At 65.4% G+C, this 41632-nt stretch carries 57 protein-coding genes and 1 pseudogene (1 of these 58 running past the window's edge); 23 read left to right on the top strand and 35 right to left on the bottom strand.

Annotated elements, in window-relative coordinates; translation table 11 throughout:
• Positions 1-286: transposase (locus BLS91_RS15840; protein ID WP_139165824.1), on the bottom strand; the 286-nt coding region annotated here is incomplete at its 3' end.
• A gap of 714 nt (positions 287-1000) precedes the next feature.
• Between BLS91_RS15840 and BLS91_RS20770 the strand changes: the two genes are divergently transcribed.
• Positions 1001-1234 carry a hypothetical protein gene (locus tag BLS91_RS20770; protein WP_233197175.1) on the top strand — a complete coding sequence of 78 codons (234 nt, stop codon included), beginning with the start codon at positions 1001-1003 and terminating at the stop codon, positions 1232-1234.
• Positions 1231-1656, top strand: a complete 426-nt coding sequence (locus BLS91_RS20765; protein WP_233197174.1) for a TerC family protein — start codon at positions 1231-1233, stop codon at positions 1654-1656. Before BLS91_RS20770 ends, BLS91_RS20765 begins: the two co-directional genes overlap by 4 nt.
• 154 nt (positions 1657-1810) lie before the next feature.
• Here the strand turns inward: BLS91_RS20765 and heR are convergent, their stop codons facing one another.
• From heR to BLS91_RS15820, 4 genes are all read right to left on the bottom strand, one after another.
• Complete coding sequence (heR, locus tag BLS91_RS15830) at positions 1811-2614, bottom strand: heliorhodopsin HeR (RefSeq protein ID WP_092341726.1); 804 nt, start codon at positions 2612-2614, stop codon at positions 1811-1813.
• A 265-nt stretch (positions 2615-2879) separates the two neighbouring features.
• On the bottom strand, positions 2880-3062 hold the full coding sequence (locus BLS91_RS15825; protein WP_092341725.1) for a hypothetical protein: 183 nt from the start codon (positions 3060-3062) through the stop codon (positions 2880-2882).
• On the bottom strand, positions 3059-3250 hold the full coding sequence (locus BLS91_RS19725) for a hypothetical protein (RefSeq protein WP_104087927.1): 192 nt from the start codon (positions 3248-3250) through the stop codon (positions 3059-3061). Before BLS91_RS19725 ends, BLS91_RS15825 begins: the two co-directional genes overlap by 4 nt.
• The gene (locus tag BLS91_RS15820; RefSeq protein ID WP_158252746.1) at positions 3213-3674 is read right to left on the bottom strand and encodes a class I SAM-dependent methyltransferase; all 462 of its coding nucleotides are present in this window, start codon (positions 3672-3674) and stop codon (positions 3213-3215) included. The genes BLS91_RS19725 and BLS91_RS15820 overlap by 38 nt, the downstream gene beginning before the upstream one ends.
• Before the next feature lie 48 nt (positions 3675-3722).
• Between BLS91_RS15820 and BLS91_RS15815 the strand changes: the two genes are divergently transcribed.
• Complete coding sequence (locus BLS91_RS15815; RefSeq protein ID WP_092341723.1) at positions 3723-4298, top strand: helix-turn-helix domain-containing protein; 576 nt, start codon at positions 3723-3725, stop codon at positions 4296-4298.
• Between the two features lie 30 nt (positions 4299-4328).
• On the opposite strand, the gene BLS91_RS15810 is transcribed toward BLS91_RS15815, so the two are convergent.
• The 6 genes from BLS91_RS15810 to BLS91_RS15785 all read right to left on the bottom strand — a co-directional run bounded on the left by BLS91_RS15810 (position 4329) and on the right by BLS91_RS15785 (position 10008).
• The gene (locus tag BLS91_RS15810) at positions 4329-5135 is read right to left on the bottom strand and encodes a thioesterase family protein (protein ID WP_092341722.1); all 807 of its coding nucleotides are present in this window, start codon (positions 5133-5135) and stop codon (positions 4329-4331) included.
• A gap of 110 nt (positions 5136-5245) precedes the next feature.
• Positions 5246-6244 (bottom strand): ABC transporter substrate-binding protein, encoded by a 999-nt coding sequence (locus tag BLS91_RS15805; RefSeq protein WP_092341721.1) that lies wholly within the window; start codon positions 6242-6244, stop codon positions 5246-5248.
• Positions 6241-7104 carry an ABC transporter permease gene (locus tag BLS91_RS15800; protein ID WP_092341720.1) on the bottom strand — a complete coding sequence of 288 codons (864 nt, stop codon included), beginning with the start codon at positions 7102-7104 and terminating at the stop codon, positions 6241-6243. Before BLS91_RS15800 ends, BLS91_RS15805 begins: the two co-directional genes overlap by 4 nt.
• Positions 7101-7889 (bottom strand): ABC transporter ATP-binding protein, encoded by a 789-nt coding sequence (locus BLS91_RS15795; protein WP_092341719.1) that lies wholly within the window; start codon positions 7887-7889, stop codon positions 7101-7103. Before BLS91_RS15795 ends, BLS91_RS15800 begins: the two co-directional genes overlap by 4 nt.
• Before the next feature lie 32 nt (positions 7890-7921).
• Positions 7922-8758: an NAD-dependent epimerase/dehydratase family protein gene (locus tag BLS91_RS15790; RefSeq protein WP_092341718.1), complete on the bottom strand. Its 837-nt coding sequence runs from the start codon at positions 8756-8758 to the stop codon at positions 7922-7924.
• Positions 8755-10008, bottom strand: coding sequence for an FAD-dependent oxidoreductase (locus BLS91_RS15785; RefSeq protein ID WP_198412852.1), 1254 nt, complete (start codon positions 10006-10008; stop codon positions 8755-8757). Before BLS91_RS15785 ends, BLS91_RS15790 begins: the two co-directional genes overlap by 4 nt.
• A gap of 120 nt (positions 10009-10128) precedes the next feature.
• Between BLS91_RS15785 and BLS91_RS15780 the strand changes: the two genes are divergently transcribed.
• Positions 10129-11025, top strand: a complete 897-nt coding sequence (locus BLS91_RS15780; protein ID WP_092341716.1) for a LysR family transcriptional regulator — start codon at positions 10129-10131, stop codon at positions 11023-11025.
• Positions 11026-11113: 88 nt separating this feature from the next.
• Here the strand turns inward: BLS91_RS15780 and BLS91_RS15775 are convergent, their stop codons facing one another.
• Positions 11114-11857, bottom strand: a complete 744-nt coding sequence (locus BLS91_RS15775) for a DUF429 domain-containing protein (protein ID WP_092341715.1) — start codon at positions 11855-11857, stop codon at positions 11114-11116.
• A 56-nt stretch (positions 11858-11913) separates the two neighbouring features.
• Positions 11914-12132, bottom strand: a complete 219-nt coding sequence (locus tag BLS91_RS15770) for a hypothetical protein (RefSeq protein WP_092341714.1) — start codon at positions 12130-12132, stop codon at positions 11914-11916.
• 122 nt (positions 12133-12254) lie between these two features.
• On the opposite strand from BLS91_RS15770, the gene BLS91_RS15765 reads away from it, so the two are divergent.
• Positions 12255-13025 (top strand): hypothetical protein, encoded by a 771-nt coding sequence (locus BLS91_RS15765; RefSeq protein ID WP_092341713.1) that lies wholly within the window; start codon positions 12255-12257, stop codon positions 13023-13025.
• Here BLS91_RS15765 and BLS91_RS15760 read toward each other — a convergent pair.
• Together BLS91_RS15760 and BLS91_RS20020 are read right to left on the bottom strand one after the other, a co-directional pair.
• Positions 13018-13230: a hypothetical protein gene (locus tag BLS91_RS15760; protein WP_092341712.1), complete on the bottom strand. Its 213-nt coding sequence runs from the start codon at positions 13228-13230 to the stop codon at positions 13018-13020. The genes BLS91_RS15765 and BLS91_RS15760 overlap by 8 nt on opposite strands.
• On the bottom strand, positions 13214-13387 hold the full coding sequence (locus BLS91_RS20020; RefSeq protein WP_158252745.1) for a hypothetical protein: 174 nt from the start codon (positions 13385-13387) through the stop codon (positions 13214-13216). The genes BLS91_RS15760 and BLS91_RS20020 overlap by 17 nt, the downstream gene beginning before the upstream one ends.
• 414 nt (positions 13388-13801) lie before the next feature.
• Between BLS91_RS20020 and BLS91_RS15750 the strand changes: the two genes are divergently transcribed.
• Positions 13802-14146, top strand: coding sequence for an HPF/RaiA family ribosome-associated protein (locus tag BLS91_RS15750; protein ID WP_092341710.1), 345 nt, complete (start codon positions 13802-13804; stop codon positions 14144-14146).
• A gap of 132 nt (positions 14147-14278) precedes the next feature.
• Here the strand turns inward: BLS91_RS15750 and BLS91_RS15745 are convergent, their stop codons facing one another.
• From BLS91_RS15745 to BLS91_RS15730, 4 genes are all read right to left on the bottom strand, one after another.
• Positions 14279-15490: a Dyp-type peroxidase gene (locus BLS91_RS15745; RefSeq protein ID WP_092341709.1), complete on the bottom strand. Its 1212-nt coding sequence runs from the start codon at positions 15488-15490 to the stop codon at positions 14279-14281.
• A complete protein-coding gene (locus tag BLS91_RS15740; RefSeq protein WP_092341708.1) occupies positions 15490-16005 on the bottom strand; it encodes a copper chaperone PCu(A)C in 516 nt (171 codons plus the stop codon). Before BLS91_RS15740 ends, BLS91_RS15745 begins: the two co-directional genes overlap by 1 nt.
• On the bottom strand, positions 16002-16637 hold the full coding sequence (locus BLS91_RS15735; RefSeq protein WP_158252744.1) for a copper resistance CopC family protein: 636 nt from the start codon (positions 16635-16637) through the stop codon (positions 16002-16004). Before BLS91_RS15735 ends, BLS91_RS15740 begins: the two co-directional genes overlap by 4 nt.
• Before the next feature lie 126 nt (positions 16638-16763).
• The gene (locus tag BLS91_RS15730) at positions 16764-17363 is read right to left on the bottom strand and encodes a hypothetical protein (RefSeq protein ID WP_104129519.1); all 600 of its coding nucleotides are present in this window, start codon (positions 17361-17363) and stop codon (positions 16764-16766) included.
• A gap of 194 nt (positions 17364-17557) precedes the next feature.
• On the opposite strand from BLS91_RS15730, the gene BLS91_RS15725 reads away from it, so the two are divergent.
• The 3 genes from BLS91_RS15725 (at position 17558) to BLS91_RS15715 (ending at position 21201) form a co-directional block, all read left to right on the top strand.
• Positions 17558-19915, top strand: a complete 2358-nt coding sequence (locus BLS91_RS15725; RefSeq protein ID WP_092341705.1) for a trehalase-like domain-containing protein — start codon at positions 17558-17560, stop codon at positions 19913-19915.
• Between the two features lie 90 nt (positions 19916-20005).
• Positions 20006-20671, top strand: a complete 666-nt coding sequence (locus tag BLS91_RS15720) for a TetR/AcrR family transcriptional regulator (RefSeq protein WP_092341704.1) — start codon at positions 20006-20008, stop codon at positions 20669-20671.
• A gap of 11 nt (positions 20672-20682) precedes the next feature.
• Positions 20683-21201, top strand: coding sequence for a CarD family transcriptional regulator (locus BLS91_RS15715; protein WP_092341703.1), 519 nt, complete (start codon positions 20683-20685; stop codon positions 21199-21201).
• 98 nt (positions 21202-21299) lie between these two features.
• Here the strand turns inward: BLS91_RS15715 and BLS91_RS15710 are convergent, their stop codons facing one another.
• A complete protein-coding gene (locus BLS91_RS15710) occupies positions 21300-22577 on the bottom strand; it encodes a hypothetical protein (RefSeq protein WP_092341702.1) in 1278 nt (425 codons plus the stop codon).
• A 296-nt stretch (positions 22578-22873) separates the two neighbouring features.
• Between BLS91_RS15710 and BLS91_RS15705 the strand changes: the two genes are divergently transcribed.
• Entirely contained in the window at positions 22874-23359 is a 486-nt protein-coding gene (locus BLS91_RS15705) for a hypothetical protein (RefSeq protein WP_092341701.1), read from the top strand.
• 61 nt (positions 23360-23420) lie between these two features.
• Here BLS91_RS15705 and BLS91_RS15700 read toward each other — a convergent pair whose 3' ends face one another.
• The 10 genes and pseudogenes from BLS91_RS15700 to BLS91_RS15660 form a co-directional block, all read right to left on the bottom strand.
• Entirely contained in the window at positions 23421-24479 is a 1059-nt protein-coding gene (locus BLS91_RS15700; RefSeq protein ID WP_092341731.1) for a YihY/virulence factor BrkB family protein, read from the bottom strand.
• 173 nt (positions 24480-24652) lie between these two features.
• A complete protein-coding gene (locus BLS91_RS15695; protein ID WP_092341700.1) occupies positions 24653-25087 on the bottom strand; it encodes a DUF3618 domain-containing protein in 435 nt (144 codons plus the stop codon).
• The gene (locus BLS91_RS15690; RefSeq protein ID WP_092341699.1) at positions 25084-25500 is read right to left on the bottom strand and encodes a phage holin family protein; all 417 of its coding nucleotides are present in this window, start codon (positions 25498-25500) and stop codon (positions 25084-25086) included. Before BLS91_RS15690 ends, BLS91_RS15695 begins: the two co-directional genes overlap by 4 nt.
• Positions 25484-25750 carry a hypothetical protein gene (locus BLS91_RS15685; RefSeq protein ID WP_092341698.1) on the bottom strand — a complete coding sequence of 89 codons (267 nt, stop codon included), beginning with the start codon at positions 25748-25750 and terminating at the stop codon, positions 25484-25486. Before BLS91_RS15685 ends, BLS91_RS15690 begins: the two co-directional genes overlap by 17 nt.
• Before the next feature lie 83 nt (positions 25751-25833).
• Positions 25834-26007 (bottom strand): annotated as a pseudogene (locus tag BLS91_RS15680) (CsbD family protein).
• A 78-nt stretch (positions 26008-26085) separates the two neighbouring features.
• Positions 26086-26691 (bottom strand): hypothetical protein, encoded by a 606-nt coding sequence (locus BLS91_RS15675; protein WP_092341697.1) that lies wholly within the window; start codon positions 26689-26691, stop codon positions 26086-26088.
• Positions 26688-27272, bottom strand: coding sequence for a DUF6286 domain-containing protein (locus BLS91_RS15670; RefSeq protein ID WP_092341696.1), 585 nt, complete (start codon positions 27270-27272; stop codon positions 26688-26690). Before BLS91_RS15670 ends, BLS91_RS15675 begins: the two co-directional genes overlap by 4 nt.
• Complete coding sequence (locus BLS91_RS15665; RefSeq protein ID WP_134505366.1) at positions 27269-27706, bottom strand: hypothetical protein; 438 nt, start codon at positions 27704-27706, stop codon at positions 27269-27271. Before BLS91_RS15665 ends, BLS91_RS15670 begins: the two co-directional genes overlap by 4 nt.
• Before the next feature lie 2 nt (positions 27707-27708).
• On the bottom strand, positions 27709-27903 hold the full coding sequence (locus tag BLS91_RS19720; RefSeq protein ID WP_134505367.1) for a DUF2273 domain-containing protein: 195 nt from the start codon (positions 27901-27903) through the stop codon (positions 27709-27711).
• The gene (locus BLS91_RS15660; RefSeq protein ID WP_092341694.1) at positions 27900-28379 is read right to left on the bottom strand and encodes an Asp23/Gls24 family envelope stress response protein; all 480 of its coding nucleotides are present in this window, start codon (positions 28377-28379) and stop codon (positions 27900-27902) included. The genes BLS91_RS19720 and BLS91_RS15660 overlap by 4 nt, the downstream gene beginning before the upstream one ends.
• A gap of 122 nt (positions 28380-28501) precedes the next feature.
• Here BLS91_RS15660 and BLS91_RS15655 point away from each other — a divergent pair, with 122 nt between their 5' ends.
• From BLS91_RS15655 to BLS91_RS15640, 4 genes are read left to right on the top strand one after another with little or no spacing between them, the layout of a single operon-like run.
• Positions 28502-29077 (top strand): RNA polymerase sigma factor, encoded by a 576-nt coding sequence (locus BLS91_RS15655; protein WP_092341693.1) that lies wholly within the window; start codon positions 28502-28504, stop codon positions 29075-29077.
• Entirely contained in the window at positions 29074-29721 is a 648-nt protein-coding gene (locus BLS91_RS15650; RefSeq protein ID WP_134505368.1) for an Asp23/Gls24 family envelope stress response protein, read from the top strand. The genes BLS91_RS15655 and BLS91_RS15650 overlap by 4 nt, the downstream gene beginning before the upstream one ends.
• A complete protein-coding gene (locus BLS91_RS15645) occupies positions 29721-30050 on the top strand; it encodes a hypothetical protein (RefSeq protein WP_092341691.1) in 330 nt (109 codons plus the stop codon). The genes BLS91_RS15650 and BLS91_RS15645 overlap by 1 nt, the downstream gene beginning before the upstream one ends.
• A 40-nt stretch (positions 30051-30090) precedes the next feature.
• Complete coding sequence (locus BLS91_RS15640; protein WP_092341690.1) at positions 30091-30672, top strand: hypothetical protein; 582 nt, start codon at positions 30091-30093, stop codon at positions 30670-30672.
• A gap of 1 nt (position 30673) precedes the next feature.
• Here BLS91_RS15640 and BLS91_RS15635 read toward each other — a convergent pair whose 3' ends face one another.
• Positions 30674-31159, bottom strand: a complete 486-nt coding sequence (locus BLS91_RS15635; RefSeq protein ID WP_092341689.1) for an Lrp/AsnC family transcriptional regulator — start codon at positions 31157-31159, stop codon at positions 30674-30676.
• A 148-nt stretch (positions 31160-31307) separates the two neighbouring features.
• On the opposite strand from BLS91_RS15635, the gene ald reads away from it, so the two are divergent.
• On the top strand, positions 31308-32423 hold the full coding sequence (gene ald / locus BLS91_RS15630) for an alanine dehydrogenase (RefSeq protein ID WP_092341688.1): 1116 nt from the start codon (positions 31308-31310) through the stop codon (positions 32421-32423).
• A 106-nt stretch (positions 32424-32529) separates the two neighbouring features.
• Here ald and BLS91_RS15625 read toward each other — a convergent pair whose 3' ends face one another.
• Positions 32530-32970: a MarR family winged helix-turn-helix transcriptional regulator gene (locus tag BLS91_RS15625; RefSeq protein ID WP_092341687.1), complete on the bottom strand. Its 441-nt coding sequence runs from the start codon at positions 32968-32970 to the stop codon at positions 32530-32532.
• Between the two features lie 58 nt (positions 32971-33028).
• Here BLS91_RS15625 and BLS91_RS15620 point away from each other — a divergent pair, with 58 nt between their 5' ends.
• The 3 genes from BLS91_RS15620 (at position 33029) to BLS91_RS15610 (ending at position 35709) form a co-directional block, all read left to right on the top strand.
• Entirely contained in the window at positions 33029-33271 is a 243-nt protein-coding gene (locus BLS91_RS15620) for a hypothetical protein (RefSeq protein WP_092341686.1), read from the top strand.
• 65 nt (positions 33272-33336) lie between these two features.
• Complete coding sequence (locus tag BLS91_RS15615) at positions 33337-34293, top strand: aldehyde dehydrogenase family protein (RefSeq protein ID WP_241983197.1); 957 nt, start codon at positions 33337-33339, stop codon at positions 34291-34293.
• Positions 34294-34422: 129 nt separating this feature from the next.
• Complete coding sequence (locus tag BLS91_RS15610) at positions 34423-35709, top strand: ATP-binding protein (protein ID WP_092341685.1); 1287 nt, start codon at positions 34423-34425, stop codon at positions 35707-35709.
• 83 nt (positions 35710-35792) lie between these two features.
• Here BLS91_RS15610 and BLS91_RS15605 read toward each other — a convergent pair whose 3' ends face one another.
• Positions 35793-36257 (bottom strand): hypothetical protein, encoded by a 465-nt coding sequence (locus BLS91_RS15605; protein ID WP_092341684.1) that lies wholly within the window; start codon positions 36255-36257, stop codon positions 35793-35795.
• Positions 36258-36532: 275 nt separating this feature from the next.
• Between BLS91_RS15605 and BLS91_RS15600 the strand changes: the two genes are divergently transcribed.
• The 3 genes from BLS91_RS15600 to BLS91_RS15590 are packed head-to-tail and all read left to right on the top strand — an operon-like array spanning position 36533 to position 38958.
• The gene (locus BLS91_RS15600; protein WP_092341683.1) at positions 36533-37639 is read left to right on the top strand and encodes an ATP-binding cassette domain-containing protein; all 1107 of its coding nucleotides are present in this window, start codon (positions 36533-36535) and stop codon (positions 37637-37639) included.
• The gene (locus tag BLS91_RS15595) at positions 37636-38535 is read left to right on the top strand and encodes an ABC transporter permease (RefSeq protein WP_369831284.1); all 900 of its coding nucleotides are present in this window, start codon (positions 37636-37638) and stop codon (positions 38533-38535) included. Before BLS91_RS15600 ends, BLS91_RS15595 begins: the two co-directional genes overlap by 4 nt.
• 30 nt (positions 38536-38565) lie before the next feature.
• Positions 38566-38958, top strand: coding sequence for a VOC family protein (locus tag BLS91_RS15590; RefSeq protein WP_092341682.1), 393 nt, complete (start codon positions 38566-38568; stop codon positions 38956-38958).
• Positions 38959-38963: 5 nt separating this feature from the next.
• Here the strand turns inward: BLS91_RS15590 and BLS91_RS15585 are convergent, their stop codons facing one another.
• The gene (locus BLS91_RS15585) at positions 38964-39806 is read right to left on the bottom strand and encodes a LysR family substrate-binding domain-containing protein (protein WP_158252743.1); all 843 of its coding nucleotides are present in this window, start codon (positions 39804-39806) and stop codon (positions 38964-38966) included.
• Between the two features lie 82 nt (positions 39807-39888).
• Between BLS91_RS15585 and BLS91_RS15580 the strand changes: the two genes are divergently transcribed.
• Positions 39889-40329: a DUF5997 family protein gene (locus BLS91_RS15580; RefSeq protein ID WP_092341680.1), complete on the top strand. Its 441-nt coding sequence runs from the start codon at positions 39889-39891 to the stop codon at positions 40327-40329.
• Positions 40330-40375: 46 nt separating this feature from the next.
• On the opposite strand, the gene BLS91_RS15575 is transcribed toward BLS91_RS15580, so the two are convergent.
• On the bottom strand, positions 40376-41050 hold the full coding sequence (locus tag BLS91_RS15575; RefSeq protein WP_092341679.1) for an alpha/beta hydrolase: 675 nt from the start codon (positions 41048-41050) through the stop codon (positions 40376-40378).
• A 117-nt stretch (positions 41051-41167) separates the two neighbouring features.
• Between BLS91_RS15575 and BLS91_RS15570 the strand changes: the two genes are divergently transcribed.
• Positions 41168-41632, top strand: the 5' portion of a protein-coding gene (locus BLS91_RS15570) for an NUDIX hydrolase family protein (protein WP_092341678.1). Its footprint extends 120 nt past the window's final position; 465 of the gene's 585 nt are visible here — the first part of the coding sequence; it begins with the start codon at positions 41168-41170; its stop codon lies beyond the right edge, outside the window.

The following is a 41632-nucleotide window of genomic DNA, read 5'->3' as shown; positions in this document are numbered from 1 at the left end:
AACGATGAACGCGACTATGGACGGTTGCGAGGGTCGAGCTCCCTGAGCTCAAGAAAGACGCCGCTGCTTTCAGGATCTCGTTAGTTTCCCGAAGATCCCGGTTTTCGCGCTTGAGGCGCTTGATCTCCTCGAGCTCTTCGCTCGTTGGGCCGGTCCGTTCTCCCGCGTCGGATTGCGCCTGCCTGACCCACTTCCGCAACGTTTCCGGGCCGACGTTGAGCTTGGGGGCCAGTTCGCGGCACGCGGCCCACATCGACGGGTAATCCTTCACACGATCAAGCGTCATACGAACCGCTCGCTCACGAACCTCATCTGGGTAATTTCTTGGGCATAACCGAATCCTTTCACTAGAAAGAAAGCGGCAAGAAATCAGGGACGGTTCACAGTGTCATTTGCCGGAGAGGTAGTTCACCTTGGTGTTGATTCGGCCGAAGCGCATCGTCGGGGTGCTGGTGAGTGAGCGGGTGCTCGACACTCCTACGCTGGGGCGCATGCCACATTTTGCCCACACTTGAAAAAATTCGGCGTGATTCACTAGGCGGTACAGTGACCCAAAATCGTTGATTTTGCGGGGAAGTTGACCTCTCACCAGGCGGTGATTGGGCGGGACTTTGGGTTCAAATCCCACCGGTACCGCCCTTTTTATCCCTGATCAGAGGGACTTCTGCTCACTGTGGAGTGCTGTTTTGCCCACAATTCACCCACATCATGGTGATTGACGGGCAGCCGTCCGGTCGCAATCCTTCATCCGTGAGCATCCAGGCGAGGGCTATTTGTTGGCACTGCCTCGCTCGCCATCGCGACTCAAACAAGCATTTTCCTGCTTCGCTCAAACATTCCTCGGCTGGCCCAGTTGACGTGAAACACCCTCTCCTGTCGAATGACCACAGAAGGGGAGTAATCCTCGCTCCGCACCGTCAATATGTTCCCGCCGCGGGTTCCGGTGCGCAGGGCCGCAAGGCCGATGAGACCTTCACGAAAATTTCGTGGAGGTCGTGTCATGACTGTCCCCCTGTGGGCGTGGTTCGCTGTCCTGGGTGTGATCCTGCTGATGCTCGCCGTCGACCAAGTCGCCCACCGCAGAGCTCACGTGATCGGTGTGCGGGAAGCCGCCGTCTGGTCGATCGTGGGGGTGACTCTCGGTGTCGCATTCGGCGTGCTGGTGTGGACGCTGACCACGTCCACCCCGAGAAATCCCGCATTCTCAAGGTGTTTCGTCGGTTCGTGCCGATGACCGACGCGTACCCTGCGCTGAGGTTTCTGATCCGCAAGGCAGGAATCGCGGTGGCGACCCCCTTGCTGGCCGTGCTGGTGCTGGTGGAAATCACGGACGTCATCTTCGCCGTTGACTCGATCCCGGCTATCTTCGCCCTCACTAGCGAACCGTTTCTGATCTGGGTGGGTATTAAAATGCTGCTCTTGGATGTCTTCTACATCCCGACCACGATGAGCCTGGCAGTGGTCGTGACCATCATCACGGTGTCCATGGTGGCCAGCCTCCGAGCCACCCGCGGTCAAGGCCGAAGCGAAGTGCATACCGAGCCTGCAGGGGTGTTCCGGATCGCCGCCGACGAGGAACTTGCAGCGGTCGAGCCGGTTTACCGCCGCCGTGGACGAGTGCCTGCCGGCAGCGGGAGGGATCGCTCCGATGAGTGACGCTGATCCCTCGGTGGACATGGCCCCTGATCCCCACACAGCTTCGATCAGGGGCCGGCTCGACAGTGCGGACGCCTCGGCCGACTCCGCAGGGCAGCAAGTCGCGCGCTGCGGGTACGCTCGGGCAGTGAGGCCGCTCCCGGTGTGGAGCGGCCTAGCTAGCGATCGCCGGGATGATGGCACCCGAGAAGACTTGCCAGGCCAGCGCGGTCTTCGCCACCAGGCTCAAGGTGATGTAGGTGCGTTCGCCCTGCAGGTAGCTTTTCCATTTGCCGACCTGCTTGTACTGCAGCCACTGGTTGACAGCAAAGGTATTGAAAAACAGGAACAGCGAAATCACGATGCCGACGACGAAGCCGGGGGCCGCGACGTCACTGACGCTGCCTGGACGCAAGAAGTAGATCAGAATCAGGATCCACGGCACGATGCCGACCATCGACCCAAAGATGAAGGGCAGCAGCCCGCCCGAGCCGGGCTGTTCGTATTTCTCCTGCAGAGCACCGAACAGGATCATGGCCGCGTTGACGGCGAAAACGGCGAACAACGCACCGATATCGGTGACCCCGTTGATCGCCAGGATGAGCCAGATCATGATCGACGAGCTGAGGGAGTACTCGACCCATCGAAAGTAGTTGTGGTTGTTTTGCAACCCATTCTTGTAGCGCGCAAAGAACCAGGGACTTGAGATAAGGAAGTGGAAGAAGGCGCTAAGGGCCAAGAACGCGACGACGCCGACACCGATGTTCACTTCGAAGAGGATGACCCGTTCCGGTGGAATCGGAACTCCGGGAGGGCCAGCCAGGTAGTCCGCCGTCACGGCGAACAGAACCTGCGAGCTCAGCATTGTGAGAATCACCGCAAATCCGGCGGCTTGGAGCAGGTGCAGACTTCCGGCGACAATGTTATAGATCCGCAGCCGATCGATCTGCTCGTCGGGTGAGTAGACCCTCTTGGGCATGGGGCGGCTCCTTCGTTCGTGGGGGCGAGTGCCCTTGAGAACATCTTGGCACCGCCGAATCCACTGTCGGGTTCGACGAGTGAAAACCGGGATGAGGATGGCCATTTTTCCAGCTGTGGCGTGCGCCTTCCCCGCGAGCGATCGGAGTCGGCCCCGAAGGTTAACGGCTGCTCTGCCGCCGAGCCGTGCAGGCTTCTACGCACGCGTCCAAGACCGCGATCGCTGCAATCCGGCTCACTTGTCGTCCACGACAGCACTCTGCGTGTCACCGCTCCATGAGCGACACGAGTGATGGTCGCCCGTGCGGCCGGAAGCACCGCAAGAATGCGGACACGCCGGACACGCCGGTTGCAACTCCGGACACGATGCGGATGCCATAGATCGCGGCCGCGAGGCCAGCCGGGCCGCCTCCGACCACAACGACATCGGCCTGGAGCGTGTCGGTCACCGGCTGTCTCCCTGCGCGCCGGTGTCGTGCTGGTTTGACCCCGTTGTGATCGGTCGGAAGGCGATCCAGCTGAAGCGCCCCGACGTCATCACGACCTCTGACGTTCCTGCCACGAGGGCGGTGATCGCGGCCTCGAGGGCCGTGAGATCGTCAGCGGAAAGGTCTTCGGTTAGACGAGCCAGGCTCATAGTGAGCTGCAAGGCCAGGCGCGGCCCACGCAAGGTCGGCCTCGTGGGGCAGCACGGCGGGCCAGTCGCCGTCGAGGTCGACCACGTGCGTTTCAATGCGGTCGTCGACGTCTGCGGTCGCCGCTGCTGCGGCTAGCCGGTCCAGCATCGACGGCGAGGCATCGAGGCTGTGAATTTGCGCGTTTTGAAACTGCGCCACCAACGCCAGGGTGCCGGTTCCTGTTCCGGCGCCGAGGTCGACGACGGTTCGGGGAGCGGTTCCGAGCGCACCGGCAGCGGCGTTGAGCGCCGCAGCCAGGACCGGGGCTCCGAGCACGCCGTCGAGGTTGAGGAACTCAGCGAGGTTGCTGTCATCTCCCAGCGCGGGACCGTGGCCGGGCCGATCGTGGTGCGAGTGGTTCGCGGGAGTGTGGGTCGGTGTCATGCCTACTACGCTATGCGGTTCATTCGCTAATGGCATAGACTCTTGCGTATGACGCAAGAAATAGTCGAGAACGTCGTTCGCCAACGCATTCGCAGCCTGCGCGTGGCCCGAGGGTGGACGCTGGACGCACTCGCTGCTCGCTGCTTCCTGTCGGCCTCAACGCTCAGTCGCATCGAGACGGGTCACCGCCGCATCGCCCTCGACCAGCTGGTGCCCATAGCTCATGCGCTGGGCACGACGATCGACCGGCTCGTCGAGCCCGACGGCGACGACGACGTTGTCATCCGCCCGGAGCCGGAGACGATGGCCGGATCGACCCTGTGGATCCTGTCGCGCGAGCGCGACCGCCGCGGCGTCACGATCGCCAAGATGCGCATCACGCCCAACCGTGTGATCAGCGAGACGAAGGTGCACCCCGGCTACGAGTGGTTCACGGTGCTGAGCGGCACGGTGCAGCTACGGCTCGGCGAGCGAACCATCCTCGTGCGCGAGGGCCAGGCAGCCGAGTTTTCCACGATGACCCCGCACACCATCGAGGCGTACGAGGGACCCGTGGAAATACTGACGATCTTCGACCACGACGGGGAGCGGGCGCACTTACCGGGCCACCGGCATCCGCAATGAGTCTGCCGGTGCGGGTCTGCAGGGGCAGGGTCAGCTGATCGGCCGCACGGTCAGGATCTGCTCGGCGCGGCCCACCGGCCCGGACTCATCGTGGAGCACGCTGCTGGTGATGCCGTGGCCGGCCGGCCCGAAGGTGACGGTGGTCTCCAGCCCCACCCATTTGCCAGTCGGCTGCCGGTGAAAGTGGATGGTGAGGTCGAGGTTGGGGTACGCCCAGTCCAGCGGCGACTGGCGAACGGCGATTCCGTTGGCGGTGTCCACCAGGGTGATGAACGAGGCATGGGGGCTTATTGCCTCGCCCGCGACGAGTGCGATGTCGGTGCGAAGCCACGCGCTCGTTTCTCCGGGTAGGGGAGGTGCGACGGCCTTCGTCTCCAGGGAGGCGACGTACCCTCCCGGCCAAATGTCGGTCATCGACCACGGGGTCGCCGTGTCGGGTGCGGGTAGGGAGACCGATCCGCCACCAGCGACGGCGGCGGTGTCGGCGGTCGCGATGAACCAGGCGCGAGCGAGCACGGCCGGACGGCCGGCGATGATGACGGTCGCCTCGATGAGCTCGATGGTGCGGCCGGGACGGATCGTCTCGACCCGGACCTCACAGTCCTCGGCGGCAAGGAAGCCCAGAATGTCGAAGCTGATACGCCCGAGCTCCTTGCCGTTGGCGCCACCCGCCTCGGCTGCTCGGTGCAGGTCGATGGCGTGCACGATCAGGCCGCCGAGCGGGCTGAAGTGGATCTCGTCGGCCTGCCAGGCGCCGCCGGCATGCTCGGTCGGCCGGTAGCGGCCGGGCGCGATCGGCTCGAAATAGGCATTCGCTCGAGGGGGTGCTTCGGGCATACGGCTTCTCCTTTGTCAGACGCGGGCGTTGCCATCCACCATAGGTGTGTTTGAGCGCGGCGATTCAGCCCGGGGTGCCCGATCAGGCTGGACGACCCGGGGAAGGGCGTCTAGGAGTTCTGCGCGAACGTGGCGTCCACGTAGTCGGCTTCGGGAATCGGGTCGGTGTAGACGATCGCCCCGAGTTCCATCCACATGCGTTCCATCGCGGAGAGCTGCTTCGGCAGCGGCGCAAGGTCGGGCAGCCAGCGGTACAGCGGTACCGCGGCCACCTGCTCGGCGGTCTGGCCGGTCGCGGCACCAATAATGGCAAGGTTCTCGTCGGTGTACCGGTCGTCGCCCTGCAGGTCCTGCGCGCCACGGGTCAGTGCGGTGAAGAACTTCTGTGCGAGTTCAGATCCGGCGAAGTCTCCGCCGTAGATGACCCCGGTACCGGATGTCCCGGTGGGCGTGGTCCACAGGCTCACCGCGGTTCCGTCTTCAACGGGCATGTTCCAGAACGGTGCCGATGCGAATGCGGCGTCGATGCTGCCGTTGGCCAGCGCGGTGGGCATGTCCGGGTTGCCGAGGGTGACCAGTTCCACGTCGGTGATCGAGAGTCCGGCTTCTTCGAGCGCCATCCCCACGTAGAAGGCTCCGGTTCCGCCGGCGCCGCCGGCGACCGCGATCTTGCGCCCTTCGAGGTCGGCGACGTCGGTGATGGTGTCGTCATCGACGAGCTTCTTGGCGGCAATGAGCGCCGAGGGCGGTTCTTCCTCGTCTCCGGCCGAGACTCCCATAGAGCCGACCACCTTGACGTCGAGGCCGGTTTCTACCGCGCTGAACAGGCCGGCCGAGAAGCCGGACACGACGACGTCGAGCTTGCCGCTCGCGGCAAGCGGTACGGCGTCCTGCCCCGACTTGATCGCTTCAAGCTTCAGCTCGATACCCTCGTCTTCAAAATAGCCCTTGGCCTCAGCAACATAGAGCGGCGAGAAGATCGCGAGCTGAACGTGACCCACGTTCACCGTTTGCAGTTCGCCGGACGCAGTGGGGGCATCCGCTGCTGCACATCCAGACAGCGCCAGCCCGACCAGCGACATTGCTGCGACGATTTTCAGTTTCTTCACTTTTTCGATTCCTTTTTCTTGGGGCTGTTCGAGTTGCGCCATGGCAGGAGCACCCGTTCCAGCACGATAATGAGCCCGGTGACGAGCGCGCCGATGACCGAGACGACGATAAGGCCGACGAACATCGTGGCTGGCTGAAACAGCTGCCACGAGTTCCAGATGAGGTAGCCGAGGCCGTTGTTGGAGGCCACGAATTCCACCGCGGTGACGACGATCACCGACATGCCGGCGGCGACTCGCAGACCGGTCATGATGGCTGGTGCAGCGGCGGGCAGCAGCACGTTCACAAATAAGCGGATGCCGGTGGCCTTGTAGGCGCGCGCCGATTCCAGAATGCGGGCGTCGATCTGCATGATGCCGGCCAGGGTGTTGATCTGCACGACGAAGAACACCGAGATGGCCACGGCGAGAATCTTCGGGGTTTCGGTTAGGCCGAAGATGAGCAGCAGCAGCGGCAGGATGGCGATCTTCGGCAGCGCGTACAGCGCGGTGAAAGTGGGGCTGAGGGCCGCGCGAATCGGCCGCACAACACCCATGATGAGCCCGGCGAACACACCGAGAATGGAGCCGGCGATGAAACCGAACGCGAGGCGGCCGACCGTGGCCCAGATGTGCACGAACAGGGAACCGTCCGCGACCATCTCCGCGCCACGTTCGCCGATGGCACTGGGCGGACTGAACAGGCGTGCGTCGAGCACTCCCGTTGCGGCGGCGAGTTCCCACAGGCCGAGAAGCACGATCGGCGTGAGAATGGCCAAACCGAGGTCGCGGGCGCGCAGTCGTTGCTCACGTTTGAATTCCTGGTCGATGGCTTGGTCGAGTTCGGTGACGCGGCGGGCGACGCCCTCTGTGACGGTCATTTGAAGCTCATCGAGGCTTGAACCTCATCGCGCAGCGATTCCCAGATGTCCTGTTTCATGCGTGCAAACTCCGGGCTCGCTTCCATGGCGACGCTGCGCGGGCGACCGAACGGCACGTCGATGATCTCTTTTACTCGACCCGGCCTGGCCGACATTACGACGATCTGGTCGCCGAGCAGCAGTGCTTCTTCAATCGAATGGGTGACCAGCACCACGGTCTTGCGCTCGACCTCCCACAGGCGAACGAGTTGTTCCTGCATCAGGATGCGGGTTTGAGCGTCGAGAGCGCCGAGCGGTTCGTCCATCAGCAGTGACGGCGATCCGGTCGCGAACGCCCGAGCGATGGCGATGCGCTGGCGCATCCCGCCGGAGAGCTGGTGCGGGTAGGCGTCTTCAAAACCGGTCAGGCCGACCTCGGCGATCCAGTTGCGGGCTTCGCTTTCGCGTTCCCGTTTCGACACCGACGCCATCTTCTGGCCGAACGCCACGTTCTCGAGCACGTTGAACCAGGGAAACACTCCGTGCTCCTGAAAGACGAAGGCCGAGCGCGGCACCCGGGTCTGCCTGAAGTTGATCTGCACGTCACCCGACGTGGGCGCCTCGAGGTCTCCCAGAATGCGCAGCAGAGTGGACTTGCCGCATCCGCTTGGCCCAACAATGCAGGTGAACGAGCCCTTTTTCAGATTGAGGTTGATATCGCTCAGGGCGTGCACCTGCCCCGCACCACCAAAGACTTTGGAGAGGTGGCGTACGACAAAGGCATCTTTGCCCACGGTGTCGGTCATTTCTGTTCCTGTCTGTGTAGCGAATCCCGAGGTCAAGGGCGTGGGGGATGGCCGCCGAAGCATGGTGGTTGCGGCGAGCTGAAAATGCCCCCGATGTAGGCGCGATCCCAGTCGGAAGCCAGGAGCGACGGGTCTGTGTCACTGGCAGCGAACATCCGTTCGGCGAAACGTTCGGAATCGTCCTCGGGTCTAAAGCCTATTGCAGCGCCGCCCTCCGCGCTGAGATACCCCCGGGTGTTCGCCGAAACGCCCCAGATTGTGCGATAACCCGGGCTGGGAACCTGTAGGCAGGCGTCGAACAGGCGCACGGCGTCGGCTGGGGAGAGCCAGGTGGAGAGCGTGCGTTCACCGGTCGGTTCGGCGAAGCGGGACGCGATCCGCAGGCAGATCACGTCGAGCCCGAACCGGTCGTGATACAGGCTGCCGAGCGCTTCGACGGCAGCCTTCGAAACTCCGTAGAAGGTATTCGGGCGCACCGGCACGTCGTCGGGCACGAGTGAGCCGTCGGTCGGCACCGGTACGAAACCAACAGAGTGGATGCTGCTGGCCAGCACGACCCGCCGGACTCCGAGTTGCTCGGCCACCTCGAGGACCGCCTGCGTGCCATCGATATTGGCCCGCAGAATGTCGGCCCACTCGGCCTCCAGCGGAATTCCGGCCAGGTGAATGACGGCGTTGCAGCCGCGCAGAGCCGAAAGCATTGCTGCGCGGTCGTTGACCAGACACTCCACGAACTCGCAGCCGAACGTGTCCACGGGCGCGCGCTGGTCGATGCCCACGATCGTATGGCCGCGGGCCAACAGTCCCGGAATAATATCGGCCGCGAGCGACCCGGCCGCCCCGGTGAGGGCGATTCGTCGAAGGGTCATGAGATAAGGGCTCCTTGCTCGTCGAGCAGAATGCGGGTGCGGGCATAGTCGTGGGCGTTGCCGGCGGCATACACGGCGGCGGCGACTCCGCAGGCATGCCCGGTTGCAAACGAAGTGCCCATCACCCGCAGCGAGGCGTAGGCCCGATTGTCGCTGCTCACCAGACGGCCGCCAGCCCACAGGTTCTCGGTGGTGTCGGAGCAGATGGCCCCGTACGGCACGTGATACCAGCCCTTGTCGGCAATGCCGCCGTACTCGGTGACGCCGACGGTCACGTGCCCTTCCATCGGCCAGCCGCCCCTGGCGATGGGGTCGAGCGCGTTCTTTCGGCCGGTAGACACGTCATCGGCGCTCACCGACTGTCGGCCGCGCAGCCGACGGGTCTCCCGAATGCCCAGTTGCGGCCCGGTCGAGGCGAGAAAACTGTTCTCCCAGCCGGCCAGCGACTGTTGGAACGCGGCGAGGTACTGCCAGCTCAGGCGGCGTGATTGCACCTCGGCAGCGGTGAGGTCCGTCACGTCGAGGACGTCGCCGTGGTGGTCGGCGATGAGCAGCATGACCTCTCGGGAGAGCGGCATGCGCACGGCGATGCCGTTCGAACGCACCAGGGGCATCTCTGAACGGGGGCGGTAGGCATCCACTGCCCTGGTCATTCCGGCCATCGAGAGGTCAGCGTCTTCACTCACCGCGCCGACCCGCATGACGAGCGTGCTGGCCTGCCGTTCGGCGGGCACCGACACGATCGCGCCCGCGCCAGCCGCGTCGATGAGTGCTCCGTCGCCGCTGCAGTCCACGAAGGCGCGGCCGGTGATGGTCTCGATGCCGCCGCGGTGCACGACGTCGACCGAGCTGATCGCGCCGCCAGTCGTCGTCGCCGCGATCAGCTGGCTGTGCAGCAGCAGGCGCACGCCGGCGGCGGTGATGAGGTCGTCGTAGACGCTCTTGGTGGTTTCCAGATCGAGCAGCACGATGGTGTTGCCCGTCTCCGGCATCGTCTGGGTCTGATAGATATCGCGGCGTCGCAGCTGGTCGAGCACCTGCTGGCCAACGCCGGCCACGACCTGGTTCTTGTTCTGGTCGAAGAATCCGCACAGCGCGAGCACCGAACTGGTCGTCGCGGCACCGCCGAGAAAACCGTACTTTTCAACCAGACACACGGATGCCCCGGTGCGGGCCGCCCCGATGGCCGCCGCGATTCCCGCGGATCCGCCGCCGATGACGACCACATCGAATTGGGTTTCACGTGTCACGAATACACCAGCACTTTCAAGTTCACGTCGTTGTGACGGAAGTTGCCGCCGGCCCCAGTCTGAATGACCGGATGCCATAGGTAAAATGCCTAGAAAGCACGGGGGCGATACCCTGAGGTTATGGAACTGCGCCACCTCACCTACTTTGCCAAGGTCGCCGAGCTCGGGTCGGTGAGCCGGGCCGCCACGGCCCTGAACATCACGCAGCCAGCCCTCAGCCGCCAGATCAAGGATCTGGAGCGCTCCATTGGATACATCCTCTTCGATCGCGGCCCACGCGGGGTGACCCTGACGGCCGCAGGCGCCGGACTATTTCGACACTGCGAGACCGTGTTCGCGCAGGTTGATCGCATTCCCGAGGTATTGCGCACGGCCGCCCAGAACCGCCAGATGCTGCACGTTGGCGTGCCGCAGGGCCTGCCGTACGATTGGTTTCTGGCGCTGCTGCAGGCCGTCGACGCCCAGGTTCCCACGATTGCGTTGACCCTGCATGAGGCGACGACTGACGAGCAGTGGCAGATGCTGCAGAGCAAGCTGGTCGATGTTGCGCTGCTTCACCGCGAGGCACCGGAGGCTGGCGGGTCGATGCTACTCATGAAACAGACCATCGGCGTGGCTGTCGTGGCTGATTCGCCGCTTGCGGGCCTGGCCGAAGTGGGGTTCGCCGAACTCGATGGCCTTTCGGTGATGGCCCACGCGGTCGGCGAAATCGCCGCAGAGGAGATTCGACTGCGTGCCGCGGCGGCGGCCGCCGGAGTCTCGATGCAGTGGGTGTTTCGACGGTTCAGTGAACACAGCGGGCTGATCGCGGTAACCGCCAAAGTGGATGCCGTGCTCCTCACCCAGTCGTCGGCCGCCCGTCACCTGCCCGACTGGGTGTGGATTCCCGTGCGGGCCGAGCGTGACCCGAGCTTCGACCTGGCCATTCGCACCTGGGCCACCTGGAACGAGCCAGGCACCCCGCACGTGCAGGCACTGCTCTCGGTTATGAGCGCGCAGGCACGCCCGCTCGGATAGGGCGTCAACGCGATCTAAGTTCGCAACCGCGCCCGATGTGGGTGGCGGCTACGGTAACCGGCGTAGCGGCCACCGATTTCGGGCGCGGTCATCTCGCGGATGGCAATAACTCGGCGAGAGGGCCGTTCGGCAGCACGATCCAGCCCTCGCGGCGGGCACGATCGAGCATGGCCGGCGCAGGCGGTTCGTAGAATCCCAGCGCGGCGCTGCGGGCGGCGAGGGCCGCGATCACGGCGTCGAAGGCATCCGCTGAGGTGATCATGTGTGGGGCGTGCGGGCCGAGATCGAGCCAGGGTGCGGCATCCTGAATCTCGGCCAGGAGGTGCGAGCGCCTGGCGGCGTCGGTGCGGTACCCCGTCGTCGAGAACCCCCACAGGCGAAGCGATGCGCCCGGGTAGATTTCTGCGACAACTCCGGAACCGGCCCGGTCGACGGGAATACCGGCCGCGGAGATTCGGGAAAGCAGGCCGGCGCAGCGCATAGCGGTGAGTCCGAGCCGGTCGGTGGAAACGCTGAGCGGCCAGCGGCCGGTGATCTTTCGCACCTCCCGGTCGGTTTCGCGGTAGGCCAGGGTACGTCGCCAGGCCATTCCGCCGTCGACTCCGGGCAGGTCGCCGCTGGAATGCGCGACCACGAACTGCACGAACTCGTCGGGCCAGCCGAACGCACAATCGATGCCGAGCTTGTCAACGGTGCCCGCCGTGCGCACGATGATCTCGTCTGCGACGCCGAGGTGCAGTTCAGACAAGAACGCCCTGGCGCCGGTCCAGTCGATGACAGCAAGCGCGGTGCCTTTGGGCTCGGCGGCGAGGTCCACTCCGGCGGTGCGCATACGCTCAGCTTACGGTGGACCCGACTGACCGATTCAAGCGGATGCGAGAACGCTGGTCAGGTTGGTTCTTCTTCGTTGGCGACCGTCTCGATCCAGTCGACGTCGTCGTCGCTCAGAGAGACGCCGGATTGCTCACTCTCGCTGTCGGTGGCGACCCCGCCGCCGGCCCTCGTGATCTCGGTCACGAGTTCCGGCGGCACGGCATCGCCGTTGTTCTGCATCAGCCACTCCCGCGTTGACGGAGTCAGCGTGGGCCACCACAGCTCGATATCCATAGGCCGCAGTCTGCCACGCCGCCGGCTGCTGCGCGAGAGCTTGCGGGCATCCGCTTGTGCGCGTTGGACCGGCACGCTCTTCCGGCACGTCGAGGGCGGCTGGTGGTCGATAAACTCGAACCATGTCAGACCAGCACTTCGAGCAGGATGAAACCCTGCGCCTGCCGACCGTTCAGTTTCGCGTTGTTCTCGATCTGGGCCCCCGACTCGCCGCAGCGATCACTCTGCCGCCGGAACTGGCCCACCCGGATCTGTTCGCCGACCGCGACGACGAGGGCGGAGCGCTCAACCTGTCGATCGACTACGACAGCGGCCAACTGCACGTGCTGCTCGACGAAGCCGGCCCGAGCTTTCACTTTCACGGCACGATCGACCCGATGGAGAGTCCGTGGCCGGCCGACCAGACCCAGATTCTGCTGGAATGGGCGCTCATTCTGGTGCAGGAGGTCGATGCTCTCGACGAGTTGCTCGATTCGATCTACGAGGCCGCCGAGTGGTTTGAGCAGGGGTTCACCCTCTACGTTCCCGAGACCGAACCGACCCAGCTCGAGCTGATCGAGGTTGGCATCATCGGCGAGCTGCTGACCTTGCCCTGGCTCGGCTCCGGGCGCGTCGACCACGAGCACATCGACGGTGACAACCATCCGATCGCCCTGCTCTGGAATGTGAACAACGACGACCCCGACGTTCCGATCGCTCGCGCCTGGCTCGACCCGCTCACCGGCGAACCGCGCACGGGGGCTGAGCCAGGCGTGGACTGGAATGCCGTCGCCATGAGTGAAAGCGAAGTGCTGCAGTGGCTGGTGGGGATCTACACGAACCACCACGTGGCGCCGACACCGGAGGCACAGATCATGCGCGCGGCGCTCGAGCGTATTGGTGGCATCAGCTGAGCCGGCCCGGTCGTGGAGCCTGAGTGAGTGCGGCGAGCACGCGTTCGAGTGGCCCCTTGCCCAGAAAATACCGCCAGAGACCGGCACCGATGAACGTGAGCAGCAGCATCCAGAGCAGCAGCGGCCAGCCCGGATAGTCAATGTCGCTGCCATTGGCGACGGCGCCCAGAGCCAGAATCTGCACCGTGTCAACGGTGAGTGCCATTGCGCCGGTGGCGCCGATCGGCCAAAGGATGCCACGCAGCGCACGATTCAGCGGTAACGCGCGGGGCGGCGTGGGCGATAAACATCCCGATGATCGCCAGGCCCCGGGCGATGTCGATGGCGACGACCCGGCTGCTCGCGTCGGATCTGATCTGCATGGAATCAGGCTCCGCGATCCGGCGGCTGTTCGGCACATCGGGGTCAGGAAGATCAACGTAGATGTGCTCGTCGCTCCGTACCCGGGCGTCCGCTGTATCGAGCAGGAACTGCGCGGTCTGACGACGGTGAGGCTGATGTGCTTACCAAGGATTCTCCAAGGGTGTCGTGGGCAACTGACACCGGAGCCGGGAAAGGCTGTTCGACGGGGTCAGCGCAGGGACTGCGGCGCGAAACCGACGAGAATCTTCACTGGTTTAAACCTCACACTGGGAACAAAATCACTTCCAGTCTCGCAGGCCGGCCGGGGGGTCGCAATTCGCCGGGAGCGGATGCCGTGGGTGCCGAACGGGCTCGCAATGGGCACGTATCCGCAAGCGGTAGCCTGAAGTTGTCAGCAATTAAGAGGAGTGATTATGCAGGTCATCGTGAACACCGACAGCAACGTCGACGGCACCGAGCGGGTTGCCGGAGCGCTGGAATCCATCGTCGAAGAGTCCCTCGCGCGCTACGGCGAACGCCTCACCCGGGTTGAGGTTCACCTCTCCGATGGCAGCGCCGGCCGCAGCAGCACCGACGACATCAAGTGCACCCTCGAAGCTCGCCCGGCCGGTGGAACCCCGGTCGTCGTCACCGAGAACGCCAACGCCGTGGAGGAAGCCCTCACCGGCGCCCTGCACAAGATGAAGAGCTTGCTCGAGACCCACTTCGGCAAGCTGGACGCCCGCAAGGGCAACCTCCCGATGGGCGAAACCGTCTAACTGCCCACGCGGCCGATGCCGGTGGCCAGCGCCGCGGCATCCGCTCTCGTGGCACGTGTTTGAGACGGTGGCCCCTGTTCAAACCAGGGCAAACCTCCTAAACACGTGCCACGAGCCGGTTCAACCGCAAGGTCAGAACAGGGTGTCGCCTATGTACCCGCCAGTGGCGCAGCCCGGCGGGATCGCGAAGACGGCCGAGCCGATCGGTGTGATCCACACGTTGAGCAGGTCGAGGGCGTCGATGCGGCGCTGAATAGGCACGAACTGGGCGTCGATATCCGCTTGAAAAGAGACGAAGAGCAGGCCGGAGTTCGACACGCTGCCGCCCGTAGGCGCGTCGTCGTAGTTGTAGCCCCGGCGCAGGATGCGTTCGTCGGGGTTTTCGCTGCGGGCCCGCCGCAGGTGCGAGAACTCCGGGATCACCGGAAAACCGATGGCGGTCTTCGCGGCAAAATCCGGGGCATCCGTTTCGTTGGTGCCGGTCAGCGGCGCGCCGTTGCTGAGAGTGCGACCAACGGATGCCTCCCGCCCGGACCGATCGAGCTTGTCCCACTTGTCGAGACCCATCGCGATGCGCCGCAGCACGAAGCCGGTGCCGCCGAGCATCCAGCCGGGGTTGCTGGCGGCGCCCCAAACCAGCCGTTCGAAGTCGGGCGTGCCCGGCACGAAATTGACGGTGCCGTCGACCTGGCCGAACAGGTTGCGCATGGTCGTGCCGGTCTTCACCGACCCCGGTGCTCGTCGAAAGCCGGTCTGCACCCAGCGCACGGTGCCGAACGAGCGACTGTCTTTCAGCAGCATGCGGGTGGCGTGCGCCACGGTGAGGGCGTCGTCGGCGGCAATCTGCAGCAGCAGATCGCCATCGCCCCAGGCCGGGTCGAGCCGGTCGACGCCGAAGGCCGGCAGGGGGCGCAGCCAGGTCGGCGCGGTGCCGCCGGCCAGGGCGACGAGGCCAGGGCCGAAGCCGAACGTCACGGTGAGCCGGGCCGGCGCGACGGCCAGCTCCGGCTCGGAGTCAGCCAACGCCGCCTCACCCTGGCTGAGCCGGGCCGCGTCGCTCGTGAGAACCTTCATGAGTCGCCGCAGGGCCGCAGCATCGGTCGTCGGGGCCAAGTCGAGCGCGATGATGGTGGCGTTGCTCTGCGGCACGGTGTCGATTCCGGCCTGGTGCACGCCGTAGAACGGCACGGTCTGCGTGCCGTTGAGCGGCTGAGCCACGACCTGCGGGCGCGCATTCGTCGCCAGTTCGATGCCGACCGCGCCGACCGCGCCGATGCCGGCCGCGGCACCTCCCAAAAGGAGGTGACGCCGGCTGAGGCGACGACCAGGCTGATCGACCAACATTATTTGTCGTAGCTCTCGTTTGCGCCCGAGTAGTCCTTGGCCGGGGCGGTGAACTCTACCGTCGACCCGTCGGACAGGGTGAGGGTGAAGGTGTTCTCGGCGCCCGCAACGATCAGCTCGGTGAGGCCCATGAGCATGAGGTGGTTGGCGCCGGGCGCGAGCTCGTAGGTGCCGTTCGCCGGAACGACGAACCCGCCCTCTTTCTGCTGCATCACCATGGCGCCGGAGTCGTCGGCGACGGTCTCGTGCAGCTCGATCATGGTCGCGGCCGTTGATTCGGCCGAGACCACGTTGATGTCGGTGTCGCCGGCATTCGCGAGTGTGCCGAACGCGGCGCTCATTCCGGTCTCGGCGCTCTTGACCCAGGGGTCGGTGATGGTGAGGCTCGCGGCTGCGGTCGCCGTGCTGGTCGCCGCGGTGTCGGGGGATGCGGTGTCGGTGGTGGCGGCGCAACCGGTCAGGGCGAGCAGGCCCAGGGCGGCAACGATGAGAAGGCGGGGTGTGGTGGAGGTCATGAGTGTGTCGTTTCTGTAGTGGGGGGATTTGTGCGTTGACGAGCGGATGCTGCACGGCGCGTCAGCGCCACAACCCCGAGAAAGAGGCCGAGGCCGACGAGGGCACCGATGAGCGCGGTGACGCCGATCGGGAGCCCGCCGCCGGTGCTGGCGGCCGTGTTGGTGGTGACCACGGTCGAATCGGTCGGGGTGGTGATAACGGGAGCGGCGGCGTCCGTTGTCGGTGTGGCCACCGCGCTGGCGTCGCCGACACTGAAGTCGAAGGTGCCGGAGATGGGATGCCCGTCGGCCGAGACCACCCGCCAGCGCACCTGGTAGGCGCCGTCGGGCAGGGCGGGGTCAACGGCCAGGGTGGCCGTCGGCCCGTCGAGGGCGGGTTCGCCGGCGCTCCAGTCGGTGCCCGCTGAATCAACGACGAGCATGATCGCGCCGAGCTGCATGATGTTGTCGGTGAACCGCATCGACACGGTGGCGGGTGCCAGGTCGACGTGTTCGGTGTCGGACGGCACGGTGGACGCCACCGAATCGTGCGCGCTCGCGGCCGGTGCGACGCCGCCGATCGTGAACGCTGCGGCGAGCGCGAGGACACCGAGACCGGCGAGGAGCCGGTTTCGGGCAGGGAAAGAGAGCATGCGGTACCTCCGAGGAGTTCGCGAGAAGGATGGGTGCGTCATGGCACGTGTTTGGGCTCGGGGCACTGGTTCAAACCAGTGCCGGCTTCTCAAACGAGTGCCGCGAGCGAGGCGCGGCGCGAGGGCTTAGAAGCCGGCGAGCGCGCGCGGCGGCCCGCGGTGTCGCATCGGCGACAGCAACACGGCCAGGTCGACTGGTTCGATCACGCGGTGCAGCGCGGCGCGCAGTCGAGCCACGCGAAGCGGAACGAGTACCAGCCCGAGCGCAATGACCACGGTCACGAGCGCGGTGCGCGCCAGCTCGACCAGCGCCCAGAAAGTGCGCTCGCCGCGGCGCAGTGCCACGATCGTCACGATCGCTGCCAGGGCGTGGGCAATCCACATCCACCCCATCGCAGGCGAGGTCAGCGAAGCGGATGCTGCCCCCACGATCACGGTCGCCGACCCGTGGTGCCCGGCCATCGTCATGGAGCCGGCCGTTCCGCCGAGCCCGAACAATAGGTGGAACAGCACCTGGCTGAACCCCACAGACACACTGAGCTTCAGCAGGGAGAGTTTCTTGCCCGCCAGAGCGACGCTGACCATGCCCGCAAAGGCGAGAGCGATCGAGACGCTGACCGGCGCGGGCGCCTGGCCGCCAGCGGCCACGTGCGAGAGGGCGGCGACGAGCACGGCCACAACGGCGGTCAGCCAGCCGCGAGCGAACCGCGCCCACCTCGTTGCCATGTCACCCACCCGACGAAAAGTTACCAACCAAAAGTACGGTCGTATCTTCAGGCTAGTGGGTCGCGGGGCCGCCCGATTCTGACAACAGCCCGCCGGACGGTGCGTCAGCCGCCGAGCAGCTTGTGGCAAATGGTAACGTCGCCTAGGTCTAGCAACTGGTTTGACGGCCGACGCCCTTCTGCAAGGAACCTCTAATGCCCCAACGATTGAATCTTTCCAAGAACCTTCCACGCACGTTGACGGGGCTGTCGGCTGAGATACTGCAGGATCTGCAACAGCTCGCGCGCACCCCCTCTCTCCTCGTGGCCTGCAACTACGGTGGCACCCTCTCGCACCACGTTGCGTCGAATGTGCCGTCTGTGCTGCTGGAAGAATCCGCGACGGCTTTGCGCGCCCTCGCGGCCCTGCCCAACACCCACACCGCCGTCATGTCCGGCCGCCCGCTGCGCGACCTCGCCGCCGATTCCCGGCTGCCCCGCGAGGTGCACCTGGTGGGATCGAACGGCGCCGAGTTTGACTCGGAATTCTTCGACGCCCCCGAGCCCTCCGATGAGTCGCAGGATTCCGGCGTCGCCCTCGACCGGCTGCGCATCCGTCTCGGCGTCAGCGCGGCCTTCTTCGCCGGCGACGCGGCGAGCGACGAAATGGCCATGAATACCCTGCACGGCCCCGACCTCGGCATTCGCATCGGTGACGACGAATCCGTTGCCGCGCACCGCATCAGCGGCCCCGAAAAGCTCGCCCAGATTCTGGCCCTGCTGTTCGAGCTACGCAAGGACTGGCTGTTCGGCCAGCACGTCGTGGCCATCGAACGCCACTCCATGCTCGGCGACGGCACCTCGACCGCCCTCGTGACGCCGGAAGCGCGCATCTGCTGGATGACGCATCCGCTGCCCGATTCCGGCTCGCTGTTCGCGAGCATCCTCGGCAGCGAAGAGGCCGGACACTTCTCGATCGAGCCGGTCAAGAAGAGCCGCGTGCTCGGCCAGCGCTACGTCGACAACACCATGGTCGTCGAAACCCGCTGGGCCGACGTCACCGTCACCGACTACATCGAGCCGTCACCGCTTGGCATCACCAACCTCGTGCGCAAGCTCACCGGCACCGGGCTCGCCCGCATCGTCTTCGCACCGCGCCCCGACTACGCCGTCGCCTACTTCAACATGCACGCCGCCGACGGTGTGGTGACCATCACCGGAACCCCCGACCCGATCGTGCTGACGGCCGCCGGCGTCGACTTCACCGTCACCAGCGACGGCCGCAACGAAACGGCCACCGCCGTCGTCGACCTCTCGCAGGGCGCGATCATGCTCAACCTGCGTTGCGGCGACACCGAAGCATACATACCGGATGCCGCCGGCGAGGCCGCCCGTCGCGGCGCGGTCATGAATGACTCGCGTTCCTGGGTGAATTCACTGTCTCTGCCGAGCGTGAAGCCCTCTCTCGTCGGCCGCTCGGCCCTCGTGCTGCGGGCCCTCTGCTATGAACCGACCGGCGCCGTGCTCGCAGCCTCGACGACGTCGCTGCCCGAAGGAATCGGCGGCACCCGCAACTGGGACTACCGCTACTGCTGGCTGCGTGACGGCTCGATGACCGTGAAAGCGCTCGTCGACCTGGGATCGACCGATGAAGCCGACGGGTTCTTGCGCTGGCTGGCCGGGGTCGTGGCGGACAGTCCCGGCGCGCAGTGGCTGCATCCGCTCTATTCGGTCACCGGCTCATCGCTGTCGACCGAAGCCAGTCTCGAATCGCTGCCCGGCTATGCCGGATCGCGCCCGGTACGCATCGGAAACGCCGCCGACAATCAGGTGCAGATTGACGTGTTCGGACCGGTCGCCGAGCTCATCGACACGCTGAGCGCCCGGCAGGGAACGCTCTCGGACTTTCAGTGGCACCTGCTGACCGAGATGGTCGACGCCGTCACGAGTCGCTGGCAGGAACCCGACCATGGCATCTGGGAGGCGCGGCGCTCGCCGCGACACCACACCTACACGAGGACGATGTGCTGGGTGACCGTTGACCGGGCCATCCGCACCGCCGAGCGGCACGGCAGGGACGTCGGGGTCGGCTGGGTGGAACTCGCCGCCACGATTCGTGACGAAGTGCTGCGCGAAGGCTGGAGTGAGGAAGCCCAGTCGTACACAGTGGCCTACGACAGCCCCGACCTGGACGCCGCCGTGCTGCACATCGGCCTGTCCGGCCTGCTCGACGTGACCGACGAGCGTTTTCAGCTCACAGTGAGCGCGGTCGAGCGCGAGCTGCGCGTTGGGCCGACGGTGTTCCGCTACCGCTACGACGACGGCCTGCCCGGCCTCGAGGGCGGCTTTCACATCTGCACGACCTGGCTGATCGAGGCCTACGTGCTCACCGGGCGCATCGACGAGGCCGAAGTACTGTTCAACCAGCTGATCGCCCTGGCCGGCCCCACCGGTCTGCTCTCCGAAGAGTTCGACCCGGCCACCGAAACCCACCTCGGCAACCACCCGCAGGCTTACTCGCACCTCGGCTTCATCCGCTGCGCGCAGCTGCTCGACGAGTACCGCGGGCGCTGAAATTCTCGGCTGACTCGGGGTTTTCCGCGAGTCAGCCGTGAAAACGTTGCCCGTCTCGGACACTTGTCCGAAAAGTGTTAGTATACTTGAATGACTTCGTTGACTGCGCCCGCCCCGCAGGCGGCAGTGCAGCCAATTCTGCAGCCAGACGAGTCGAAGCACGACCCGCGCGCTGAACGCACCCGGCAACTCATTCTCACGGCGATCCGCACGCTGATCGCTCAGCCGGCGGCATCCGTTTCGGTGGCCGAGATCGTGCGCCTGGCCGGGATCAGCCGCAGCTCCTTCTATGCGCACTTCAACAGCCTCGACGTGCTCGCCGCCGAACTGCTGCAGGCGCAGTTCGCCGACATCGGCTCGGCCGGGCTCGATCTGCCGCGGCCGCGCACCGGCGAGAACGCGTCACGCCTCGGCTATGCCCGACTCGTCGCCCATATGGTCGAGAATTTTCCCCTGTACGCGAGCGTGCTCGAACTGCCGTTGACGCGCAGCGCGCACGACCAGATCATCGAGGCCTACGCCACCCGCATGCTCGAGTCGGTGCTTGTTTTCGACGACGCCGTCAACGCCGAACTGGTCACGACCTATGTCGCCGGCGGAGCGCTCACCCTGATCGGCGCCTGGATGCGCGGTCACCTCGACGTCTCCGACGACGAACTCGTCGACCAGCTCGTGGCCCTGCTGCCCGGCTGGCTGCTCGAACCCGAAACCTCAAGCGCAACGCCCGTTCGCGTTGCATCACCCACACAACACTGAAGGCGCATTCTATGAAGATTGAAATCGGCGAAACCCTGGTCTACCCGCACCACGGAGCGGTCACCATCACGGCCCTCGCGACCCGCACCATCAAGGGCGTCGAGAAGCAGTTCATGACCCTCAACGTGCACACCAGCGCGCTGACCATTCAGCTGCCGGTCGACAACGTCGAGCTCGTCGGCGTGCGCGACGTCATCGACGCCGCCGGCGTAAGCGCCGTCTACGAAATTCTGCAGAACGCCTTCACCGAGGAGCCGGGCAACTGGTCACGCCGCTACAAGGCCAACCAGGAGAAGATGGCCAGCGGCAGCGTCTACCGGGTGAGCGAGGTCGTACGCGACCTGTGGCGTCGCGACCAGGACAAGGGTGTCTCCGCCGGCGAAAAGCGGATGCTTGAAAAGGCCCGCCAGATCCTCGTCTCCGAACTTGCTCTGGCCCAGGGCCTGACCGACCAGGAAGCCGGCGACCTGCTGCTCATCGAGATTCAGAACTACGTCGTCAGCGACGAGCCCGTCGAGGTCTCCGTCTAGCCTGCCTTTCGCATCCGCTTGACCGCGCCCGATCCTGGTGGGCGCTACGGTAACGGTCGTAGCGCGCACCCGTATCGGGCGCGGTCGTGCGCCAAACGCTAGACCAGTGCGGCGCAGAGCAGCAATGCTGGCCAGGAAGCAACGAGCACGGCGGCCAGGTAGACCAGGTTGCGCCGTGTGAGGGTGATGCTGTCGATACCGTACCGCGCACTAAGCAGCATGGTCAATCCGGTGACTGGGCCGACCGCGGTCGACACTCCCCAGCCGATGCACGCGGCCAGCACGAACAAAGTGGGGTCGGGCGACAGGGGCTGCACGAGCGCCGCGACGATCGCAACCGACACCACCGGGTGCACCCCCACGATCGCGCACAGAATCATCGCGAGCATCATGGCCCAGGCCACGGGAACGGTGAACTCGGTCACCGGCAGCTGCAGGTCGAACAGGGGAAACAGCATCCGCAGGCCGACGGCGAGCACCCCGGCGGAGGCGAACAGCGTGACCTCACCGCGCAGCTGCGGCAGGTCGTGCCGGGCGTGGCGCGCCAGCGCGCGCAGGGCGCCACGCCCGTTCATGATCAGCAAGCCGATCAGGGTGACGCCGAGGCCGGCGAGCAGCACGATCCGCGGCACCGGAACCGTGGGAACCAGCTGGTGCGCCAGCACCACCAGGGCCACGAGGGCGAGCGGCACGCGAATGAGCTCCCAGCTGAGCGTATAGCCGGTGTACGCGGGCAGTTCGCGGCCGAAGAGGTGGAAGATGTCCCAGACGCTCAGGCCGATGGTGACGAGCGCGAGCCCCAGCCCCACCAGCACCAGCACCAGTGAATTCGCGCCGGGAACGAGCGTGGTCGCTGCCGCGGCGGCCGCCCAGAACGGCGACCAGTACGCAGCGGTCGAGTAGGCCCGGGAGATCAGCGCCGCATCGGCGAGCCGCAGGCTGGAGCGACCGCGCAGGTGGTCGCCGACAATGCCGACCGCACCGATGTTGATGATCGCGCCGAGCGCGTGCGTGGCCAGTGCGGTGCGCACGACGGCGAGTCGGCCGTGCAGCCGGGTGCGGGTGATCGGCGAGGTCGGTGTGACCAGTCGCAGAAACGACACAGCGGCGAGCATGCCGATCAGGTCCTGGTTGACCAGGAACAGGTCGCGGCCCACGATCTGTCCGCCCAAAACCAGACCGACCACAACGGATGCGATCCCCACACCGATCAGCACCCCCGCAATGATGCGCTGGGTGCGGTTGACCAGCGTTAGCCCCACCGCCGCGGCAGCGATGGTGAACCCGCCGGCGACGAGTGTCGCATCGGGCAGCGCCACCGAGAGCCCCACGGTCAGGATGATGCCGGAAAGGAGCAGCGCGTAGAGCAGTCGCACTCGTGCCCCCTGAATCGTTGACAGTGTCCGCGGTCGGACACTCTTTCCTATCCAACCAGTCTCTGAACACGTCGTGATGCGGTGGTGGCAAAGGTATCTACTAACCATAACAAGGGTATATCATGCGGCACACATGCTCGTTAGTGTACAGATCAGCGAACCGCACAGAGTTGAATTGTCGTCTTCTCTGCGCCGGCATCCGTCGTCATAGTGCCCACAGCCGCATTCGACCATGGGCGGATTCTTTCTGAAAGTGGTTCCACATGAATGTGTCCGGTCCGGACCGTCCGCCGACCATGATCAGACAACCGGATGCCCACGCCCGCCCCGCCAGCCAGGGCTCGCGCTACGCCCAGTCTCTGCGCGCCGTCACCCCGGTGATGCGCCGCACAGGGCTATTGATCGTACTCGCGCTCGGATCCACTCTGGGCACGCCGGCGTTCGCCATGGAGTCGCTGCAGGGAAGCGCGACCACAATGACGGTGACCGAGCAGTTTCCGAGCCAGGCGCGGGTGGGTCTCCGGATGGGCTTCACTATCACTCTGGACGCTGTCGAGCCCACCGGTACCATCGAGGTCTACACCGGCGCCACCTTGTTGGCGACGACCGACGCCCGAGACCGGGCGTGGACCTCCGTGCCCACAGAAACTCTTCTTCCCGGCTGCGTACCCTTGCGCTTCGTCTATGTATCGACCGGTGATTTCGAGGGGGCGGAGGCGACCATCAGTGTCGAGTTGCACATGGCATCCACTCGCGTCACCATCACGGCCAGGCGTCCGTAGAACGCCGGAGTTTGCGAGCGTGGTGAAGTTGAATGGAGAAGCGTCGGGGGTCTCCCTTCTCCTAGTCTTGCGGGGCGGCGTTCGCCTTGCGGATGCGCCGGCCGTCGGCGACGGTCTGCATCTCCTTCAGGGCGGCCTTTTGGCTCTTCTTCGTGCCGCGCGGCGGCAGCTGAATGTTCTGTTCGGCGGTAATTCCCGCCTGCAGCTGGCGCCCGCGTTCGAGTTCGGCGTCGAATTCAGCCCCGAACAGCAGGGCGAGGTTGGTCAGCCAGAGCCAGAGCAGAAAGATCACGATGCCGGCCAGCGAACCGTAGGTCTTGGCGTAGTTCGAGAACGTCGTGACGTAGAACCCGAACCCCAGCGAGGCAACGACGATAGCCACCAGGGCCACGAGCGCGCCGAGCGACATCCAGCGAAACTTCGGCTGCCGCACGTTCGGCGTGAAGTAGTACAGCACCGCGATCAGCAACACGACGGCCGCCGCGAGCACCGGCCACTTGGCAATGGACCAGACCACCTGCACGGTCTGGCCGAGGCCGAGGGCCGCGCCCACGGCATCCGTTATGGGTCCCGAAATGGCCAGGATCAGCACGACGACGAGCAGCAGGGCGATCCCGATCACGGTCACGAGCAGCTGGGTGGGCTTGAGCTTCAAGAATGACCGACCCTCGTCGATCTCGTAGATGCGGTTCATAGCCCGGCTGAAAGCACCCACATAACCGGATGCCGACCAGATCGCGACCGCGATTCCCGCCACCAGCGCGAACCCGGCCGACGGCGACGTGCTGAACTGTTCGATCGGCCCGCGAATGACATCGAGGGCATCGCCGGGAGCGACCGAGGCGAGAATCGTCAGCAGGGTATCGGCCGACTGCTTGCCCTGCCCGAAAACCCCGAGCAGCGAAACCAGGGCGATCAGCGCCGGAAAGAGCGACAGCACGGCGTAGTAGGTGAGCGACGCCGCGATATCGGTGCACTGATCGGTGCCGAATTCACCCAGCGTGCGTTTGACGACGTACTTCCACGACGTCTTCGTGACGTCGGTCGGCGAGTCGGGCTTGCGGGCGTCGTCGGGCGCTGGCGCGTCGGCGAGGTCCTGGCTCTGGCCTTCGTCCACCATGAAAATCTCCTGCTCGGGTCGAGTGAGGCCGGGGGTCGCGATCCCGGCGCTGAAAATGTACTGCGTTCTCACTGATCTGGCGCTGGGTTGGCTGCCAGAAAGTGTCGATTCCTATAACGGATGCTGCGGCTCGGGCGAGCCGCAGCCTCCGTTTGATGACTCAGTATCGTCAATCAGTAGAGATCGGAGTCGCTCTTGTGCTTCGCAGTCGCGGCGTCATCATGTGCCGTCTCGGTAACCGTTTCCTTCGCCGACGCAGCTTCATCCTTCACATCGCTGGCCGGAACCAGTGACGCGGCCAGCCAGCCGATACCGAACGCGATGAGTTCGACGGCCATAGGGTTTCCCTTGGCCTTGTTCGCGGCCTGGTGCGGCAGATCACCGATGGTGTGGGTCGCCGAAGACACAGCATCGCCGGTCTGCGTGGCCGCGCCCATGACGCGTTCCGATACTGAACCGAAGGCGGACTTCACTTTGTCGGTCTGGCGCTGAATGATTTTGGACGGTGTCACTTTGTCGGCGAGGGCGTCGACATCGCCGCCGAGCTCCCGCCGGGTGCGCTCAATATCAGACCGGATCTGATCGGGGGTTCGGTCGGTGTCGGTCATCGGTTTTCCTCATTTCGTTTCAGTATGTCGGGAATTTTCTTAAGGGAATTAACGGTGCGCGGCGCACCCTTGACTGCTTTCAATTCCTTGCGGCCGATCAGGAACAGTACGAGCCCGATGATCGCCCAGAGGCCGGCCACGAGAAGCCCGGACCAGCCGTTACCGACCAGGTAGCCAAGAGCCCACCAGAGTGCGATCGACAGGAATAGAACAGCCATGATGGCGGCGTAGCCGGCTCCACCCAGCATTCCGGCACCTTTACCGGCCCGGGTGGCCGTTTGGCGAAGCTCGGCCTTGGCCAGTTCGAGTTCCTGACGCATGAGCGTAGAGAGATCACGTGTGACTTCTCCCAGCAGATCTCCCAGCGACGTTTCCGCCGCTTTTTGCTCTGACGGACTATGCAGGTCGGTCATCGTTCCCGAACCGCCAGATCGAGGTCGTCACCGAGGAGACCCGGCTGGCCATCTGGGTCAGTTCGTCGCTGATCGAGCGCAGGCCTTCAGCAACTCTCGCCTGCTGTTCGCCGGCCTGCTCCGTAAGTTGGCTGCGGGCATCCGTGAGCAGGTCCTTCGTCTGTTTCTTGGTCTCGGCGGCGACTTTTCCGACTTCATCCTTCGTGACGTCGGCGACTTCACTGGCTGCGTGCGCGGCGGTGTCGCCCACGTTCGCGGCCTGATCGGCGGCGACGTTCGCGGTGTGCGAAGCGGCGTCCTTCGCGGGTGAAGACGTATCCGCACCGGATAGGGCTAGTCTTTGAAGTCGTCCTTGACGTCTTCACCAACCTTCTTAGCGCTCGCGGCAGTCTGGTCGGCACGGCCTTGGGCGACCTTGGCGTCGTCGTTGGTGGCCTTGCCGACGGCCTCGGTGGCCTTGCCCTTGAGGTCCTACGCGGCGTTCTTGATCTTGTCGGCTGCACTCATGGTGTTCTCTCTTTCGTGTGGTGTTTCCGGGGAACGTTCGGTGCGGGGTGCGCCGAACGCGAGTTGGGGGATCGCCGATCAGCGGATGCGGGTGCTGCGACTGGTGCGCACCCGAAAGCCGCCGCTGATCTGCAGCAGTGCCGGGATGCGCAGCCCGAGCAGCTCGTCGAGGGCGATAAGGGACTGTTCGACGATGCGCACGACGTCGGTCGGGGACGTGCCGCGGCGACAGGTCACCGAGACCTTGAGCACTGCCTCTCCCACCACCTGGTAGGTGGAGACGCGCGTTGACAGAAATTCGGGGTGCTCACCGAGCGCTTGTTGCAGTGACTGCTCGGCGACGGCGGAATCGACCTGGGTGGCGCCCCAATCGGTTGTCTGCTCGCTGACCAACCGGCCGGAGTGGCCGCCGCCCTGCCGCAGTATGAAACGAAGCAGCAGGCCCACGACCGCCAGCAGCAGAGCGAGGGCGACGATCCAGAGCCAGCTGTGCGTGCTTGTACCCAGCGGCGTGGCCTGGAGCCAGCTGGCGACGTTCGCACGGGTGGCGTCGGAAATGGCGCGCCAGGCATCCTGCACAGCGGTCTGGGACGCGAGCAGACCGAGCAGGCCGGCCACGGCGAGCAGCAGCAGGCCGGTCAGGAGTAGAAGGCTGCGGTTGAGCGCTCGATTGGTGTTGTTCACGCTCCGACCTTTCCGCCGACGGCCACCACGACCCGCGTCTGTAACGCCGGGCGCAACTGCAGCCCGTCGAGCTGATCGCGCACCGCCGTGAGTACAGTGTCGCGGTGCACGGCCTGGCCCGAGGCGGGCACCAGGTGCACCGTGGCGAGGCGGCGCGAGATATTCACACGGGTGTTGTCCGGATCGATCCCGCCCGTGCGAGCGGCGCGCCCCGCGAGAGCGGATGCGATGACCTCGTCATCGACGATGGTCACCGCCCGCTCGGAAACCATCACGTGCCGGGCCCTGCGTCCGGGCGAGAGTGCCAGGACCAGCAAGACGAGGCCGACCAGCGCGCAGCCGACGGCGGTTCCGATGAGCAGTGGCAGGGGTGCGCTCGACGCGGACGCCACGCCGTCGGCCAGATCGGCCGGCGCCGTCAGCAGCGCTGGCTGATCTGTCAGCCGCAGCACGATCTCCGTGCCTAGCCAGGCGCACAGCAGGATGACCACGATCGCCGCTGAGATGGCTGCGGCAGCCCGCGGCGAGTGCAGTTCGCGACGACGGATGCGCCCGTAAGTAGCCGATGTCGACGCACTCATCGCACGCGCCGTTCGCGAGCGACATCCGTCCCGTTCACACGCACGGTAACCCGACCGATGTCGGCACCGGTGAGCTCGCCGACGCGGCGTCGAATGTCGGTCTGCGATTGCGCGGATCGAGCCAGGATGGTTCCCCCGGTACGAGTGATGAGGGCCGCTTCGCTCGTGACACGCTGCAGGGAAACCACGCGGATTGAGGTGCTGACCGTGAGCGCGAGCATCCCATGGTCGTCGCCGAGTTCGACGCCGACCTGATTGGGCGTCACGCCGAGCGACTCCGCAGTAACCATGGACACGATCTGCCGCAACGCCCGCGGCACGATGCGGGTTCGACCACGGCTTGTGGCCGCCGGCAGTGCGGCATTCGCTGGTTCCATGGGAGTGTCACTGGGGATACCTTCGCCGAGAAACCAGCCCGGGGAGTCTGTCGTCACGCTCACGACGATGAGCGCTTTCCCTGAAAGGCTCCGATCAGTGAGCTCACGTCGAGACGGCCGTCAACCACGCGGCCAAGGAGCGCGCCGACCAGTATCGCCAGGCCCACGAACAGAAATACCCAAAAGCCCAGAATCACCCAGGTTAGCGCGAGAACCGCACCGACCAGCATTCCTGTTCGGGTTGCGCTAGTCACCGCAGTGCGGCTTTGCTCGGCTCAGCGTCGGCGGCGTCGTCGCTGGGCAGGTTAATATCGACGATCGTCACGTTGACCTCGGTAACTTCGAGTCCGACCAGGTCTTCAATGGCCCGAATGACACTCGAGCGAATGTCGTTGGCCACCTGCTGCAGCTGCACGGGGTACTCGGCGACGATCGTCACGTCTACGGCGACTTGCGTTTCGCCCACCTCCACCGAGATGCCCTGGCTCACGTCGGTGTTGTTCATCGCCTCACGAATTGCGCCGAGGGCTCGGGCCGCACCGCCACCGAGGGCGTGCACGCCGGTGACCTCGCGCGCGGCGATTCCAGCGACCTTGGCCACGACTCCATCATTGATCACGGTCTTTCCCGTGCCGGTGAGCGGCTCGCCGGCTAGAGCTGTGCCGGTCGGCGCACTGCTGCGGGGAGACTTGCTGGCGGAGGCGTTGCCGTTGGTGTCGATGAGGTCCATGATGTTGCTCCTTCATGTCGGGCCGTCGGATCAGACCGAAAGCGGATTATTACCTGTAGGACGAAACTTGTGACATATTCGTCACGCGAAGATGAGAAATATTTAGCCTCAGAGGAGGGACAATGCCCGGCTCTCTGCGTGAGCAGGTCGCGTCGCCGCTCGCATCAGCGTCGGATCAGATGCTTGCCGACCGAGCCGCCGACGGCGACCTGCGGGCCTTCGAGGTGCTGGTACGGCGGTACGGCCCGCTCATGCGGGTCTACGCGACGCGGGTGCTCGGCTCCAACGACGAGACCGATGACGTGGTGCAGGAGGCGTTCATCACGGCCTGGCAGCAGCTCGGCACGCTCGAGGACGGCAGCGCGGTGAAGAGCTGGCTGATGCGCATCGTTAGCCGCAAGAGCATCGATCGGGTGCGCGCGCGCCGTCAGCACGTCAACATCGACGACGCGGATGTCCCGGCGCCCGACGAGCACGCCCCGCACGTTCTCGCCGAGACCGAATCGCAGACCGAGGCTCTCGCCCGAGTGCTGGCCACCCTCCCCGAAGACCAGCGCCGCTGCTGGACTCTGCGGGAACTCGCCGAGTACAGCTACGGTGATATCGCGGCCGAGTTGGGCCTGCCGCTCTCGACCGTGCGCGGATTGCTGGCCCGTGCCCGAAAAACCCTGCTTCGCGAGATGGAGGAATGGCGATGACCGAACTGACGCCGGCAAACAGGCGCTTCCTCGCATTCGACCTCGGTGATACCGAGCGGGAACAGGCCGGGCTCAACGGCCAGACCATCGAGCAGCTCAGCGACTACTTGGATCGCGACCGAACGCCAGCCGACCCGAGTATCGACGATTCGCCGGAGTGTGAGATTGCCCTGCGTGGTCTCGAACGCTTGCGCCGGGCCCAACGGCTACTGCTCAAGCTAGACCTCGAACGTGAATCGCGGCGGGACGACAGCTGGGTGTCGGCCATTCTCGACAACATCACCCTGGAAGCTCACGCCGGCCGGGATATTCCGCTGACCCATCCTGTCCCGACCGCGCGGCTGGTCGTGACGGAAGGCGCCGTGCGCGGCATTCTGCGAGAGTCCGGCGACCGTATGCAGAACGTGTTCGTAGGCCGGTGTGTGCTGGTCGGCGACGTCAACGTACCCGGCACGCCGATCGTCATCGAGGTCGATGTGACCGTATTCCCGGGGGAGAAAATTCCGCTGCTCGCCGATCAACTGCGCCATGCGATGTACGCCGCGCTCGGCAAATACACGGAACTTGTCGTGACGGCCATCGACATCACGGTGAGTGACCTGCAGCCCCTGCCCGATGCATCCGCTCAAGAAAAGGAGCACTGATGACCACGGTTATTCCGTTCACCGACCAGCTTGACGCGCTGGTACGCCAGGTTCCGGGGGTCGACGCGCTGTACCCGGCTCGGTCGATCGTGGCCACAGTACTCACCACCGCCCTCGATGCGGTGGCACACCACGCGCCCGCCGCGCCGCTGGTGTACACGGTTGCGCAGTCCGATGGCGTGCGGGTCACGGCGAAGATCGGCATTGGGGCCGCCGAGTCCTCGGCTGATGTCAGTGGGCGGGTACACGACGCCATCGCCGAGCACCTGCGGCAGGTGGGCAACCCGACGGTCGCGCAGATCGCCGTAATCGTGGCCCGGATCGGTTGAGCGTCTAGCCGATCGGGGTCAGCCGTGCTAGCTTGCCCCGATGAAGCAGAGAGAGATGTTCCTTCAAGCGGATGCCGCGCTGCGCTCCGTCGTAGACCAGATCACTCCCGCGCAGCTCGACCTGCCGGCACCGGCCGAGTGGTCACGCAAGTCGAATCCGACGCTGCGCGACATGCTCGCCTTGCACGCCGAGGACGAAGCCTGGCTGCCCGCGGTGCTGGAAGGCCGCACGATCGAGGAGGTCGGCGACACCTATAAGGGCGACCTGCTCGGTGACGATCCGATCGGCAATTACGACCGCCTCAAAGAATCGGCGACGAAAGTAGCCAACGGCGACCTCGACCCCGACAAGGTCGTACACCTGAGCTACGGCGACTATTCTCTCGGCGAAGCTCTGCAGCACACCGCCCTCTACCGGGCCTTCCAGGCCTGGAGCATCGCCAAGCACATCGGTCTCGACTACTCGCTGCCCGACGTGCTGGTCGAAAACCTCTGGGAGCAGATCGCGCCCGACATCGAAATGTGGCGGGGTTTCGGCGTTTTTCCGCCCGAGGTGGCGGTGCCGGAGGGCGCGAATCGCGAGGTGCAGTTGCTCGGCAAGGTCGGCTACTGGCGCGCCTGAACTACTCTGGCGCGACTCCGTTGTAGAAGTGCTCGAACACCATGCTCGTTCTGGTGGAGGCGACTGCGGGGTTGGCGGAGAGGTTCTCCAGCACGAAATCGCGCACATCGTCGGTGTCCCGTGCCGACAGGTGAATGATAAAGTCCTCGGAGCCGCCGAGGAAAAACAGCTGCACCACGCGGGGCATCACCCGAATCGAATCGCGAAACGCGGGAATGTGGGTGCGGGCGCCCGCGCGAATGCTCACACTGATGAGCGCCTGCAGGCCGAGACCGATCGACTTCGGGTCGACCATGGCCGTGAAGCCGGTGACGATTCCGCGGCTGACCAGGGAACGCACCCGGGACACACAGGTGGACTCGGCGATGCCGGCGGCGCTGGCGAGCCGGCTGTTGGTGGTGCGGGAATCGGCCTGCAGTGCCGCGACCAGAATGCGGTCGATTTCGTCGAGGGTCTCGGTGACCCGAATCCTCTTCGTTTCTGCCATCGCACATCTCCAACTAGCCGCATATTTCGTGGAATATTCTTGAAGTCTGGCAGATTCTACGGATTTTACCTAGCGGGAACGAATCAATAGCAGTCTTACCTCTATCAAAGCCGAGTCGTTCGGCAGAAGTAACCGAGACGGAGCACTTATGTTGGTCGGCATTCCCACTGAGATCAAGAACAACGAGAACCGCGTTGCGATCACCCCGGCCGGCGTCAACGAGCTCACCCGTCGCGGCCACGACGTCATCATCGAGAAGGGCGCCGGACTGGGCTCGAGCATCACCGATGATGCTTTTCGCCTCGCCGGGGCATCCATTGTCGACACCGCCGCCGAAGTGTGGGCCGCGGCCGAACTGCTCCTGAAGGTCAAGGAGCCCATTGCTAGCGAATACCCGCTGATGCGTCAGGGCCAGGTGCTGTTCACCTATCTGCACCTCGCGGCATCCGCTGAGTGCACCGACGCGCTGATCAAGTCGGGCACGACCGCGATCGCGTACGAGACCGTGCAGTTACCCGACCGCAGCCTGCCGCTGCTCTCGCCGATGAGCGAGGTCGCCGGCCGCCTGTCCGTGCAGGTCGGCGCGTACCACCTGCTGAGCGCCAACGGCGGCAGCGGAATCCTGCTCGGCGGTGTTCCCGGAACCCCCAAGGCCAAGGTCGTCGTGATCGGCGGCGGTGTCGCGGGCGAGCACGCCGCGGCCAACGCCCTCGGCATGGGCGCCGACGTGACCATCATCGACCTGTCGCTGGCCCGCCTGCGCCAACTCGAGGCCCGCTTCAATGGCGAGATCCAGACGCGCGCGTCGACCCAGTATGAGATCGCCGAGCAGGTGCGCGAGGCCGACCTCGTGATCGGGTCCGTGCTCATTCCGGGCGCGCAGGCACCCAAGCTCGTCACCGACGCCATGGTCGCGTCGATGAAGCCGGGCTCCGTGCTCGTGGACATCGCGATCGACCAGGGCGGCTGCTTCGAGGGCTCGCACGCTACGACCCACGACAACCCCACCTTTGCCGTGCACGACAGCGTCTACTACTGCGTCGCCAATATGCCCGGTGCCGTGCCAGCCACGTCGACCCGCGCGCTGACCAACGCGACCCTGCCCTACGTCGTCGCCCTGGCCCAGAAGGGCTGGAAGAAGGCCATCGCCGAAGACGCTGCCCTGGCCAAGGGCCTCAACGTGCACAACGGACGCATCACCAACGCGCACGTCGCCTCGGCCTTCCACGCCGAGCTGCTGACCGTCGCTGACGCTATCGCCTGACCCGCGTCGTCTGACCCGCGTCACCCGGGCCGACATCCATCAGCGGATGCCGGCCCGTATCGTCCATGCGTCCTGAGGGCCTATTCAGGAAATTAGCCCGAACGTGTCAGGAGGTTGCGGCCATCACTCGGTGCAGCGCGTCGCGCAGGGTCGCCAGGTCGTCGAGGGGAATGTTGAGCGCCTCGACGACCCGCGGCGGAATCGATTCGGCCACCGAACGCAGGTCGACACCACGCTCGGTCAGAGTGATATCGAGCGTGCGTTCGTCGGCCACGCGACGCTGGCGGCGCACGTAGCCCGACGCTTCCAGGCGTTTGAGCAGCGGGGAGAGGGTGGCTGGCTCAAGGCACAGCGTCTGGCCGAGGCCCTTGAGCGTGCGCGGGCTCTGGTCCCAGAGGGCGAGCATCACCAGATATTGCGGATGTGTGAGACCCAGCGGCTCCAGTATGGGACGATACAGCGCAATGACGTTGCGCGAGGCGATCGCGAGCGCGAAGCAGACCTGGTTGTCGAGAGCGAGGGGGTTCTCAAGCGTTGACGATGTCATGGGGGCGTTCCGTTCCGGCTGGTTGTTCTTCCTGCATTTAGTTAGTACACTAACAGTTATGACACACGGTAAGGATTCCCACCCGCGCATCAAGGGACCTGGCGGACTCACGGCTTGGCTCAACGGTCGGCTGTTTCCCATTCTCGGGCCGCCGCCGGTCGGTCCGAGCGGGTCCGATCTGCTGCCGGCAGCGCCCGCGCTCGTGCGCGGCTGCCCGGTCTGCGCCCAGCCGATGGACCAGCACGACATCGACCGCACCGGTGAGCGCACGCAGCTGCACTGCCCGGTCGCCCTGCACTAGCCCCGCCGTACGGAGCCTCCCTCGGCAGTTTGCCCACTAGGCTGGGCCGCAATCACGGGAGGCCAATGACGGCAGATCAGGCTGCGCTCGACCTTGCCATTACCGAGCTGACCGACGGAAGCCAGCGGTGGGCGGTGACCACCCTCGAGGCGCGCGACGAACTGCTGGAGCACACCGGGGCATCCGTTGCGGCGGAGGCCGAGCCCTGGGTGGCTGCGGCCGCCCGGGCCAAGGGCCTCGAGCCCTCGTCGCCGCTCATCGGCGAGGAATGGCTGACCGGACCCTACGGCGTGCTCACCTCCCAGACTGCGCTGGGCCGCACGCTCCGCACGCTCGCCACCGGGCGGAGCCCCCTCGCCAGCCGCACGTTCGGGCGGGCGCCCGACGGCCGGGTCACCGTTGCCGTGCTTCCGCACAACGCGTGGGACGGCCTGTTGCTGCACGGCTTCACGGCCAGGGCGTGGCTTCGACCGGGCGTCTCGGCGGCGCAGGCCCGTGCCCAGGCCGGGCTGGGCCAGCTCACACCGACAGCGCGCAATGGCGTCGGCCTCGTGCTCGGCGCCGGCAATATCTCCTCGATCGCACCCCTCGACGTGCTCTACGAGCTGATCGCGCGCAATCGGGTCTCGATTCTCAAACTCAATCCCACCTTCGACGGTCTGCTGCCCGTCTATCGCGCGGCGCTTGCCCCGCTCATCGACGCGGGACTGCTGCGCATCGTCACCGGCGGCGCCGACGTGGGCGCCTACCTCGCCCGTCACCCCGGCATCAGCCATGTGCACATCACCGGCAGCGCGGCCACACACGATGCGATTGTGTTCGGCGGCTCAAGAACTCCCAGCCTGGGTAAACCGATCAGCAGTGAGCTCGGCGGAGTCTCGCCGATAATCGTGCTGCCCGGCCGCTGGAGCGCACCGTCGTGCGTGGGCCGTTTCGGCCGTTTCCACGCTCGGTGGTGCATGGTGAGTGGGCTCTGCTGCCGAAGCCGCCGTGGTTCGTGTCGGCTCGCAGTGGCACTTTGACCGCCCGCCTGCTGACCGAATTCGCCGCGCGCCCGTCGGTGCGCAGGCTGCCCGGCATTCTCGCTGCCGCGTTTCGAGCCTGAGTGGGTGCAATAGATTGGCAGCACAACCAACAATGCGAGGTTCACGATGACTGGCTGGCGATTGCGCGATTTTCACTCCGACGACCTGGACGGCATTCTGCGCCTGTGGGAAGAACTCAAGGCCTCCGACACGGAGCCGGTCTACGGTCTCTCCGAGGTACTCGCCTCCTGCGAGAAGGACCACGCCGTCGTGGCGGTGCACGGCGATGAGGTCGTCGGTGCCGCCGTCGGCCGGGCCGCCCATGCCCAGGGCTGGATCGTTTTTCTTGCCACCGCCGAGAAATGGCAGAGCCAGGGCATCGGCACGGCCATGCTCGCCGCGCTGGAAGCCCGGATGGCCCCGCACGGCATGACCAAACTCTCGGCGCTCATGCCCGAATCCGAGACCAAGGTGGATGCCTTTCTCAACCGCGGATTCGAAGTGAAGAAGAACCTGCGCTACTTCGAACGGCACATTCCGGTGCAGCGCGAGGAGCTCAAGCTGCTCGCCGAGCTTGGCGGCCGGGTGTTGCCGCGGGACCTCTGGCAGAAGGTCGGCGGCATGGCGCACGAGAAGGAACTGCTCGAGCGCCGGTTGGTCATGCCGCTGGCCAAGCCCGAACTCGCCGAGCAATACGGGGTCTCACCGCCCAAAGCCGTCGTGTTGTTCGGCCCTCCCGGCACCGGAAAGACCACCTTCGCCAAGGCGATCGCCTCCCGCCTGGAGTGGTCGTTCATCGAAGTCTTCCCGTCGCGACTCGCTGCCGACCCGCAGGGGCTCGCGGGAGCACTGCGCGAAACGTTTCTGAAGATCTCCGAGCTCGAACACGCGGTCGTGTTCATCGACGAGGTCGAAGAGATCGCCGCCCAGCGCTCCGGCGAACCGCCGTCGGCCATGCAGGGCGTCACCAACGAGCTGCTCAAGATCATTCCGGCCTTCCGCGAACAGCCCGGTCGCCTGTTGGTCTGTGCGACCAACTTCATTCGCGCGCTCGACTCCGCCTTCCTCCGGCATGGCCGCTTCGACTATGTCGTGCCGATCGGCCTGCCGGATGTCGCCGCTCGCCAGGCCATCTGGGAGCGGTACATTCCTCAAAGCGTGTCCGGCGAGGTCGACCTCGCCGTTCTGGTCGAGAAAAGCGACGGGTTCTCGCCCGCCGACGTCGAGTACGCCGCCCATAGGGCTTCGCAGCACGCGCTCGAGAACGCGCTCTATCGTTCCGGCGACGGGCCCGTCATCAACGGCCCGAGCACCGACGACTATGCCCTGGCGATCTCCGAAACCCGCCGCACCGTGTCCGACGATGTTGCCGCCGAGTTCCTCGAGGACATCGAGCGCCTAGCCCGGCTGTAGCCGGGCGTGCCCGGGCCCACCTCACGAACGCGGGCCCAGTTTTCAGGCTGGAACCGCGTCACCGTAACGGTGAGCCCGAATGGTCAGCGCGCCTTGCGGTGGTAGACCAGCGCGGCCACGAGCGACTGCCAGATGGCGAAGAACTCGACGGCGAGTGACAACAGGCCAAGCGGTTCCAGCCAGTTTCCAATGTCGCCCGTCGCCATCGGCATGCCGACCGTGCGATTGATGACAAAGCCGACGATGACGGCCGCGGACAGCGCAGCGGCGGCGAGGAAGTCGATTCTCGATCCCACGATGAGAACCCGTTCGATCAACACGGCTGCGGCAATGATGATTCCGATGTACGCGAAGGCGAGGTAGGGAGTTTCGGCGAATTTGCTCGGAAGGTCGAGAATGTGAATCGCCCCGATGACGGCGAGCGACAGCGCAACGGTGATCCGGCGCGTGAGCAGGCGCTGGTCGATCAGACGCGCGGTCGTGCTGTCGGGATGAGCTGCAGCGAGCCGCATCCGTTCGTCAGTGGATCGCGTGGCGGTCGTAGTCATAAATACCTCTCCATGGGGTGTCTCCCCGCATGAACACTGACAGGCGTGTGGCCTGCCCGGGCGATTCATCGGCAGTGCATAGGACACTCCGTGGTCGCTGCCAGAAAGAGGCCTCCTTCCTGAGATCTTCACAGGAACAGCGGGTGGCGCGGCCGCAAAACAATGCATCGCCGAACCTCTTATGGGGAAGTGGGTTCGAGATTCGCCCGGGGACGGGGCCTGGGCCCCGACCAAGATTGGGCGGGCGGTTGTCGATGTCGGAGGGGATTACTAGCATGGCATCGAACCTGATTGCACCCCCGATACGGCAAGGATTCCACGTGATCATTGAGGCCCAGGGCCTGACCAAGACCTACCAATCCAAGAGTGGTCCGGTGCACGCGCTCGCCGGGCTCGACCTGCAGGTGCCGCGTGGCACGGTCAAGGCCCTCCTCGGTCCCAACGGTGCCGGAAAAACCACCGTCGTGAAGATGCTCACGACACTGATTCGACCGGATGCCGGCACCGCCGTCATCGACGGAATCGACGTCGTGCGCCACCCCAAATCGGTGCGCCGCATCATCGGGGTCTCCGGCCAGTATGCCGCCGTCGACGAGAACCTCACCGGATTCGAGAACCTGGAGATGGTCGGTCGGCTGTACCACCTGGGCGGCGCGGCTGCCCGCAAACGGGCGCAGGAGCTCATCGACCTGTTCGAGCTCACTGCCGCCGGTAACCGGCCGGTCAAGGGGTTCTCCGGAGGCATGCGTCGTCGCATTGACCTCGCCGGAGCGCTTGTCATCAATCCCAAAGTGCTCTTTCTCGATGAACCGACCACCGGGCTCGACCCGCGCAGCCGAATCGCCCTGTGGGATGTCATCAAGCGTCTCGTCGCCGACGGAACGACGGTGCTGCTGACCACGCAATACCTCGAAGAGGCCGACCAGCTCGCCGATGACATCGTCGTCATCGACGACGGCCGAGTGATCGCCGAGGGCACTTCTGATCAGCTCAAGGCCCAGATCGGTGGACACCGTGTGGTGGTTGCCCTGGTCGACGCCGCCGACAGCGCCGCTGCGCAGGACATCCTGGCCCGGTACGGCTCGGGTGATCCTACGGTCTCCGCCGACGGTCGAGGGGTCGACGTTGCCGTCACCGATGGGCCTACCGCCCTGCAGAGTATGCTCGCCGATTTGCGTGCCGCTGAGATCACCCTGCACGATGCCGGAATGCGCCGTCCCACGCTCGACGACGTTTTCCTCAAGCTCACCGGGCACAAAGCCGATCTCACAGCGAGCGATGACGACTCGGACGGGCCGAAACTCTCGAAACGGGCGCAGGCCAAACGGGACCAGTCGCGCGGGGCGAACGCCGACACGGCAGACCTGGCGGAAGTGAAATGAGCGCCAGGCACGCTTCGGTTCCGGTAGAGTCGCCGATGGCGACCGGCCTCGCCCCGGGTGAATCCCGCGTGGCCACCCTGCCGCCGCTACCGACGTGGAATCCGCTGTCGCTCTGGTACTCCGACGGCTGGACCGTCACCAAGCGCAACCTGATCAAGATCAAGCGGTCGCCCGACATGCTGGTATTCGCCGTGATCCAACCGATCATGTTCGTGCTGCTGTTCAGTCAGGTCTATGGCGGCGCCATCGCCGTGGCGGGCAGCGACTATACGCAATTCCTGATGGCGGGCATCTTTGCCCAGACCGTCGTGTTCGGTGCCACGTTCTCGGGAGCTGCCATGGCGCTCGACCTGAAAGAGGGCATCATCGACCGGTTTCGGAGCCTGCCGATGAACGCATCCGCTGTGCTGATCGGTCGAACCAACGGCGACCTCGTGCTCAACACCATCTCCATGGTGATCATGATGGCAACCGGACTGGCCGTCGGCTGGCGGGTGAACACCTCGCCGCTGGAGGTTCTGGCCGGAGTGGGCCTGCTGCTTCTGTTCGGCTACGCCTTCAGCTGGGTGATGGCGCTGCTCGGCATGAGCGTGAAGAGCCCCGAAGTCATCAACAATGCGTCGTTTCTCATTCTGTTTCCGCTGACCTTCGTCTCGAACGCGTTCGTACCGAGCGAAACCCTGCCCACCCCTCTGCGCCTCTTCGCCGAGTGGAACCCGGTGTCCTCACTCGTGCAGGCGGTGCGCCAGCTCTTCGGCAACCTCGGAACCGCGCCGGTGCCTGATATCTGGACCATGCAGAACCCGATTCTCACCGTTCTTATCGGCATCACCGTGATGTTGCTCGTGTTCGTGCCACTATGCATTCGCAAGTTCGCGTCGATCAGCTCCCGCTGACTGACCTTTCATCGACAAAGGAGTCACCTCATGACCGAACACGCCGTCGGTATCGTCGCCGGATTCAGTGGTTTCGCGGTCTCCGACCTCGACGCCGCGCACACCTTCTATGCCGAAACCCTCGGCCTCGAAGTCTCCGTCGGGGAGATGGGCATGCTGCGTATAGCTCTGCCAGGCGGAGCCACCGTCATCGTCTACCCCAAGCCGGACTTCGTGCCGGCGACCTATACGATCCTGAATTTCGCGGTGACCGATCTTGATGCCACGGTCGACGAACTCACCGAACGCGGCGTAGATTTTCTGCGCTACGACGGCTTTGAGCAGAATGACAAGGGAATTGCCGCCGGCGGCGGACAAGGGCCGGACATCGCATGGTTCACCGACCCGTCCGGCAACATTCTGTCGGTGCTGAAAAACCCCTAGTTCTTCTAGTGCCCGCGGCCCTTGCCCTTGTTGGGATTCTTGGTCGGGCGGGTGCGGCCGGGTGAGCTCTCGGTTCTTTTGCGCACGGCCGGCTTGGCCTTGGCTGCCGCAACTCGGATGGCTTTGGCCGCGGCCTTGGCTTTGTCGGTCTTCTTGGGTTTGCGCGGCGGTTTTCCCGGGCGGCCATCGCTATGCACCGGTGCCTCTTCGGTGTCAGCGGATGCCGCGGCGGCGGCACCGGCATCCGTTCGCGAGCTCTGCCTGGAGCGCCCGCGCACGATGCCGATGAACTCTTCGATGTCGTCGCTGGTCTCGCGGGTGATCCAGGCCAGGGCGATCTGGGTGTCGGCGACCCCCGTCACCGGGCGGGAGACCACGTCTTTGCGACCGTACAGTCGGGCGATCGAGTGCGGAACGATGATGATGCCGACGCCGGCGGCAACCTGCTCCATCGTCTCGTCGAGATCACGCATGGGCGGCAGGGCGCGGCGGGTGCCGTCCCGAATCTCGTCGGCGATATCGCGCCATTCAGGCACGTCGTCCGGGTTCTGAAGCAGGTGTTCACCCGCCAGGTCGGCCAGGAGCACGGTCTCGGCCTGCAGGGTTTCGTGGTCCTTCGACGCGACAACGACCGGAATCTCGTTGTACAGGTTGATGACGCTGAGGTTGGTGTCGTCGATCGGAAGGCGTACCAGACTGACGTCGGCCCGGCCGTCGTGCAGCACCGCGATCTGCTCCGCGGGCTCCGTGCGAAACGCGGAGAGGGGAACGTCGGGGCGGCGGTCATTCCAGATGCGGGTCCATTTGGTGGGGGTGACACCGGCGACGAAGGCGATGGAAAAGCTCACCGGCATCCTTTCTCGTAGTAGTTGAGGGCAGCAGAGGTCGATTTGCCCAAACGAGGGCCCTCTCAGGCTATACGCTTGAACAATGAGTTCCGAGAAGAAGCCCCAGACAATGAAGCCCGCCACGGCGGCCCAGAAACTCGGGATTCTGCCGGGCGCGGCACCGGCCGAGTTCCAGACCGAATTCGTCAGCCGCACCGAGCTGGCCGACCTCATGGCTAACCCGCCGGAATGGCTCACCCTGCTGCGCGCCAACGGCCCGCACCCACGCCAGGTCGTCGCCGCCAAGCTCGGCGTCTCGATCTCCGGCTTGGCCCGCAGTGACATCATCGACCCGCTGACCACCGCTGAGATCGCCGCCCTGCTGCAGCAGCCGCCGGCCTGGCTCGTGTTGGAACGTTCCACCCAGGCCGGCGTGCGCGCCGACCAGATCGCCGTGAAAGACCGCGACGCCCAGCGCGCCGCTAAGAAGGCGCACGTCGAGCGTCAGGCTTCGCAGGAGCAGGCCAAGCGCGACCGCTCCTGACCCGCTGAAAGCGGATGCCGGTGACCGGCATCCGCTTTTCGTGTGTTTAGGCGGTCGGCTCGGCCGCGACTGAGGCGTACTGGGTGCGCAGAAAATTCACCACGTCGCCGAGTTCGGCCTGCGAGATCGAGTGGGGAAGTCCCTCGTAGATGCGCTCGGTGAGGGTGCTGTGGTCGGGCAACCAGGCCTGGGTGCGTTCGATCGCGCTGGGCGGAATCACGCCGTCGGCGGTACCGCGCCCCCAGAACACCGGAAGCGGCTGTTCGGCCAGCTCGGCGTCGCTGATTTGCGGGCCGGTCGCGATGAATCCAGAGAGGTTCACCGCGAAACTGAACCGGTCGGGCGCGGCACGCAATAGTTCGAGCGCCATCGCTCCGCCCTGCGAGAATCCGAGCAGGCCGATCGATGGCGGTTGTTGCGGCAGGGCGTCGAGCCAGTCGAGCACGGCGTTGACCGCGGCGGTGACGGTGGTCGGGTCTGGGCTGCCCGGTTCGCTGATCGGAAACCAGGCCCAGCCGTCGGTGACCGGGAGCGGCGCTGGCAGCGGCGCGCGCAGGGCGGCAATCACCGGTTCGAGCGGCAGGTGCGGGGCCAGCGAGAACAGGTCGCCCTCGTGCGAGCCGTAGCCGTGCATGATGATCAACAACGGGCGGTCAGCCTGGTCGGCGCTGGTCGCCGACCAGAGTACGGCCGAGTTGTCGATGGGGGTGCTGGTGGTCATGGGTCCTCCCGGGTTCGCGGCGCCGTGTCCTCCCATACTTCCATTGCCGCGCCGGTTCTCCACATCGCGTAACGGCTCGAGTGCACGGCCGAGGCCGGCGTAGGACAGAATGGCACTATGAGCGTGCGAACCCCTGACCCAGACCCGGACTGGACGCCGAAGCCCCCCGCGGGAGCCCCGAATACGAATCCGGGCTGGCTGAAAGACGTCGAACTCGCCGAGATTCGCCGCCGGCTCCCAATTCTCTACATCGAGGCCGTGCCCGTGCGGGTCGATGGCCTCGGTCAGGTCGTCGAGGTCGGCGTTTTATTACGCGCTCGTCCTACCGGCGAGATGACGCGCACCCTGGTCTCCGGCCGCGTGCTCTACGGCGAGACCCTACGCGACGCGCTGTTCCGCCACCTCGAAAAAGACCTCGGTCCGATGGCCTTTCCGCAGCTGCCGGCCAGCCCTGTGCCGTTCACGGTCGCCGAATACTTTCCGATGCCGGGCATCACCGCCTACACGGATGACCGCCAGCACGCCGTCTCGCTGGCCTACGTCGTTCCCGTAACCGGCACCTGCGACCCCCGCCAGGACGCG

The sequence above is a fragment of the Cryobacterium flavum genome, from assembly GCF_900103805.1.
Lineage (GTDB): Bacteria > Actinomycetota > Actinomycetes > Actinomycetales > Microbacteriaceae > Cryobacterium > Cryobacterium flavum.
This window is presented reverse-complemented; position numbering and strand designations above follow the sequence as displayed.

What these genes read in the sequence shown, in the direction of transcription:
- BLS91_RS20770 (WP_233197175.1), top strand. Translation starts at nt 1,001, where the DNA reads ATGACTGTCCCCCTGTGGGCGTGGTTCGCTGTCCTGGGTGTGATCCTG.
- BLS91_RS20765 (WP_233197174.1), top strand. Translation starts at nt 1,231, where the DNA reads ATGACCGACGCGTACCCTGCGCTGAGGTTTCTGATCCGCAAGGCAGGA.
- heR (WP_092341726.1), bottom strand. Translation starts at nt 2,614, where the DNA reads ATGCCCAAGAGGGTCTACTCACCCGACGAGCAGATCGATCGGCTGCGG.
- BLS91_RS19725 (WP_104087927.1), bottom strand. Translation starts at nt 3,250, where the DNA reads ATGAGCCTGGCTCGTCTAACCGAAGACCTTTCCGCTGACGATCTCACG.
- BLS91_RS15820 (WP_158252746.1), bottom strand. Translation starts at nt 3,674, where the DNA reads ATGACACCGACCCACACTCCCGCGAACCACTCGCACCACGATCGGCCC.
- BLS91_RS15815 (WP_092341723.1), top strand. Translation starts at nt 3,723, where the DNA reads ATGACGCAAGAAATAGTCGAGAACGTCGTTCGCCAACGCATTCGCAGC.
- BLS91_RS15810 (WP_092341722.1), bottom strand. Translation starts at nt 5,135, where the DNA reads ATGCCCGAAGCACCCCCTCGAGCGAATGCCTATTTCGAGCCGATCGCG.
- BLS91_RS15800 (WP_092341720.1), bottom strand. Translation starts at nt 7,104, where the DNA reads ATGACCGTCACAGAGGGCGTCGCCCGCCGCGTCACCGAACTCGACCAA.
- BLS91_RS15795 (WP_092341719.1), bottom strand. Translation starts at nt 7,889, where the DNA reads ATGACCGACACCGTGGGCAAAGATGCCTTTGTCGTACGCCACCTCTCC.
- BLS91_RS15790 (WP_092341718.1), bottom strand. Translation starts at nt 8,758, where the DNA reads ATGACCCTTCGACGAATCGCCCTCACCGGGGCGGCCGGGTCGCTCGCG.
- BLS91_RS15780 (WP_092341716.1), top strand. Translation starts at nt 10,129, where the DNA reads ATGGAACTGCGCCACCTCACCTACTTTGCCAAGGTCGCCGAGCTCGGG.
- BLS91_RS15775 (WP_092341715.1), bottom strand. Translation starts at nt 11,857, where the DNA reads ATGCGCACCGCCGGAGTGGACCTCGCCGCCGAGCCCAAAGGCACCGCG.
- BLS91_RS15770 (WP_092341714.1), bottom strand. Translation starts at nt 12,132, where the DNA reads ATGGATATCGAGCTGTGGTGGCCCACGCTGACTCCGTCAACGCGGGAG.
- BLS91_RS15765 (WP_092341713.1), top strand. Translation starts at nt 12,255, where the DNA reads ATGTCAGACCAGCACTTCGAGCAGGATGAAACCCTGCGCCTGCCGACC.
- BLS91_RS15760 (WP_092341712.1), bottom strand. Translation starts at nt 13,230, where the DNA reads ATGGCACTCACCGTTGACACGGTGCAGATTCTGGCTCTGGGCGCCGTC.
- BLS91_RS20020 (WP_158252745.1), bottom strand. Translation starts at nt 13,387, where the DNA reads ATGCAGATCAGATCCGACGCGAGCAGCCGGGTCGTCGCCATCGACATC.
- BLS91_RS15750 (WP_092341710.1), top strand. Translation starts at nt 13,802, where the DNA reads ATGCAGGTCATCGTGAACACCGACAGCAACGTCGACGGCACCGAGCGG.
- BLS91_RS15745 (WP_092341709.1), bottom strand. Translation starts at nt 15,490, where the DNA reads ATGTTGGTCGATCAGCCTGGTCGTCGCCTCAGCCGGCGTCACCTCCTT.
- BLS91_RS15740 (WP_092341708.1), bottom strand. Translation starts at nt 16,005, where the DNA reads ATGACCTCCACCACACCCCGCCTTCTCATCGTTGCCGCCCTGGGCCTG.
- BLS91_RS15735 (WP_158252744.1), bottom strand. Translation starts at nt 16,637, where the DNA reads ATGCTCTCTTTCCCTGCCCGAAACCGGCTCCTCGCCGGTCTCGGTGTC.
- BLS91_RS15730 (WP_104129519.1), bottom strand. Translation starts at nt 17,363, where the DNA reads ATGGCAACGAGGTGGGCGCGGTTCGCTCGCGGCTGGCTGACCGCCGTT.
- BLS91_RS15725 (WP_092341705.1), top strand. Translation starts at nt 17,558, where the DNA reads ATGCCCCAACGATTGAATCTTTCCAAGAACCTTCCACGCACGTTGACG.
- BLS91_RS15720 (WP_092341704.1), top strand. Translation starts at nt 20,006, where the DNA reads ATGACTTCGTTGACTGCGCCCGCCCCGCAGGCGGCAGTGCAGCCAATT.
- BLS91_RS15715 (WP_092341703.1), top strand. Translation starts at nt 20,683, where the DNA reads ATGAAGATTGAAATCGGCGAAACCCTGGTCTACCCGCACCACGGAGCG.
- BLS91_RS15705 (WP_092341701.1), top strand. Translation starts at nt 22,874, where the DNA reads ATGATCAGACAACCGGATGCCCACGCCCGCCCCGCCAGCCAGGGCTCG.
- BLS91_RS15700 (WP_092341731.1), bottom strand. Translation starts at nt 24,479, where the DNA reads ATGGTGGACGAAGGCCAGAGCCAGGACCTCGCCGACGCGCCAGCGCCC.
- BLS91_RS15695 (WP_092341700.1), bottom strand. Translation starts at nt 25,087, where the DNA reads ATGACCGACACCGACCGAACCCCCGATCAGATCCGGTCTGATATTGAG.
- BLS91_RS15690 (WP_092341699.1), bottom strand. Translation starts at nt 25,500, where the DNA reads ATGACCGACCTGCATAGTCCGTCAGAGCAAAAAGCGGCGGAAACGTCG.
- BLS91_RS15670 (WP_092341696.1), bottom strand. Translation starts at nt 27,272, where the DNA reads ATGAGTGCGTCGACATCGGCTACTTACGGGCGCATCCGTCGTCGCGAA.
- BLS91_RS15660 (WP_092341694.1), bottom strand. Translation starts at nt 28,379, where the DNA reads ATGGACCTCATCGACACCAACGGCAACGCCTCCGCCAGCAAGTCTCCC.
- BLS91_RS15655 (WP_092341693.1), top strand. Translation starts at nt 28,502, where the DNA reads ATGCCCGGCTCTCTGCGTGAGCAGGTCGCGTCGCCGCTCGCATCAGCG.
- BLS91_RS15650 (WP_134505368.1), top strand. Translation starts at nt 29,074, where the DNA reads ATGACCGAACTGACGCCGGCAAACAGGCGCTTCCTCGCATTCGACCTC.
- BLS91_RS15645 (WP_092341691.1), top strand. Translation starts at nt 29,721, where the DNA reads ATGACCACGGTTATTCCGTTCACCGACCAGCTTGACGCGCTGGTACGC.
- BLS91_RS15640 (WP_092341690.1), top strand. Translation starts at nt 30,091, where the DNA reads ATGAAGCAGAGAGAGATGTTCCTTCAAGCGGATGCCGCGCTGCGCTCC.
- BLS91_RS15635 (WP_092341689.1), bottom strand. Translation starts at nt 31,159, where the DNA reads ATGGCAGAAACGAAGAGGATTCGGGTCACCGAGACCCTCGACGAAATC.
- ald (WP_092341688.1), top strand. Translation starts at nt 31,308, where the DNA reads ATGTTGGTCGGCATTCCCACTGAGATCAAGAACAACGAGAACCGCGTT.
- BLS91_RS15625 (WP_092341687.1), bottom strand. Translation starts at nt 32,970, where the DNA reads ATGACATCGTCAACGCTTGAGAACCCCCTCGCTCTCGACAACCAGGTC.
- BLS91_RS15620 (WP_092341686.1), top strand. Translation starts at nt 33,029, where the DNA reads ATGACACACGGTAAGGATTCCCACCCGCGCATCAAGGGACCTGGCGGA.
- BLS91_RS15615 (WP_241983197.1), top strand. Translation starts at nt 33,337, where the DNA reads ATGACGGCAGATCAGGCTGCGCTCGACCTTGCCATTACCGAGCTGACC.
- BLS91_RS15610 (WP_092341685.1), top strand. Translation starts at nt 34,423, where the DNA reads ATGACTGGCTGGCGATTGCGCGATTTTCACTCCGACGACCTGGACGGC.
- BLS91_RS15605 (WP_092341684.1), bottom strand. Translation starts at nt 36,257, where the DNA reads ATGACTACGACCGCCACGCGATCCACTGACGAACGGATGCGGCTCGCT.
- BLS91_RS15600 (WP_092341683.1), top strand. Translation starts at nt 36,533, where the DNA reads ATGGCATCGAACCTGATTGCACCCCCGATACGGCAAGGATTCCACGTG.
- BLS91_RS15595 (WP_369831284.1), top strand. Translation starts at nt 37,636, where the DNA reads ATGAGCGCCAGGCACGCTTCGGTTCCGGTAGAGTCGCCGATGGCGACC.
- BLS91_RS15590 (WP_092341682.1), top strand. Translation starts at nt 38,566, where the DNA reads ATGACCGAACACGCCGTCGGTATCGTCGCCGGATTCAGTGGTTTCGCG.
- BLS91_RS15580 (WP_092341680.1), top strand. Translation starts at nt 39,889, where the DNA reads ATGAGTTCCGAGAAGAAGCCCCAGACAATGAAGCCCGCCACGGCGGCC.
- BLS91_RS15575 (WP_092341679.1), bottom strand. Translation starts at nt 41,050, where the DNA reads ATGACCACCAGCACCCCCATCGACAACTCGGCCGTACTCTGGTCGGCG.